Annotated in this window: 31 protein-coding genes, 1 tRNA gene and 1 pseudogene (1 of these 33 running past the window's edge); 23 read left to right on the forward strand and 10 right to left on the reverse strand. The window is 52.1% G+C overall.

Annotated elements, in window-relative coordinates:
• Positions 1–806, reverse strand: an 806-nt coding sequence (locus tag DACE_RS13195) for a hypothetical protein (protein WP_006002028.1), incomplete at its 3' end; no start/stop codon positions are given.
• Positions 807–1,044: 238 nt separating this feature from the next.
• Between DACE_RS13195 and ercA the strand changes: the two genes are divergently transcribed.
• The 7 genes from ercA (at position 1,045) to DACE_RS13235 (ending at position 7,826) form a co-directional block, all read left to right on the forward strand.
• Positions 1,045–2,214: an alcohol dehydrogenase-like regulatory protein ErcA gene (gene ercA / locus DACE_RS13200; protein WP_006002029.1), complete on the forward strand. Its 1,170-nt coding sequence runs from the start codon at positions 1,045–1,047 to the stop codon at positions 2,212–2,214.
• Positions 2,198–3,355: a sensor histidine kinase gene (locus DACE_RS17515; protein ID WP_006002030.1), complete on the forward strand. Its 1,158-nt coding sequence runs from the start codon at positions 2,198–2,200 to the stop codon at positions 3,353–3,355. The genes ercA and DACE_RS17515 overlap by 17 nt, the downstream gene beginning before the upstream one ends.
• A gap of 812 nt (positions 3,356–4,167) precedes the next feature.
• Positions 4,168–5,235 (forward strand): DUF4388 domain-containing protein, encoded by a 1,068-nt coding sequence (locus DACE_RS13215; RefSeq protein ID WP_006002031.1) that lies wholly within the window; start codon positions 4,168–4,170, stop codon positions 5,233–5,235.
• A 94-nt stretch (positions 5,236–5,329) separates the two neighbouring features.
• Positions 5,330–5,935, forward strand: coding sequence for a DUF8082 domain-containing protein (locus tag DACE_RS13220; RefSeq protein ID WP_006002033.1), 606 nt, complete (start codon positions 5,330–5,332; stop codon positions 5,933–5,935).
• Positions 5,928–6,278, forward strand: a complete 351-nt coding sequence (locus tag DACE_RS13225; RefSeq protein WP_006002035.1) for a hypothetical protein — start codon at positions 5,928–5,930, stop codon at positions 6,276–6,278. Before DACE_RS13220 ends, DACE_RS13225 begins: the two co-directional genes overlap by 8 nt.
• A 20-nt stretch (positions 6,279–6,298) precedes the next feature.
• Positions 6,299–6,898 carry a hypothetical protein gene (locus DACE_RS13230; RefSeq protein WP_006002036.1) on the forward strand — a complete coding sequence of 200 codons (600 nt, stop codon included), beginning with the start codon at positions 6,299–6,301 and terminating at the stop codon, positions 6,896–6,898.
• 28 nt (positions 6,899–6,926) lie between these two features.
• Positions 6,927–7,826 (forward strand): HAMP domain-containing protein, encoded by a 900-nt coding sequence (locus tag DACE_RS13235; protein WP_006002037.1) that lies wholly within the window; start codon positions 6,927–6,929, stop codon positions 7,824–7,826.
• 466 nt (positions 7,827–8,292) lie between these two features.
• Here DACE_RS13235 and ilvC read toward each other — a convergent pair whose 3' ends face one another.
• Complete coding sequence (gene ilvC, locus DACE_RS13240; RefSeq protein ID WP_006002038.1) at positions 8,293–9,765, reverse strand: ketol-acid reductoisomerase; 1,473 nt, start codon at positions 9,763–9,765, stop codon at positions 8,293–8,295.
• Positions 9,766–9,992: 227 nt separating this feature from the next.
• On the opposite strand from ilvC, the gene ilvY reads away from it, so the two are divergent.
• Positions 9,993–10,892, forward strand: coding sequence for an HTH-type transcriptional activator IlvY (ilvY, locus tag DACE_RS13245; protein WP_006002039.1), 900 nt, complete (start codon positions 9,993–9,995; stop codon positions 10,890–10,892).
• Positions 10,893–12,192: 1,300 nt separating this feature from the next.
• Here the strand turns inward: ilvY and DACE_RS13250 are convergent.
• Entirely contained in the window at positions 12,193–12,615 is a 423-nt protein-coding gene (locus DACE_RS13250; RefSeq protein ID WP_006002040.1) for a thioredoxin domain-containing protein, read from the reverse strand.
• Between the two features lie 103 nt (positions 12,616–12,718).
• Positions 12,719–14,569 (reverse strand): cation:proton antiporter, encoded by a 1,851-nt coding sequence (locus tag DACE_RS13255; RefSeq protein WP_006002041.1) that lies wholly within the window; start codon positions 14,567–14,569, stop codon positions 12,719–12,721.
• A 191-nt stretch (positions 14,570–14,760) separates the two neighbouring features.
• Here DACE_RS13255 and DACE_RS13260 point away from each other — a divergent pair, with 191 nt between their 5' ends.
• From DACE_RS13260 to DACE_RS13270, 3 genes are all read left to right on the forward strand, one after another.
• Positions 14,761–16,146 (forward strand): sodium:solute symporter family protein, encoded by a 1,386-nt coding sequence (locus tag DACE_RS13260; RefSeq protein ID WP_006002042.1) that lies wholly within the window; start codon positions 14,761–14,763, stop codon positions 16,144–16,146.
• A gap of 111 nt (positions 16,147–16,257) precedes the next feature.
• Positions 16,258–16,332, forward strand: a tRNA-Gly gene (locus tag DACE_RS13265).
• Positions 16,333–16,696: 364 nt separating this feature from the next.
• The gene (locus DACE_RS13270) at positions 16,697–17,824 is read left to right on the forward strand and encodes a sensor histidine kinase (protein ID WP_006002043.1); all 1,128 of its coding nucleotides are present in this window, start codon (positions 16,697–16,699) and stop codon (positions 17,822–17,824) included.
• A 40-nt stretch (positions 17,825–17,864) separates the two neighbouring features.
• On the opposite strand, the gene DACE_RS17520 is transcribed toward DACE_RS13270, so the two are convergent.
• The 6 genes from DACE_RS17520 to DACE_RS13300 all read right to left on the reverse strand — a co-directional run bounded on the left by DACE_RS17520 (position 17,865) and on the right by DACE_RS13300 (position 29,474).
• A complete protein-coding gene (locus DACE_RS17520; protein ID WP_006002045.1) occupies positions 17,865–23,774 on the reverse strand; it encodes a PAS domain S-box protein in 5,910 nt (1,969 codons plus the stop codon).
• Positions 23,713–24,015 carry a response regulator transcription factor gene (locus tag DACE_RS18200; RefSeq protein ID WP_155809134.1) on the reverse strand — a complete coding sequence of 101 codons (303 nt, stop codon included), beginning with the start codon at positions 24,013–24,015 and terminating at the stop codon, positions 23,713–23,715. Before DACE_RS18200 ends, DACE_RS17520 begins: the two co-directional genes overlap by 62 nt.
• 17 nt (positions 24,016–24,032) lie before the next feature.
• Complete coding sequence (locus tag DACE_RS13280; RefSeq protein WP_006002046.1) at positions 24,033–25,187, reverse strand: response regulator; 1,155 nt, start codon at positions 25,185–25,187, stop codon at positions 24,033–24,035.
• A 14-nt stretch (positions 25,188–25,201) separates the two neighbouring features.
• Positions 25,202–26,977: an ATP-binding protein gene (locus DACE_RS13285; RefSeq protein WP_006002047.1), complete on the reverse strand. Its 1,776-nt coding sequence runs from the start codon at positions 26,975–26,977 to the stop codon at positions 25,202–25,204.
• A gap of 473 nt (positions 26,978–27,450) precedes the next feature.
• Positions 27,451–28,329, reverse strand: a complete 879-nt coding sequence (locus tag DACE_RS17525; protein WP_006002048.1) for a hypothetical protein — start codon at positions 28,327–28,329, stop codon at positions 27,451–27,453.
• Between the two features lie 209 nt (positions 28,330–28,538).
• A complete protein-coding gene (locus tag DACE_RS13300) occupies positions 28,539–29,474 on the reverse strand; it encodes a peroxiredoxin family protein (RefSeq protein WP_006002049.1) in 936 nt (311 codons plus the stop codon).
• A 232-nt stretch (positions 29,475–29,706) separates the two neighbouring features.
• On the opposite strand from DACE_RS13300, the gene DACE_RS13305 reads away from it, so the two are divergent.
• The 12 genes and pseudogenes from DACE_RS13305 to DACE_RS13365 all read left to right on the forward strand — a co-directional run.
• Positions 29,707–30,333 carry an HD domain-containing protein gene (locus DACE_RS13305; RefSeq protein WP_006002050.1) on the forward strand — a complete coding sequence of 209 codons (627 nt, stop codon included), beginning with the start codon at positions 29,707–29,709 and terminating at the stop codon, positions 30,331–30,333.
• A 67-nt stretch (positions 30,334–30,400) separates the two neighbouring features.
• Positions 30,401–32,680, forward strand: coding sequence for a RyR domain-containing protein (locus DACE_RS18335; protein ID WP_006002051.1), 2,280 nt, complete (start codon positions 30,401–30,403; stop codon positions 32,678–32,680).
• Positions 32,681–32,713: 33 nt separating this feature from the next.
• Positions 32,714–33,469 carry a sigma-70 family RNA polymerase sigma factor gene (locus DACE_RS13315; RefSeq protein WP_006002052.1) on the forward strand — a complete coding sequence of 252 codons (756 nt, stop codon included), beginning with the start codon at positions 32,714–32,716 and terminating at the stop codon, positions 33,467–33,469.
• 73 nt (positions 33,470–33,542) lie between these two features.
• Complete coding sequence (locus tag DACE_RS13320; protein ID WP_006002054.1) at positions 33,543–34,061, forward strand: hypothetical protein; 519 nt, start codon at positions 33,543–33,545, stop codon at positions 34,059–34,061.
• A gap of 35 nt (positions 34,062–34,096) precedes the next feature.
• Complete coding sequence (locus DACE_RS13325; RefSeq protein WP_006002055.1) at positions 34,097–34,879, forward strand: GAF domain-containing protein; 783 nt, start codon at positions 34,097–34,099, stop codon at positions 34,877–34,879.
• Positions 34,879–35,655, forward strand: a pseudogene (locus tag DACE_RS13330) (S8 family serine peptidase). The gene DACE_RS13325 and the pseudogene DACE_RS13330 overlap by 1 nt, the downstream one beginning before the upstream one ends.
• Positions 35,656–35,747: 92 nt before the next feature.
• Entirely contained in the window at positions 35,748–37,475 is a 1,728-nt protein-coding gene (locus tag DACE_RS13335) for an NAD-binding protein (RefSeq protein WP_006002058.1), read from the forward strand.
• A gap of 25 nt (positions 37,476–37,500) precedes the next feature.
• Positions 37,501–40,602 carry a toll/interleukin-1 receptor domain-containing protein gene (locus DACE_RS13340; RefSeq protein WP_162013611.1) on the forward strand — a complete coding sequence of 1,034 codons (3,102 nt, stop codon included), beginning with the start codon at positions 37,501–37,503 and terminating at the stop codon, positions 40,600–40,602.
• A 188-nt stretch (positions 40,603–40,790) separates the two neighbouring features.
• Positions 40,791–42,725, forward strand: coding sequence for a 7TM diverse intracellular signaling domain-containing protein (locus DACE_RS13345; RefSeq protein WP_006002060.1), 1,935 nt, complete (start codon positions 40,791–40,793; stop codon positions 42,723–42,725).
• 3 nt (positions 42,726–42,728) lie between these two features.
• A complete protein-coding gene (locus DACE_RS17530; RefSeq protein ID WP_006002062.1) occupies positions 42,729–43,442 on the forward strand; it encodes a response regulator in 714 nt (237 codons plus the stop codon).
• A 312-nt stretch (positions 43,443–43,754) separates the two neighbouring features.
• On the forward strand, positions 43,755–45,119 hold the full coding sequence (locus tag DACE_RS13355) for a TolC family outer membrane protein (RefSeq protein ID WP_006002063.1): 1,365 nt from the start codon (positions 43,755–43,757) through the stop codon (positions 45,117–45,119).
• Between the two features lie 85 nt (positions 45,120–45,204).
• Positions 45,205–57,671, forward strand: the start of a protein-coding gene (locus DACE_RS13365; protein WP_006002064.1) for a DUF4347 domain-containing protein. It continues 24,700 nt past the right edge of the window; only the first 12,467 of its 37,167 coding nucleotides appear in the window; its start codon is at positions 45,205–45,207; its stop codon lies off the right edge, out of view.

Raw genomic sequence — 57,671 nt, forward strand, 5'->3', positions numbered from 1 at the left:
TCCTGACCTTTTCCCATCATCTCCTGAATCAAATCAGTAGCGGTCTGGTATTTTTTCAGGCTGACCAGAATCGAGACCATGCTTTCCGTGGCCAGCAACAGATTGGGATTCTGTTTTAACGCAGAGTACAGCGCATCACAGGCTTTACCGCGTTCACCCAAGCGTGCCATGATGCAACCCACTTCGAAATCAAACAGATCATCCTGCTCACTGGCCGGTAACTTACCGAATGCTTTCATTGCTTCGATCTCTTCTCCCTGATGACCGAGAACAAAGGCTTTTTGAAAGTCCGCGCATTTCTGCTGATAACGGCTGACCAGCTCTTCGGGATAACTGGTGAGAATCAATTCGAGCTGGGCGTCCATGTCCGGGTGATCCTCATCGGACAACGGCGCTGCTTGATCACTGTCGGTCGGACCACAACTGCTGCAACTGGAACAGGAACTGGCTGCTGCGGCAGCAACAGGAATCGGCTGTTGCTCATCCACTTGCTGCAGTGCCTGTTCGGCTTGGTGCTTCAGATCTTCAGAAAACGCCTGCTGCTGCGCCAGTTGCAGATGTTCCATCGCACGCTCGATCTGTTGATCTTTAAGCAGGTACAACCCCTCATCCAGATTAACTTTGGCCAGGCTGTCGCCAGCTTGAGCTTTCAGGGTCTTAACCTCAGAGCGTTCTTCAGCGCTCAATTCTGAATCCTGTAATTCCTCAACGATCAGCAGCGCATCAGCATAACGTTGTTGAGAAACCGCTTTGCGTAACGCGGGCAGATCACTTTTGCTGGAAAATAATCGACTGAACAGTCCCATTGCGTGTCCTTATTTCTGGTGAAAAGAAATGCCTACTTTAATGGCATTGGCGGCTGAGTGCAAGATGCAGATAGAGCTCTTTTTTGTCCGCCAAGAAACGCAGCGAGAATTCTTGCCCCGGATCAGGTGTTCATTTGACGCAGGGCAACAAATTCTGTCGCTTGTTTGACCGGTTATCTCTGCTATTCTTTTAAATAGACAGACAGAATTACGATCTATAAATCAATAGAGAGAGCGTATGGGAACAGGAATCGTTACAGAACTGCGCAAGTTTGTGGCTCCGGAATTCATCTTTGGGGTGGGCGCGCGTCTACAGGCCGGCCTTTACGCCAAAAATCTCGGTGCAACAAACGTCCTGGTTGTTTCTGATCCGGGAGTCATAGCCGCCGGATGGACGGCGGAAGTGATTCAATGCCTTCACGCTGAAGGTCTGCAGGCGGTTCTTTTTTCCGATGTGACACCAAATCCCAAAGACTTTGAGGTAATGCAGGGTGTTGAGCGTTACCTTGAGGCCGATTGTGACGCCATTATTGCTATCGGTGGAGGCAGCCCGATCGATTGTGCCAAAGGGATTGCCGTGGTGGTCGCCAATGGCGGCCATATCCTCGATTATGTCGGTGTCGATACCGTTGGTGAACCCGGCCCGCCATTGATCTGTATCCCCACGACGGCTGGCACTGCTGCCGATGTGTCGCAGTTTGCCATTATTGTCGATACCCAGAACCGCAATAAAATTGCCATTATCACCAAAGCCATCGTGCCGGATCTGTCTTTGATCGATCCAGCCACAACCACCACCATGGACCCGTTTCTCACCGCTTGCACCGGTGTTGATGCGCTCACTCATGCCATTGAGGCGGCAGTTTCCAACGCCCATTCACCCATCACTGATTTGCATGCGCTCAAAGCCATTGAGCTGATCAAAGAGAACCTGGAAAATGTGATCTTGCACCCTCAAGACATTCTGCCCCGCGAAGGCATGACCTTGGGCTGCCTTGAGGCCGGTCTGGCTTTTTCCAATGCCAGCTTGGGCGCGGTTCACGCCATGGCCCATAGCCTGGGTGGTTTTTTCGATCTTCCCCATGGCGAATGCAACGCCATCCTGCTGCCGCATGTGATGGAGTTTAACTTTCCCGCGTCAGACGATCAGTTTCGTAAAATTATGAAGGCGTTGTCCCTGGATGGCCCCAAACAGATGACCTCGCGAGAAGCCCAAAAGCTGATTTTGAATGAGGTTAATCGTTTGCGTCAGGCCATCGGTATTCAGGAAAAACTCTCGGATCGCGGTGTTCATCGTACTGATATCCAGGAATTGGTCGGCAAAGCCTTACGTGACCCCTGCCTGGTCACCAATCCTCGGTCTGCAAAAAAACGCGACCTCGAGGTGATCTATGAAGAAGCCCTCTGACTCAACCCGCCATGAGGAGGAGCTGCGCAAAAAGGTTCTCGGTATGGGAACCAAATCAGTGCGCAAATCCTACTATCCGACCCTGCGCAAAAAGATGTCGGAGCTTGAGCGCTACATGGCTTTGCTCGATCAGGCCAAAAACGCCATTTGTCTGCTCGAAGTGCCTTCCCTGAAAGTGGTCAACGCCAACAAAAGTGCTCGCAAATTGCTGGTTCTCGATCAATATCCCGACAGCTCTCTGCTCGATATGATCGAAGTGCCTGCGGCTACGGCCATTGTTGATTGGTTGGAGCTGGCTGGCGAGGGCAATCATTATTTTCAGCTTGAGAGCACGCTTTACTCCTATGCGCAGGAGAGCTATTCCTCTGCCATCTACGAACTTACCTTAACCACCGTTGAGTTCAAAAAAACTCGTTATCTGGTGTGTGTGGCACAGGATATCAGCGAACGCAAAAAACTCGACCAGATGAAAGATGAGATGATCTCCGCCGTCAGTCATGAGATGAGCACACCATTGACAGCCATGCTCGGCTTTTGTGAATTCATGCTGGAAAACGAGGTGCCAGCGGAGCAGCAGCAAGAGTTTTTGCAGATCATCTTCAAAGAGAGTCAACGCCTCAAAGGGCTGATTGATAATCTGCTCAGCCTGCAACGCATGCGCGCTGGAATGGGCTGTGTCAATTTCACCTGGCTCAACCTGTCCATGCTGTTTGCTGAACTCTGTCAGCTCTTCGGCAAATACTCAGCAACGCACACCATTAAAGTCGACTGTCCCACCGACTTTCCACTGGTGTCGGCTGATCAGCTTTGCCTACAGCAGGCGATGGAAAATCTCATCTCCAATGCCATTAAATATTCCCCCAACGGCGGCACCGTGACAGTGACGGCCCGACAAGATGATGGTCAGGTTATTGTCTCGGTTAAAGATGAAGGCATGGGCATTTCCCCTGTTGTCCAAGAGCAGATCTTTGATCGTTTCTTCCGTATCGACACCAAAAACGGCCAGAAAGTCGGTGGCACCGGCCTTGGTTTGCCGCTGGTTAAGGAAATTATTTCTCTGCATCATGGTGAGGTGTGGGTGGAAAGTGAGGAAGGGCAGGGAAGTACGTTTTGTTTCAGCTTGCCGCTTGAGCGGGAATGATGGCTTGACGTTGAAAGAGTCATATATTGGATAAACAAAGACCGCCTGCAATGATGTAGTCGGTCTTTGTTTTATTCGATGTTGCGCATTAGAAATGTGACAATTCAAGTTCAGCCCCTCAGTTTTATTCCTTTCTCTGTCTCTCACGTAGAATCTTAATTTGAGACGTTGCAATGCACCGAACAGGTCTGCAGTCCTCCCTGATTTTTCTTTATTTGAATAAATATCTAATATTTTCAAAAAGTTATAATTTTTTAAAAAAAATCCATTTGCACGGGTATATTTTTTGCTTTTACAGAGATGATCTGTTTCGCAATGACGCCGTAAATTGACTCCAGGTGCCAGCGAAGAGCAAATGGTTTGAGCCAAAATCAAACCGACAGGGCGCATTCGGTAGAGAAAAACGCACGGATAACTAAAGAGACCTGTGTGTCACCACAACGATGGGAAGGTCAGCAGAGCGTTTCCGAGAAAGAATGAGCTATCCCAAACTGAGAGCCATGGGGAAAGTATCTTCGTATGGCTCAGTCACTGTCTCGAATTTCAGGGAAACTACACCAGATTTATTTTCAAGGACTGTTTCATGCTTTAAAAATAGATAATATATTAAATTCTTAGTTATTGAAAATATCACAATAGAAGGTTTTTTATTATATAAATTATTTTTCTGTTTCGTTTTTCTGGTGCTGAAGTAGTTTAGTTCTTTCAGTAAGTAGACGGTATCCATCGGTTTATCTTAGAGGGAACGATAGTTCTTTTTATTGTTCTTGAATAATATCCCTCTTTTTAACTTTACATGCAGGAGTTACGGATTGTCATTTAATACCGTTAACAGAATTTTGCTTTCCAGCCAAAATAGCAAATTCAATAATGAGCTTCAGCATGCTTTTGATCGCCTGAGCGACATAGAAGTCACGCTATCTATATTTATGGACTCCATTTCAGCGGCTGAACTGCAAGAAGACTATAATGCCGCCCTTGTTGTTGCCGAAAGTGAAGAGGAGGTTGTTGACCGTATTCAGCTTCTCAACCAAAAGCAAGCCTCTTTGCCTGTTTATCTTGTCTGTGCTCCTCAATTGGAAACCGCGGTACTCAATGAGCTGAAAATTGCACAGATTATGTTTGATCCGCTACCGGCAACCGAAGTTGTTGAAACTATCAGTAAACAGTTACAGGACAGGACAAAAGGCCAACTTCGCGGACTGAATCTGACTTCCGTATTGCAGTTGATCAACATGGAGCAGAAAAGTTGCACCGTTGTTGTCAAAAAAACAACGGAACGCGGTGAACTACACATGTATGCTGGGGAGATTATTGCAGCAACGCTGGGTAGCATGGGGGGACTGGAGGCTGCCTACAGTATTTTAGGTTGGGATAATGTCGATATTGAGCTTCTGGACTGTCGGCATAGTGTTACGCACGAAATAGATCAGCCGTTTACGTCTCTGATGATGGAGGCGATGTGCCGGAAGGATGAAAATAGCGTTGCCGATGAATCGTTGCCGGTGGATTTTTCTTCGAAAAAAACTGTTGATCACAGAGAAGAACAGAGTGAAAAGCTTGCCGATATTCTGCGAAGTTTTCCAGAAGTTGTGGAGTTTAGTCTTTTCAATTCTGCCGGAAAAATGACATATGCGCATGGGCATCGAGTCCGTCCTCCTGTCGCCGGCTACCCAGAACAACTTGAACAGACGGCGGGACTGGTCAGTGAGGAGCTCCGTTTAGGGCAATTGACGCTCATGACAATAAATGAAGCAGACAGCCTTTCCTATTTATTTTTCTCTTACGAAAACAGCAGAATTGCGGTTGGGTTGCGAAAAAACCAGGCGGCGGGACACTTTCTGATGAAATTTACAGCCAAAGCAAAATCAATCAGCTAGGTGCGTCGTCCGATTCTTGTGGCAGGGGGATTGCCATCAGTTGAGCGGTAACCGCGCGCCCCTGACGAAAACCAATTCATACAGGAGGGCATGAATGGAACAGATGGTTGCAGCTTTAAAGGAAATTCCGGGTGTGCTCGGAATATGTCTCTATGATTCTGCGCAACAGATAACTCTCAACCGCATGCCGTCGTTTTTTTCCGCGAGCGCTTGGGAAGACCTCGGACCCGTTGTGGCCGAACTCTATTCTCAGGCCACAGATAAGCTGACAACAACAACCAGCCTGACCCTGCATTTTGATACAGTGTCCCTCGTTATTACAACTTGGCAAGATAACACTGCCGTCATTCTCGGCGAGTCACAGATGAATGAGCACATGATTGCTTATTCTCTCGGTATGTTACAGCAGTCGGCGTTATCATCCGAACCGGCGTCGCTGACTTCTTCGCAACCAGAGCTTTTCTTCAAGAAAAAAATTCCAGAGTTACGTCAAGGCCTTATCAAAATCGCTGGGCCCATGGCGGAGATTATTTTTGATGATGCCCTGGACCAGTGGGAAAATCAGGTGGATTTCTCTTTTGATGCGTTTCTTTGCTGCCTGCGCGATGAGCTGGAGGAACAGCAGCAGTTCGATGAATACCTCTCCATCTGCGCCGATACTGTTTCAGAAATAAAAAATATGGAGGGGAGCCGTGGCTAAGGTCTCAGATTTTACAAAAAAGCTGACAGCCCTTCCCGGTGTCGGTGGTTATCTCCTCAGTCAGCAAGGTGGCAATATTCTGGCGCACAATTTACAGGACCCATCCTATTACCGGCAATGGATGGAAGAACTTTTACAGCAGGGAGCTAAAGCCAACAGCACCCTTGGGCAACACCAGGAATTCAGGGGCGTTTCTTTGGCCGTAAACGACGAACGCATGCTGCTTCTTTTCCCTGTAAGACAGTATAGCTTGCTTGTTGTTCAGGAAGTGCAGGTCGGCAACGAACAGTTGTTTCAGGACATTTCGGCCCTTATCCAAGACACTGTAGACAACAACAATTGAGCAGGCAAAGGAGCCTTCCTATGGAACCTATTAAGAACACGGTCATTGCGCTTTGTTTTGTTCTTCTAACCGTGCTTCCCCAGAAGGGGGTGGCCTTGGAGCCTCAATCGGAATTCGACCACAACGTGCTGACGTGGGCACAACAGTGTCGAGAGGAGATCCTTGGTCAGATGGAACGACTTATCTCTTCAGGTCAGCTGCGGGAAGGGCAGCTTTTTGATACGTTCTATATCCCGATTCCCCAAACATCTCCTTTAAAATATCACACCCAGTACGACAAAATGGCCGATGAAACCATGCGGCTGATTTTGGATAAATACCTGGAGCAGGACTCCCGTCTGCTCTATGTCGTCATCGTTGATCGCAATGGCTATCTGCCAACTCACAACACCCGTTACTCACAACCGTTGACAGGGAACTCAGAAATCGACCAGTTGAACAACCGTGCAAAACGGATGGCCAATGGTCACTGCGGGTTGGCTGCAGCCCACAACACTGAAACTTATCTTTTGCAAAGCTGCAATATGGATACCGGCCGCGAACACATCATGGAGCTTTCCGTCCCCATCCATATCAATGGTCGGCACTGGGGTGCTGTACGTATGGGCTACAAAAAATAAATTGGGTTAGTTAGGAGGAAAGAGAGACATGTTTAAGAAGATCACATTTAAAGTAACCTTTGTCGTCAGCATCCTGCTTCTGGTTGTTGTTGGCGTTGGAGCATGGTTTATTAACGCTCAGGAGGGGCGTTCTCTTGAAAAACAGCTACGTGAAAGGGGGCGCATTGAATCCATCATCGGCGCAAAAATCGTTGGTCGCATCTTGGAGGAAGCCATCGATAATGGGGTGTTTACCCTTAATGAGGCATTTGACACCGAGTATGAGGAAATTCCCGGTTTTGATCCTCCGAAGTATCATACCAAGTACGATTTTTATCTCGATAAAGCCATTCTTGATTTGCAGGAAGAGTTTTTTAAGGATCCCAGTATCACCGCTGCCATAGCGGTTGACAGAAACGGATACCTGCCGACGCACAACATGCGTTACCAGCAACCGATCACCGGTGATGTGGAAAAAGACCGCCTCGGCAACCACACTAAGCAGGTTTTCAACGACCCCATAGGCATTAAAGCCGCACAGAACCGTCAGGAAGGGTTCCTGCAGTTCTATCAGCGTGGGGAAGGTGATGTTACCTGGGATATCGCCTCGCCCATTATGGTGAAAGGAAAGCATTGGGGGAACTTTCGCATTGGTTTCTCTTTGTTGAGAACCAACGAAGAGAAAGCCTCTTTGCGTAACACCCTGCTGTTGACGCTTGCCGCAATTCTGGTTGCGGCTATTATCGTCATTACTGCCGGTATCAAGTTCGCCCTTAGCCCGTTGGAAAAATTGACGCAACAGGTGCTGGATCTTGCCGATGGCCAAATCGAAGAACCCATTGTTGCTAAAACGGATGACGAAATAGGGCACATGGCCAAAGCTCTTGAACGCTTACGTATCAGCCTGAGAGCGGCAATGAATCGGTTGCGTAAAAAAACGGATCTTTAGCAGGATGTTGAAAAAGATCCATTCAGAAGAAAAATAGCGTTATTCAAGATGTTGTGAAACTTCTTGCCGATGATGGCTTCAATGCTCTCGGCGAAGCTCTGCATCGCATTATCAACAAAGCTATGCGACTGGAGCGGAAACACCACTTGTGGATAAAACGGAATCAAAGAGGTCTCGCGTCGGTAGCGACTGGTTGGACGCCCATGCCTCAATGGGCTGTTTTCTGGTATTTCAAATAAAGCACAGGATTAAGAAGGCCCATCTCGAATACGGCTATACACTTAAAGTGATTGCCGACCATATCGGATGTCGTTATTCGACGGTTAGCCGCGTGGTGTCCGGCTGAAAATATTGCAATTCAAGACCTGAGCCTAGATTTCAGTTAAATTCGAACTAAACAAAAAGGCCATCTGCATAACCTATGCAGATGGCCTTTCTCACGCAGCCTTATCTAAATCAAAGACGATTAAACAATCGCCTTCATGCCTTGCATCGCGTCACGCAGTTCCTCACCGATCTCTTCGATGTAGTGGCTGCGGATGTCAGCGTTGACACGCACCAGAGTGCTGTTGTCGACGCTGGTATCGACATTGTCCAGCCCTTTGCCGATCACTTCAGTCGTCACGCTGGCCATGAAGTCCTTGAGCAGGGGCACGCAGGCGTGGGCGAACAGGTAGCAACCGTACTCGGCGGTGTCGGAGATAACGCGGTTCATCTCGTAGAGCTTCTTGCGGGCGATGGTGTTGGCGATGAGCGGGGTCTCGTGGAGCGACTCGTAGTAAGCGGACTCGGGCTCAATGCCGACTTCGACCATGCTTTCGAAGGCCAGCTCAACACCGGCTTTAACCATGGCGACCATGAGGATAGCTTTGTCAAAGTATTCCTGCTCGGAGATTTCACCGGCTGCTTCGGTTTTTTCAAAAGCAGTCTGGCCGGTTTGCTCACGCCAGGTCAGCAGGTTGATGTCGTCGTTGGCCCAGTCTTCCATCATGGTGCTGGAGAACACGCCGGTAATAATGTCGTCCATGTGCTTGCGGAACAGCGGACGCATGATCTCTTTGAGTTCTTCAGCCAGCTCGTAGGCTTCCAGCTTGGCCGGGTTGGACAGGCGGTCCATCATGTTGGTGATACCACCGTGCTTGAGTGCTTCGGTGATGGTCTCCCAACCGTATTGGATCAGTTTGACGGCGTAAGGGGCTTCGATGCCGTTTTCGACCATCTTATCGAAGCACAGCAGGGCACCGGCTTGCAGCATGCCGCACAGGATGGTTTGCTCGCCCATCAGGTCGGATTTAACCTCGGCAACAAAGGAAGACTCAAGAACACCGGCACGATCACCACCTTGGGCGGAGCACAGGGCTTTGGCCAGTTCCAGGCCGTCGCCGTTGGGATCGTTTTCTTTGTGGACAGCGATCAGGGTCGGCACGCCGAAACCACGCTGATATTCGGCGCGAACTTCGGAACCGGGGCACTTGGGAGCAACCATGATAACGGTGAGGTCTTTACGGATGATGGTGCCTTCTTCAACAATGTTGAAGCCGTGCGCGTAGGAGAAGGTGGCGCCTTGTTTCATCAGCGGTACAACGGTGTTAACCACGTCGGTGTGCTGCTTGTCCGGAGCCAGGTTCATAACGATGTCAGCGGTGGGCAGCAGTTCTTCGTAGCTGCCGACGGTGAAGCCATTTTCCGTGGCGTTGATGTAGGACTGACGCTTTTCAGCGATGGCTTCTTTACGCAGGGTGTAGGACACGTCGAGACCGCTGTCACGCATGTTGAGACCCTGGTTAAGACCTTGAGCGCCGCAGCCGACGATGACGATCTTTTTGCCTTTGGCGTATTCGCAGCCGCCCGCAAATTCAGAAGCGTCCATAAAGCGGCAGGTGCCGAGTTCGTCGAGCTTTTCACGCATGCTCAGAGTGTTGAAGTAGTTTTGACCCATGATTGATTTCCCCCTTGAAATGTGTTGGATGATGGTTCTGTTATCGTGTCGTTGTGTGACATGAGCTTTTTGCAAAACCTCACAACGCACAACGGTTTATCCGAAAAAAGTGATCATAGCGCACTTTAACGGATCGCTTCTATTGCGTAAATTGATTTGTCGGGTATATTGTGTTGCATATCCTGCAATGATGGTTTGGAATCAATTGCTCAAGGGGAGGGAAGTTTTTGGATATTCAACACTTGGAAGTGTTTTTGACGGCTGCAGAGCAGTTACATTTCGGTCGCGCCAGTCAGTTATGTCATATGAGCCCATCGGCATTGACCCGCACTATCCAGCGTCTCGAAGAGCAGGTGGGCAAACCTCTGTTCATTCGTGATAACCGTCATGTCATGCTTTCCGAAGCCGGTGAACTATTTCGCTCCTATGCCCGCGAGTCGATTCAGCAGTGGCGCTCGTTTAAGCAGGAATTGCGTGACGATAATTACCTGTCGGGCAATCTGTCGATCTACGCGTCGATTACTGCGGTGTACAGTATTTTGCCGGGGGTGTTGGAACGCTATCGCCAGCGTTATCCCGATGTACAGATTCATCTTCATTCCGGGGCGGCTGAACAGGCCCTGGATCAGGTCAACAGTGGTGAGATCGACATTGCCGTGGCTGCGTTACCCGCCGGCAAGCGGTCACAGATGGAATTTTTGCCGTTAACAACGACACCGTTGGTGTTTATTGCTCCAGCCAATGTTGATCCTTTGGAAGATCCGCGCTGTAACGGCCTGCTCGATCTGTCGCGGGTGAATCTGGTGGTTCCGCAATATGGCCTGTCTCGTGATCGTCTCAACCAATGGCTGAAAACAGAGCGGGTGGCAGCCAACATCCGATCAGAAGTGTCGGGTAACGAAGCCCTGATTGCCCTGGTGCGCATTGGCGGTGGCATCGGCATCGTGCCTAAGCTGGTATTGCAGCGCAGCCCATTCAGTTCCGAAGTGCGAATTATCGAAAAAGCTCCGCAGCTTGATCCCTATGAGGTGGGGTTGTGCTGTAACCGTTCTGCTCTGCAGTTGCCGAGTGTGCGGGCGTTCTGGAAGATGGCGGTTGAGCAGGCGACGGGGAAACTTGCTGAGTGATGTTTTTACAGTGTGTTAGAAGCGTCCTTCTTTAGATTCAGCACCGCCGAACGCAGTGAACGTTGCCGCGATGATCGTCGGCAGCCTACGTCATATGGGCACCAGAATTGTGAACGGATGAAGTTTGCCAGAGCTATCAGTTTCGGATTACGAACCACGGAAGATCAAAGTCAAGATCAAGGTCGCCGGGTTTCGTCCCGGCAGCCGACATACTTTTGGCTGGCCGCCCAAAAGTATGCAAAAGCCAGCTTAAACACCTCCTGAACCTGGATCAACCTACACTGTGTCTGTTTCCGTTTTGCATCACAGATTCGGCTCGCCGCCCTTTAGGTCGGCGAATCGTGCAGCTCATCATTTTTGGCATAAAACGTTGATAACGGTTTAACGCCTTACTCTATTTTTTCCGTGGCACCGGTAAAACGGGTGGGCAGTGCCCACCCTTCTTAAGAGTGTTATTTAGCAGCCAAGCTCTCCCGTTCAGCAGCACCGAACGCAATGAACGTCAGCGCGATGGTTGTCGGCAACCTGTTTGAGCGGTAGCGAGTTTTGCCGACATCGCGGTGTAAGAGAATGGAGTGAGGGAACCCGAAGAGCGCAATAGGGTTGTTATTAATCAGATGAACGAGAGGTGTTGCGTGAGATTTTTTGCGTCAGCAAGGCAGAGGGAGGAGCGATAGTCGTTCTATGGCGACGACCGATAACGCCGCTGACGTGAAAAAGATCCGCAACAACTCCGTGAAGGCTGATTGATGACAACCCCTTGGGAGTCGATTTTGCCTCCTTTTTGTCGACGCAAAAGGGAGCCGACGTGCGGGCGCGGAAGCCCGCGTCACGTGGGGACTAGAATTGCGAACGGATGAAGTTTGACAGCGCAATTCGTTCCTAATGACGAACCACTGAAGATCAAGATCAAAGTCAAGGCCGCCGGGTTTCGTCCCGGCAGCCGACATGCTTTTGACTGGCCGCTCAAAAGTATGCAAAAGCCAGCTTGAACACCTCCTGAACCTGGACCCACCGACAATGGGGCTCTTTCCGTAATGCGTTACAGATTCGGCTCGTCGCCCTTTAAGTCGACGAATCGAGCAATTCATCAGCACTTATGTAAAACGTTGATAACTTTTTTACGACTCTCTCTATTTCTGGTGTGGCACCGATTAAACGGGTGGGACGGAGCCCACCCTTCGATCGTCTGTTATTCAGCAGCCCAGCCCTCCCGTTCAGCAGCGTGGAAGCCCATGTCATGTGTGCACAGAGTTGAGTTCCAGATGATCTTTGCGCACCACTCATTGGATAACTCAGATTACGCCGGAGGATCACACACCTGCGTCACACAAGGGCATTTTTTCGGGTCCTGCTCACCAATCAACTCTTTATTGATCGCAATACATTCTTCCACTCGCGCCACATCAAACCCGGCCATCTTGTAATTACCGATCTGCATCAACGGACGCACAATCAACAGCGGTTCGTGAACCATCAGCGCCAGGGCTTTTGTCTCGCTGATCTCAGAGGGCTTGATCTCGCCCGTTTTGACAAGTGGATTGGTCGGATTGAACCACTCGGCAACCGGCAGGTCGCCAAAGAACGGACGCAAGGTCTCTTCGGACCAGCCGGTGGTGAGCAGATCGCGCACATCGAGTTCATGCCCCGAAGCTTCAAGAATCTCTTTTTGCTTTGCATTGCCTTTGCAACCGGGCTTTTCCCAGAAAATGATCTTGGCCATTGCTGTTCTCCTCAATAAAAAAGGCTGGACGAATCATCGTCCAGCCTCGTTGCTGTGAGTGTTTCTTACGTCTTTGTAAGAATCGATAGGATTTAAGATTATGTCATACCGATTCGGTTGCGGTCAAACCTTCTCCATTGATCGGGCCGCTGGTCAGGCAGAATTCCGGTGGCATCATGCTGATAATCTTCCAGCCGGGTAACGGACTCAGGGCGGCATCGGTGGTAAAAATACGGATATTATCTTTACGATCAATGGCAAACAGCGGGATAGTGCCTTCAAATTGTTGATCGAGAAATTGCTTAAAGGTAAACGCCTCGGACAGCTTGGTGGTGTGCACTTCGCCCCCTTGTTCCAACATCTCGCGTAACCTGTGATACGTGACATCCCGTCCAAACAGGCGTTGGCCGCGGTGGCGCGCCGTCACCTGCATCTTTTCTGACTTTTGACTGTCAGCGCGCGTCTGCAGGGAGTAGATATTTTCCTGACCAAGGTCGATGCGGTAGTGCATGGCTGCATTGACATTGAGTGATTCACGGCTTGAGAGGGCCAGTAGCCGCCCGAGACCGACCATGTCAAGATGGCGGTCGGCATGTTCTGAGATTGGATTGCCGAAATAGGTGGGCAAACTATCCATACGTGCTTTGGAGATTTTTTCCCAGCTTGAGTCGGTCAGACGAACGCGAAAGCCGTTTTCCACCAGGGCCTTGCCAATGGCTCGGGCAACAGGGTTAGCGCCGATCATCAGGAAGCCGCGCGGTTCGGGTTCCGCTACCCCTAACCATAGGGCAATGGGGCGGGCTGTGGCGCTTTGTAGCAGCACGGTACCGATGATGACCAAAAAGGTCAGTGGCACCAGTAGCGCGGCGTCTTCAAAACCTGCCTGTTCCAGTTGCAGGGCAAACAGGGCTGAGACCGCAGCGGCAACAATGCCGCGCGGGGCGATCCAGGCGAGTAGATGGCGTTCTGGCCAGCGCAGGGTCGAGCCAAAAGATGAGAACATGATATTGAGTGGCCGGGCTAAAAACTGTATGGCCAGGAAGATATACACAGCCGACCATCCCAGCTTTTCAAACGAGTTGAAATCGAGGCGGGCGGCAAGAATGATAAACAGTAGGGAGATGAGCAGGATACTGAGACTCTCTTTGAAATCGAGAATTTCCTCCATATCAACGTCAGGCATATTGGCCAACCACATGCCGAGCACGGTGACGGTGACCAGGCCGGATTCAGGCTGCAACAGGTTGGACAGGGCAAAGGTGCCGAATACCAGGGCCAGTGCTGAAACGTTGTGGAGAAATTCCGGCAGCCAGTGATTGCGGATCAGCATGCCGAATCCATAGCCTCCGGCCGCACCGATGGCAAAACCAACCAGAACGATATTGCCGAAGCTCATCAACGTATGCCCCAAGGCTTCCTGGCCGCCGCCACTGATGACAAATTCGTACACCAGAACCGCCAGAGACGCACCGATCGGATCAATCACAATTCCTTCCCAGCGCAGGATACTGGAAACTGCGGCTGTTGGTCGTACGGTGCGTAACATCGGGGCGATCACCGTCGGCCCGGTGACTACGGAGATGGCGCCAAACAGAAAACACAGCTCCCAACTGATGCCGGTGGCTAATCGCGTGGCGACGGTGGTGATGACCCAGGTGATGAGCATGCCGAACGAGCACATGTTGCGCACCACCAAGTGCATTCCCTTGATCTCACGGAATTTAAGGGTCAGGCTGCCTTCAAACAGAATGACGGCAACACTGAGTGAGACAATGGGAAACAACAGATCTCCGAGAAACTGATCCGGATCGAAAATCTTAAAGGTTGGCCCGGCAAGCAGACCGGTCAACAGAAGAAAAATGATGGCTGGAAGTTTGACGCGCCATGCCAGCCACTGACACAGGCTGCTGACAACAAAAATAGAGGCAAACAGGGCGACGGTGGTATCAATCATATCAAGATCCGTAATGGGTCATTGCAGAGGTGAAATAGAAAGAACCAATTTATCTTGAAGTGTTGGCAACGGCAACGAAAATAACAGCGCACAGCAGGGCTGGCCAATAAGAAAGTCATCACCACAGTGTGGAAATATGCTATGAATCAGACTTTGCCATGTTGTTATGTTATTGCCAAGGATTTCATCCCGTGTCTCATCAGCCGACATTTCTGCTCGCATTCAGCCTGACTTTGGTGGTCATGGTGGTCCTTGCCTTCAGCGGACAAAAAAAGATCCGCGATGGCGTGCAATTTTCTCTTGGTGGCCGCCAGTTCGGGGCCTGGCACGTCTCCGGTGCCATTACCGGCACTTTGGTTGGCGGAGCTTCGACCATCGGCACCGCACAACTGGCGTTTCTCTACGGTCTCTCCGCCTGGTGGTTCACCCTCGGTGCCGGATTAGCCTGCCTGTTTCTCGGTCTGTTTCTCGCCGTGCCCCTGCGCCGCGCTCAGCTTGAAACCATCCCGCAACTGATCGAACGCCATTACGGGCCCCAAGCGCGGGTTGCTGCCAGCCTGTTTTCCGCCACCGGCATGTTCATTCAGATTGTCGCTCAATTGTTGGCGTGTGGCGCAATTCTCGCCGCGCTGTTCGGTCTGTCGCTTGAAGTGAGTGCATTGCTGGCGTCGCTTCTGGTGGTGACTTTTGCCTATGGCGGCATGAAAGGGGCAGGGCGGCTTGGTCTGGTTAAGCTGTTTTTGATCTACCTGACCATGGTGGTTGCCGGGATCATGGCCTATCATCATGGTGGCGGTTGGAGTGGCTACCGTCAGTTTTTTGCAAACGATCCCTGGTTTAATCTGTTGGGCTACGGGGTGCAGGCAGGTACTTCGGATCTGGTGTCGATGCTGGTTGGAGTGATCTCCACCCAGACCTATTTACAGGCGGTGTTTTCCGCCCGCAACGAGATCACGGCACGTTCCGGTGCGTTGCTCAGTGCGGTACTGATTCCCCCCTTGGGGTTGCTGGGCATTACGGTGGGCCTGTTTATGCGGCGTCAGTTTCCAGAGATGGAAAGTGCTCTGGCGTTGCCGCAATTTATTCTTCAACATTTCCCGGCCTGGTTTGCCGGTTTATCTTTCGCCACATTGCTGATCGCTGCCGTGGCTACGTCGGCCGGACTGGCGTTGGGGGCTGCAACCACGTTGCGGGTTGATGTGATTCGTGGCCGCCTGTGGCCGGGACTTCCTGATGTCGCCCAACGACGGCTGGTGATTCTTGCGCTGGTTTGCGGAGCGTTTGGTTTATTGATGGCCAATATGGGCTCTGCCATCATGCAGTGGAGCTTTTTGTCCATGGGCTTGCGCGGTGCCACGTTGTTTTTCCCGGTCCTGCTGGCCATTATTTTGCCACAGCGGGATCTGCATGGTGCCGGTAAGTGGTCGATCTATCTGGCCCCCAGTTGTGTGGTGGCGATGGGCGGGGTTGGAGGATGGCTTTCACCGTTGTATGCCGGATTGAGTTGTTCCATTGCCATCTTTGTTGTCGGTCTCCTGATGAAGCAGGGACGTTCGTCATCCGGTCCTTCTCAATAACGGACAGGGAAATTTTTATTGAAGGATTTTATGCGAAAAAAAGTTTGACTTCGTCTCAGGGTTTTGTTAGAACTAACCCCGCTCTGACAGAGCACAGCACAAACATAATGTGCGGGAATAACTCAGTGGTAGAGTGCAACCTTGCCAAGGTTGACGTCGCGAGTTCGAATCTCGTTTCCCGCTCCATTTTATAAAGGCCTGATCCTCGGATCAGGCCTTTTTTGTTTTTGCAGACTCTTGCAGTCTGATGACAAGGGGGCTCGCGAATAACGCGCTTAATTTTTAAGTTATGGTACAATACTAGAGCTAGTGTTCCGTTCAAATAAAATCGTTGGGTCTGGCTTTATTTTGTACTATTCTCACGGTGTTGCATCATTTTAGAATGGCCTCTTTGGTAATTTCGCGCCTTGTGTGAAAGATACGATGCTGTGCCATACTCCTGAATGTTCAGCATTGACTTGGCATTGATAAAGCAAAAGTTGAGGGTTTTAAAACCACTGTGTTTTTGGATGGAACGGGCAGATGTAGAGAGTTAATGAGGGGTTTTTTAATGATTGAAACGAACTTTGCTCCGGCTCGGCGTTTGACTCAGGAAGAGCTTGCCAGCCAATTGAAGGTTATCAGTGATAGTGAGGTTGTGTCGGTTTTGCTGAACTCGGTGGGGGGGTTGTTCGCAATTGTGAATGAGCAACGCCAGGTTTTGTCTTTGAACGACAAGTTCATAAAAATGCTCGGTATCACTGATCCTTACGAATTCTTTGGCTTACGTCCCGGTGAGGTGTTGCATTGTATCCACTCTGACGAAATGCCCGGCGGTTGCGGAACGTCAAAATCCTGTTCCACCTGTGGTGCGGTGTTGGCCATGCTTTCAAGTCTGAAAACAGACCAGGCTGCTGAGGAAACCTGTGCCCTGACCATGAAGGCTGAGCAAGGATGTAACGAATTGTATCTGCGCATCAGATCTCAACCGATTCGGATCGAAGGCTATCGACTGCTGTTTCTTTTTATTCAAGATATTACCGTTGATCAGCAACGCGCCGTTTTGGAGAAAACGTTTTATCACGATATCAACAATTTACTCAATGGACTGTATGGTGCCAGCAATCTTCTTTTACGCGGTAAAAGTATTGAGAAGTACAGTCAGGTGATTCATAACTTGAGTGAACGACTCATCAAAGAGGTTGAAGTGCAGAAAATGCTTTCAAAGCATACTGCCGAGGCCTCATTGCAAAAGACAGACGTTGCAACGGATAATCTTCTAGCTGAAATTCGTTCTTTTTACAGTCATCACCCCGCCGCTGAAAAAACACATCTTGAGATTGTTACGAGTGAGCAGAATGTGCATGTGTACAGTGATGTTTCTCTTGTGATGCGCGTACTTTGTAACATGATCACCAATGCACTCGAAGCGAGCACTGATAATGAAGTGGTGAAGGTATGGATGTCGAAGGTGGCAGACCGGGTCATCTTTCATGTGCACAATAATCAGGTTATTCCGAAAAATGTTCAGTTACGTCTTTTTGAAAAGAATTTCAGCACGAAAACTGATGAAGGACGCGGTCTGGGAACCTATTCAATGAAGTTGATCGGCGAGAAGTTATTGGGTGGAAAGGTCAGATTTATTTCTGCGGATCCCGAGGGAACCACCTTTACCTTTTCCTTGCCGGTGATGGACTGAGATCTCAGGTTCCTTCGCTATTTAATACCGTATCATCAATTTACGAGTCGTTGTTTTCAGTGCCGCGGTGATGTTTTTGCAATGACTTGATGTGTGGAGCACTGCTCGTCATCAGCACATTCAACAACTCTGCGGCTTCTTGAAACGCAAAAGAATCGATCATTCTTCCCAGGTGAATGGCTTCTTTACCAAAAGTGTTATTGATCTGGTTACGCAGTTCCGCAAACAGGCTGGCTGCTTCCAGGTCATCGGTTAGGAGAAATCTCTCCAGGGCTTCGAGTTGTGGTTTCAGGTTGGCCCATTCTTCTGGCGCCGGTGATGAGTTGATCGGAAGGTTGTTTAACGTTTGTTCTAGCGGGACAAGTTGCTGCTCTAACGAGTCAATATGGGAGATAACCGACTTTTCAGGTTCATTCTCTTTGAGACTCATCTCGACCTTTTGAGCCAGTTTTTGAATCTGGATGAGACCAACAGTACCGGCAACACCTTTTAACGTGTGGGCCATGCGTTGCGCGTCATCAACGTCACCCGATTTGAGAAGGGTGCGAATCTTGTGTGCATCATCGGTATGTTCCTGGCCGAAGCGTTGCAGGAAATCGATCAGACGTTGCGGTTTTCCCAAGACACTGCGCAAGCCGGCTGAATAATCAAAACCCGGAATGGATTCGGGGGTAAAGGATGCTGGTTCCGGTAAAAGATTTGCCTCAGTTGACTTGCTGGAAATTTTGAGGCCAGCCTCTGGTTCCGGCAACCATTCAAGCAACATTTTATAGAGCAACTCCGGGTCAACCGGCTTGGCAATATGGGCATTCATCCCGGCTTCCGAGCAGTTTTTCTGGTCCTCTTCAAAAGCGTTGGCAGTCATGGCAAGAATTGGCGTGTTTTTACAGCCTGGGAGTGTTCTGATTCGGCGGGTTGCCTCAAGACCGTCCATGACAGGCATCTGAATATCCATCAAGATAAGATCAAAGTCGTGCTGACGGGCTAGCTCGACGGCCTCAAGGCCGTCCTCTACAACCTCGACATTTAGCCCTAGACTTTCCAACATTTCCAGAGCGACCTCTTGATTTAGCGGATTGTCCTCTGCCAGCAGCAGATGTTGTCCGGCGTGGTTGTTCAGCTTCCTTTCCAGATGACGCAGGTTCCCGTTTGTTTCGCCTGGGTGTTGATTGAGGATCTCTTCTAATGAGGTTTTGAGTGACACAGGGGTAATCGGTTTGGCAATGAAACCGATAAAGCCATACTTTTTCAGAATCTCAGAATTTTTGAGATGGGTGCCACTGATTAGGATCAGTTTGGGAGGAGCTGTCAATTTTTCACTGAGGATCAGCTGAGCCGCATCAAGCCCATTTGTTTTAGGCATTTCCCAATCCATCAGAACCAGTTCAAAAGGGGTGTGTGTATGGTCCGCCATACTGACGGCCCCAACAGCTTCCAGGCCTCCAGAGACGGCTGTTACACTGCACTGTAACTGGGTCAGCATGTAAACCAGTATCTCCAGTGCTTCGGGGTGATCGTCGGCAACGAGGACTCTGGTTCCTGGTGGTATCGGTTGATAATTGTGCTGGTCTTTGCGGTTAACGACTCTGCCAAAGGGCAGATCCACCCAGAATTTACTTCCGCTGCCGGGCTCGCTTTTCACGCCGATCTCTCCGCCCATCAGGTCCGTTAGTTTTCTTGAGATGGCCAGTCCCAGACCTGTTCCGCCAAACTGGCGCGTTGTTGATCTGTCTCCTTGTTCAAAGGCTTCAAACAGATGGCGTTGTTGCGCCTCTGTCATACCGACTCCTGTATCACTGACCGTGAAGCGAATCCAAATGGTGTCGCTCTCTTCGCCGAGCTGTTCGGCATGAAGAGAGATGCTGCCGTTGGTGGTAAATTTGACTGCATTTGCAGCAAAGTTGAGCAGAATCTGTCCCAGACGGAGTCCATCACCGTGAAGATACTGGGGAAGGTCAGCGATGTTGGTGATAAATTCAAGCCCCTTGTCCACAGCTTTTTCCGACAAAAGGGAACGGACCGTGTCGATGACATTCTCCAGCTCAAAATCCATGGGCTCGAGGATCATTTTGCCCGCTTCTATTTTTGAGAAATCGAGAATGTCGTTGATGATTCTCAGAAGATGTTGAGCGGCGTCAGAGACTTTTTCCAGTTGTCCTACCTGTTGTGGGGTCGCATCGCGTTTAAGCAGATGGGCCAGGCCGATAATTGCGTTCATGGGTGTGCGGATTTCATGGCTCATATTGGCCAGAAAAGAGCTTTTTGCTTGGTTGGCTTCTTCGGCACTTTCTTTAGCGAGACGCAGAGCTTCTGCGGCTTCTCGTTCTGCGGTGACATCGTCAAACATGGATACAAATGTGTTTTCCGCTCCTTCAAGCTGGAGCTTTTTAGCTTTGGAGCGGGCCCAAAAACGGCTGCCGTCTTTGCGACGCAACAGGATATCCCCTGAACTGTATTCTCCCAGTCTGGCCATAGCTTCTTTGACCTGTTCCCCTACCTTAAGGTATTGGGAATCGCTGGCATACCAGACACGCGTTGACAGGTTGAGCATTTCACCGGGGCCATACCCGAAGATCTCTTCCATGCGTCGATTACAGCGAATGATGGTTCGATCTTTGATCTGAGCGATGCCGCTGCTAGCCGCATCAAAAATAGCCTGCAATTTCAAGTTACTCTGTTTGAGCTCTCGTGTGCGGTTTGCGACCATATCCTCAAGTTGCTCAAGGACTTGTGTCTTTGCCTGTTCGCTTTGCTCGGCCCGTTGTTTTGCCTCAAGAAGCTCTGCTTCATGTTGCTTGGCCTCTGAAATATCTCTGACGATGGCAACAGCATGCCAAGATGCATTTAACTGCACCGCTGAGAGGGACAGGGCAATGGGGATTTCTCGTCCATCTTTACAAATTGCGCTTAACTCAACGGTTTTGTTCACAGCGGCTCCGGTGCCGCTGCGCAAAAATTCAGGGAAGGCGCTGAGGTGTGATTTAATATGTTTTGGGGGGGCTAATAGTTCGTGTAAGTTCCGGCCGAGCGCTTCTTCTGCCGCGTAACCGAAAATCTGCGTTGCCGCCGGATTCCAGTAACTGATGGCGCCCTGTGGGTCCATCATCAAAATGGCGTCGCTGGCGGAATCGGTAATACAGCGCAGGCGTTCTTCACTCTGCAACAGTTCCTGGCGACTGGCTTCGGCTTCACGATTCGCCTGCAGCCGTTCCTGGGTCAGCAGTACCATGCCTAATTGATCGGCGACCTGACAACCGAAGATAATCTCATCATGTTCCCAGTGGTGTTCGCGGTTGACGTGTTCAAAGCAGATCACGCCGCGGTGACGTCCCGCCGAGATGATGCTGCAGTCGAGCATTGCCGTGATATTCAGTGGTTGGAGATAACTTTCGCAATAACCTTTGGTGCGTGGGTCGGCACATGGGGTATCGGCATTGACGTAGCGGGCCTGCTTGAGCGCCTGCAATTCGTCTTTGAATTTCTCTTCAGACAGGACCATGCCCCGACTATGTTGTTGTGGGCTGAGCTCGTAGAGTGAGATACAGTGCAGTTCGGTTTGATCTGTATTGTAGAGCCAGACAGAAAGCCGTTCAATACCAAGCTCCGTGGCCAGCATCTCTGTTGTTTTGTAAGAGAACTGGTCGAGATCGCCCTCGATGGCAGCAGGCAACAAGGTGATTCCGCCCAGCAGCTGACTCTGCATGCGTAGACGTTCCACTGTCTTTTTCTGATCGCGTAAGCGTTTTTTCTGTTCGGTAATGTCATGCCAGGAGGCGGCAAGCATCTGCCGACCGCGGAATGTAATACGCCGCAATGTCATGAAGACATCACGCACTGAGCCGTCTTTGCAGCGATGTTGGGTTTCAAAGTTAATTTTTTCACCCGCCGCGACTCGTTGGCTTTTCTCTTCAAATTCTGCTGTTTTTTGCTCTGCTTGAATATCGATAACGCTGAGCAGGGAAAACTCTTCTCGGGTGTAGCCGAGGGCTGTGGCTGCGGCATCGTTGAACTCTATAAATTCCCCGGTTTCAATATCGGTAAACAGAACGCCATTGGTCGTTTGCGAGAACATGGTGGCAAGCAGTTGATGCTGTTCCTCAAACGAAGCGATGGTGGAGTGGCGATTGGCAACATCGCAGATTCGTTTGAGGATGGCATCAAGCAGTGACCGCTCTTCCGCAAGAAAGACTCCCTCCTGTTCCTGGGGCTGTTCTTCCCGGTAGACAATGGTGATCACCACCGGAACATCCGTCAATGTTACTGCGTTGGCACTTTGTTGCCACGGGGTTTCCTCAAACGCCGCTGTTGTAAAGATCTGGTCAGCAAACTTAATACGCGCTTCGGTTATTTGCGGGTATTGCCAACCGGCTGGCAGACGTTCGACAACGTTCTGTAAGACGTTCTCAAGCGGTTGGGTGTTATCTTCTGTTAACGCAAAAATATCATAGAGGCAGGCTTGTTCCTTGATGCGCTCTTTTAATTGGTGATGTTCAGCAGCCAGTTTCATCTTTGCTTCGGTCAATTCCGAGAGGTCTATCCAGATGCCACTGATGCACGTTTTACCGTCAATTTTAAGGATTCTGACTGAAATCCTCAGATGACACAGAGAACCATCTTTACGGCGGTGATCGGTTTCAAATTCGCCGCCATTCGTAGCGATCAGCTCGGCAATATGTTGCTCAAGCTCACTTGCAGAACGGTTGGCTATGATATCGTAAAGTGTCATGTTGCTGAACTCTTCACGACTGTATCCGAGCATGCGACAAGCCGAATCATTGAACGTTATAAATTCCAGGGTACTGCAGTCTGCGAGCAGAATCCCGTTGGGAGACTGCTCAGCGATTGTGGCAAGAAACTCTTTTTGGGAGTGTTGCCGAAACTGTTCTTTCTGGAGGCGCTGTTCCGCATTGATTCTGGCAATAAGGTTGCGGTGAAAAGAGAGCACTGCGCCTGCCAAAGGTTTGAGCAGGTTTTTGTCATTTGAGTTGAGTGTTTCAATTTGCGGCAGGTTATCAGGGATGTTGTCAACGGTAAACTCTCCCAGAGCTGTGGCAATCTGGCCGAGTTGATTGGATAACCGGCGCGTCAACAGTTGCCAGATCGGCCACAGAAAAAAAAGACTGACAATGATGGCAACGGTCACTTTTTTCAAAAAACGTTGAAAGTCTTGTTTTAGTTCCAGATCGTGAATGTTGATGTGTTCATCAACACGTGCAACCAGTGTGAGAACTGATGCGTGAAGGTCAAAATAGTGCGTGTTGGCAAGCTCAATATTTCGTATTGAAGAGGCGGGCGTGTCTGTTTCGATAACCGCGGCAATAGATTGTTTATACGCCAGATAATTGCTCTGTACATTCTGAAGTAAGGTGTTGATCTGTTCATCATGAATCGCCAGATCGCGAAGCGCTATAAGTTGCGCGTCCAAATTGTGTAATGCTCTCTGCTGGACTTTTTTCGGCAATTGAGGGGCCTTGGCGGACATCTGCTGCAGTACGATAAGGTCGTTCTGGAAAAGAATGAGATGCTGTCCTATTTGCGAATGAATGGATTGTTCTTCAGAAAGCTGTTTCAGGTCGGTTCTCAGCGTATAGTAAAACGTTCCGGTCAAGATCAGGGAGATCGTGGCGGTAAAGAGAACCGGGAAAAAAAATAAGTGCTGAAGCTTGTTTGTCATCTGTTTCATGGCAATACCGAACGTTTTATAGAAAAGGTTATCCCCGTCACCAATGACGCTGTTTACGGCAATGGTTCCACTGTGGCGGCGCATGTTGTCGGCATAAATGGAAAGGCCCAGGCCTGTGCCGAGACCAACGGGATTGGTGGTGAATAACGGATCAAATATTTTATCGATGACACTTTGCGGCATGCCGCAGCCGGTGTCACTGATCTCAACACAAATAGTGTGGGCATCCGACCCGGTGCAGATGGTGATCCGCCCCTGAGCCTCCATGGCTTGTACCGCATTGACCAGCAGATTGAGAAATACTTGTCCCAGTTGTAGGGGAAAGCACTGGCATGAGGGGATCTCCTGAAGGTCCAGTTGAACCGTGACAGTATATTTCTGTCTGCAGTTTTTTCAGCGCTTTTTCACCGTTGGAGACACCCGTAACTTGATGTTCTTTGTCCTGCCGATTCAGTTCCAGCAGGTTGCGGGTCATGTTGTCATCATCGGCAATCAAGATGGTTGCCATAAACCTCTCCCTGCGGGTTATTCCTCTGTATTGGCAAACTCGTTGGCAATCGCAACAAATTGATCTTGTAAAACAACGAACGCGTCAACAACATCCGGGTCGAATTGTTTTCCACGCTCTTCGCGGATGATGGCGATGGTCTCTTCCATGGGAAAAGGCTCTTTGTAGGGGCGTTTGCAACTCAGGGCATCAAAAACATCCACCAGGGTCATCAGTCGTGCCGGAATCGGAATGTCTTCACCAGCCAGATTGTCCGGATAGCCGGTACCGTCCCAACGCTCATGGTGGTGCATGGCGATTTTGCATGCGATGTCGAGAAAAATCAGAGACCCTTGGCTTTCCGCATCTTTTTTATCGTCGGGATGGGCATCCAAAACACGTTGTGCTGCTTTGGCCAGAGCGTCACCGCCAATTTTGCTGTGAGTTTTCATGATCTCAAATTCGTCAGGAGTCAGGCGTGCGGGTTTCAGCAGTATTTCATCGGGAATGCCGACTTTTCCGATGTCGTGCAATGGTGCGGCTTTGGCGATCAGTTGCCGATCCGATTCACTTAGCTCCGCTTGGAAGCGTGGATGATCTTTGAGCTGCTCCATTATCAGCACCAGGTAGGTTTGGGTGCGCTGAAGGTGATAGCCCGTTTCCTGATCACGTACTTCCGCCAGAGAGGCCAGGGCATACAAGGTGACGTCCTTGATCAGTTCGTTTTCCGCCATGCGTCGCCTGACCTCTTCTTCAAGCCAGGTATTTTGATTCTGTAGTCGATCACGTGATTCCTTTAATTCCAACTGGGTTTGGGCCCGCGCCAACAGAATCGCCGGTCGGATCGGTTTGGTCACATAATCCACCGCCCCCAGAGCCAGACCGAATTCCTCGTCTTGATCGGAATCCATGGCCGTGACAAAAATAACCGGGATTTCTTTGGTTGCCGGGTTCGCTTTGAGTTCACGCAGAACGGCGTAGCCATCCATTTCAGGCATCATGACATCGAGAAGAATCAGGTCGGGACGTGGCTCACTTGCTGCGGCTTTGATCGCACGTTGCCCTGAGTTGGCCACCCTGACACGGTAGTCACTCTGCAAAACTCCGCCAATAACCTCTAAATTTTCGCGGATATCATCCACCACCAGAATGGTTTTGAGCATTTGGTCGATTTTTTTTTGACCTGTTTGCACGTCATTGTTCTCCTCTATTTAGGCAATGGTGCCAGCCATCGGACCAGTGTTTTAAACAGTTGCTCCGGATCAACGGGTTTGCTGATTACATCCTGCATCCCTGCTGCCAGACAATCTTTTTTGTCTTCGACGCTGGCGTTGGCTGTCATGGCCAGAATCGGTAGTGAACTGTATTGAGGCAGCTTTCTGATCTGTTTTGTCGCTTCAAGCCCATCCATTACCGGCATCTGGATATCCATAAGGACCAGAGCAAATTCACTTTTACCGATATCCGTGACGGCTTGGGCACCATTGTCGGCAATTGTGATGGAAAGACCGACATCTTCCAGTATATCCAAGGCAATTTCCTGATTAATTTTGTTGTCTTCTACCAGCAGTATTTGTTTGCCGCGATAGAACTTCTTCAGCACTGCTTCTGCCGTTTCCGCTGGTTCCTGAGTGTTTTTGGACGTGCCGTTTTCATTTTTCAGCCGGGCGGTAAACCAGAACGTGCTTCCCAGTCCCACAGTGCTTTGGACTCCTGCTTCTCCCTCCATCAATTCAGCGAGGCGACGGGTCAGAGCCAGACCAAGTCCAGTACCGCCATATTTACGGGTTGTGGATGTCTCAGCCTGGGCAAAGTTTGAAAATAACAGAGGCAATTGTTCTGTTGCTATGCCGATTCCGGTATCCGTTACTTCAATACGCAACAGGGAGACCGAGGGACTTTCTTCAGTCACGCTGGCGCGAAAGGTGATGGCACCTTGCTCTGTGAATTTGATGGCATTGGTCAAGTAGTTGAGCAGCATTTGCTTGAGCCGAGTCGGATCGCCATGCAGGCGGCCTCTGAGATTCTCGCATTCAACTTTCAGGTCGAGACCTTTTGCCTCGATCTGGCCGTCAAGCATGCTGATGGTTTCTTGAACCAGACTGGGAAGATTGAGTGGGACCGATTCGAGAACAAGTTTTCCCGCTTCGACTTTTGATAGATCCAATGTGTCATTGATGACCGACAACAGGTGCTGAGAGGCATCCTCAATTTTGTCGACCCGGAAGGCCTGCTTCTCTGTCAGGCCGTCTCGCTTGAGAAGGTGGACCATCCCAATTACTGCATTTAACGGTGTGCGTATTTCATGGCTGATATTGGCGATAAAAACACTCTTAGTCTGATTTGCCACTTCGGCCCCTTCTTTGGCAAGGCATAATGCCTGATGGGTGTCCAGGAGCTTTTTTTCAGCCTGTTTGCGTCGACTGATCTCTTTAATCAGTTGTACGGTGTGGCTGGCCAGACGTTCATACATCGACAGCACTGTTTCAATGACGATCTTTGTTGTACCGGTCATCTGTTCATCGGCAATGCGCTTGGCCTCTTGTCGGGAGCGACCGGCGCGCATCTCTAAAACGGCCTTGGCCAATCGTTTGTCTGTATCGATAATGTGCAGTGCCAGCCAGTTGGTCAGAAAAGCGACAATATCGGCGACGACATCATCAAAGCACCTGTCACTTTTCTCCCCTTTCAGGCGCTTCACTTCAACAACAAACTGGGCATGAGTTTCCTGATGGTCTATTACCCAGGGATCGTCATCAAGCGCCTTATGCCAGATCTCCTCTTCGGTTTTGAAATGGATGAGCGCGTACGATTTCAATTCATCAAAAATCGTATTCAACGTCGGAGCTTGCGATTGAAACGCCAGATGACTTACCAGCAGATTGAGGAGTTCAACAAGGCGTTGGTGTTGCCGATCAATTTCGAGAATTCCGGTGTCAAAATTTTTGTCCCAAGGGAAAATTTCGATTTTATCTAAATGCATTCGGCCTCTCTGGAATTCGCACCGGAGTCTGTTCTATAAATTATAGCTCTGATCAAGTGCTTTTCCATATCTGTTCTCTATTTTGTTAGGAAAATTGTTTTGCCAATCAGTTAGTTTTGCATAATTAGCTTTGCGGGTGTATTGGTTATTAATTACGTGCATTACTTATTAAAGCAATGCACGTGCCATGAAAAGTGATGGCCGGGAACTGATTGTTTTATCGAAAAAAATAATGGTGCAGGTCTCAGGGGTGGCCAGAAAAGGCTATGCAAGAACGAATAGAAAATGCGTTGTTTTTTTGAATTAAGTTTGTGTTTTAAGCAGGTTGTGGCTGATTTGTCCAAAGGCATACTATAACAAATGTTATACCCCCCTTTAGCTGTAGGCCGGTGTGTTTTAACGGTGGAGAGTACAGATGGGGGGCAGGCCGGTTGTGGTGGCGCGCCATGCCCCCCTCATCTCGTCGCATGATGTTATTTTATAGATCTCGTCTTACCGGCACTGTCGTAACCACGTCGGTCATAGCCATCGCGATCATAGCCGTTGCGGTCGTAGCCTTCATCGTCGTAACCATCTCTGCTGTAGCCTTCTTCATCATAGCAAAATTGGTCGTATCCTTCGCTGTCGTAGCCCTTTATTTCCTCGCCATAACGGCTGTACCCGCGATTATTGTAAACGTCTTTGGTGGAATCGCTTTCATCGTAGCCATTTCGATCATATCCCCAGTGGTCATAGCCGTATTGGTCGTAACCGTCCTGATCGTAGCCATTCTTATCGTATTGTTGGTCATTGGCATTGATTCGGTTGAGTTGGGTCGCAAGCGGATTCGTGTACGCGTCTGATGGCGATTGGATCTCGGGGTTGTCGCCGCGCTTATTATAGCCCCGCCTGTTGTAACCACAGCGGTCATAGCCATGGATATCGTACCCCTGACGGTCAAAGCCGAAGATGTCGTAACCGTAAGTGTTAAAGTGAGTCCCGGTGTCGCGGCTGTTCTTATGACGGTCCCAGCCTTGTTTGTTCCAACCCGTCTTGTCGAATCCCAATCGGTCATAGCCGTCGCGGTTGTATCCCGTCTGATCAAAACCTGCATGGTCGTAGCCTGCAGAATCAAAATAAGTACCAGTCATGCGGTGGAGATGGTCCCGGTTCCAGCCGGATTGATTCCAGCCCAGGTTGTCAAAACCCTCTTGGTCATATCCGGCGGAGTCATAGGGTGTTTTGGTGTGTGAATGGATGCCATTGTCGAGATAAAATCCTCTGTCGTCAACCGGGTGGATCAGCGTGCAACTGGTCACAAGGAGCGTGGCCAAAACGATAATCAGGGGATTGAATGAGGGGAGCGTGAGCATGATATATCCCTTTCAGCACAGCCTCTGCATTGTCAAGGAACGAGAGGTCTCGCTGATTTTTCTAAAGGTCTGTTTGAACCGAGGCGATGATCTGTTGGCCATGTCTTTGGTGATGCGCATTCCGTATCAGAGTCACTGTGCTGCGCTGTTTTTCTATATCATGTTCATTTATTTTAATAAAGCTTTCATCCGTCGTCTTTTTTAACGGGTTACAGATGTTGCGCAAATGTTTTCAAGGCATTAGTCAGCAACCTTTGATCTCCTTGCTTGCGATATTCAGCCAAAATCGTGAGAAACTGTTTGTTCGTAGCGGAAGGGATTTCCAACTCCTCCATCAGATTGATGTAAATGGCTTCGAGTGTTTCGTTCTCGGTCAGGGGCCGGGATACGGCTGTTTCCATTGCCAGAGCCGCCATGGGATAATCGTTAAAATCATGGAGAAAAATCATGGTTAACAGAGCCAGGCTTTCCGGCTTGCTTTTGGAGCAGTCAATGACTTTGACAGCTAACTGTCGGGCCAATTCCTGTTCATCGGCAAATTTAGCGACAGCGGCATAGGCTTCAAACAGACCGGCACTTTTCTTGAGATCCTGCTCGTTGCTCATCTCCTGTTGAAAAGCCTTGGCATCATAATTGTTGTCTATCACCGCCTGTAAGGTCACTTCAAGACCATCGGCCGGGTGGCCGTGCCAGATGATCTCCCCCTGATTGTTGAGGATAAAACTGTAGGGAATGGTGTTCTCGCCTAATGGCTCCATGAATGTTTTGTAGAGCGTGTTGTTTTGATCAATCCCGATGGCGTAGCTGAGGCCACCTTCAAACTGGGAGGTGAACGCAGTCAATGTGTCCTTGTCCTCATCAGATAGAGCGATAACTGTGACTCCTTGATCGCTGAACTGGTTGTTGATACGACTTAGATGGGGGGCAAACGCTGTGCAACCTGAGCACCAGGTGGAGAAAAATTCCACAACCGTTAATTGCGGGTTGTTGAGTGCTTTAGTTGCCGCCTCTTTCCCCTGCACCCATTCGCTAACAGTGGTTTGCACTGCCTGGGCAGGAGCTTGGGCATAAACTGAGCTGATCATGCCGAGGCCGAGCAGGAAACATAACGCGATCGATGACACTCCGGTTTGAATTTTTTGCATGGTGTTCTCCTTTGTAGGATAGATTTCGATACGTTGGAAATCGTGTTATTTGATTTGTCGTTGTTGTCGAATTGCCTTGTCGTTTTTCAAAAAAAATGTGCTTTTTCCTGTGAAAAAATCCTGACCGAAAAAATTCTTGAAAAAATGATCTTCCCTTCGACCTGTGCGGTGAAAGAGAACTTTTCAACGGATCACCGACTTGAACCAATGGTTCTGGAGTCGCGGAGGGAATATGAAATATGCTTGTTTTGAGCTTCTTTACCAACATGTTGAGCATCGTTTGACCCATGAATTGCCGACAACACTGTGTCATCACAGTGCTCATCACAGTCTGGTGGATGTGCTGAGTGCCGTGCGCCGATTGGGCCGCGCATCACAACTGAGCGGTGAAGAACAACTGTTGTTGGATACGGCCGCCGTGTTGCATGATCTCGGCTACCTCTGTCGCTATGAACACAATGAAGAATTTGCTGCCCGCTATGCTGTGCGCTGGCTGCCATATTTTGGTTTTAACGTGAAACAGGCTGATCAGGTCAGTCGTTTAATCCGTGCGACCTCTCTAGGCTGTCAACCGCAAAGCCTGTTGGAAAAATTATTGTGCGATGCAGATCTTGATGTGCTCGGGCGTCCGGATTATTGGTCCCAGACCATTTTGCTCCGTCAGGAGTTGGAGGCTCATGGCTATGTTTATAGCTGGCAGCAATGGTTGAACCATCAATACCAATTTTTGACGACGCATCATTATTATTCTTCGGCAGCACAACTGTTTCGTGAGGTGGGAAAACGGGAAAATATTCATTTTATTGAAGAAAAAATCAATCAGCTCATGAGTAGAGGTTTGTCTTTCGAGGGCGATTAATGGTAAACAATAATGTATTCGAATGTTGAAATAGTTCCCTTTTTTAAAGGCCTTTGATCGCAACCTTATGACGTATTGTCCTGTTCCTATCGATACGACGGCTGTTGCTCTGGATGACATGGAGCAGCGCCTGGTTGAAAAACTGGCGCGTAATACCCATGACGTCTGGGCGCAACAGCGCTTGAACGATGGCTGGCGCTATGGCGTCGAACGGGATGATCTCGCCAAAACCCACCCCTGCCTGGTGGCGTATGATCAGCTTCCGGAACAGGAAAAGGAGTATGACCGACGTGTCAGTGGCGAGGTGGTCAAAACCCTGTTGAAGATGGGCTACAGCCTGCAACCACCCGTGGCCGATGAGGGGGATAGCGAGGTCGCTGAGCTGCTTCTCAGTCAAATGGATCGTCCCGATGCCGGTTCACTGACCTTACTGCGCTTATGGCAACATCACGATGAACAGACGTGGCGTTGTCGTCCGCAGCTTTACCTCACCTTGGGAAGCCAGTTCCTCAAATTGGGCGAAGCGTTGAGTGCCTGTGATGTGTTTTCAACCGGCCTGGAGGTTGTCAATGATCTGGCCTCGTTGAGTGATGATCCTTCGCAGCGTCAGCTGCATATCCGCTTACGCCAGCAACGCGCTCTGGCCCTGATTCAGAGCGGAGCCTATCCCCAGGCACGGCGCGAATTGCAGGCTCTCGCTTCACAGGTGGGAGAAGATGGTGAAATCTGTGGTCTGCTCGGCAGGACGTGGAAGGATGCCGCTGCTCTTCAATCCACGCCTGAGGTGCGGAACCGACACTGGACGCAGGCTTTTGACTGTTATGCGCACGGCTTTGAGCTGGCCCTGAAGAGGGGGGCGGTTGCTCAAGCCTATTACACCGGGATAAACGCGGCAACGCTGGCGCTGTGGTGTGGTGATCAATCCGCTTCGCACAGGTTGGCTGAGCAGGTTCGAACCCTGTGCCTGCAGCATCTGCACATCGCTGACTCTTCGCAACGTGTTTCGTTCTGGTTGTTGTCGACTCTGGGCGAAGCGGAGCTATTGCTGGGGGATGGAGACGCGGCGCAGCAGTGGTATCAACAGGCCGTTGATTGCATGGGGGCAGATCTGCGCAGTCAGGCTTCCATGTATGATCAGGCCCGGCAGATTGTCCGTCATTCCACGTTGGACGTGCCTTGGCTTGAGGAGTTGCTGGCTCCGTCATCAGTTGCTGTTTTCTGCGGTCACCGTCTGGATCTTCCCCAACAGCGCAAGGCGAGATTTCCGCTTGAGTCGGAACTGGTAGTGCGCCAGCGGATTGCTGATTTGCTCGACGAACTCCAGGTTGGGATCGGCTATGCTTCTGCGGCCAGTGGCGCCGACCTCCTGTTTCTTGAAGAGATGCTGCGTCGTGGCGGCAATGTGATTGTTGTTTTACCCTTTGAAGTAGAGCACTTTATCCGCACCAGTGTCGAAGAGGCTGGCGCAGACTGGTGTCGCCGTTTCGAAGCGGTGCTTGCCCGTGCTGACGAAGTACGGATTCTTGGACGTTATGATGTCCATGCGGCCAATGGCTTGTATGATTTTACCAACCACTATCTGCTCGGAGCAGCCCAGGTTCACAGTTGCACCATCAGGACGGAGTTGCATGCGCTGACGGTCTGGAACGGCGATGAGTCCGGTGATCTTGGTGGTACGGCCAGTGCCGTCGCCTTGTGGAGACAAACCCAGCCTCTGTGGCAGATTGATCCTGTCACTGCAGATTGCCGTCGCCTTGATCAATGCCGTGTATCGGTGGACAGGCCGTTACCATCACCCGGACCTGAAGAGACCATCCAGCATCACAGTCATCTCTACATGTTGTTTGCCGATGTCAAGGGATACAGTCGTTTAAGTGAAGCTCAGACGGCACTGTTTTCCCAGTATTTTCTGGCGCATATCAGCCGAATACTGGCTCGTTTTGACGATGGAATTCTTACCCGCAGAACCCAGGGTGACAGTTTGTTTCTCATGTTTGACCGTCTCGAAACCGCCTTGGAACTGGCACGTACCCTGCGGGATGAAACCGCTGATGTTGACTGGACGTGCTATCAGTTGCCAGCGGATTTGTCCTATCGAATTGCCCTGGATGCCGGGCCGTGTTTTTCGTATCAGGATCCGATCTCACATCACAAGGACTATTGCGGGCACTATGTGGTGCGTGCTGCACGCCTGGAGCCGGTGACTCCAGCGGGACATGTTTTTGCCAGTGAAACATTTGTCGCTCTGGCACGCATGAAGGGGATTGCTGCGACGGTGTTCCAGTACGCCGGTCAGATTACGCTGCCCAAAGATTACGGATTTGTTCAGGCGTTTCATGTTGAATAGCCTGGTTGTGGAACTTCAGCGAAGGATTGTGTCGTGTCATTTGAGGCCATGAGCGGATTTTCTCCCCAGGAATCGTCACTGATTCAGAGAATTGCCCAGGAAGTGTTTTTCAAATACAACCTTCAGGGCTTTGAGCACAGCATCAGTCGTGAGGATTTGTGTCATTACGGTGTTGTCGGATTGCTGGAAGCACGCGTCAGTTACGATGAACGCAGTGGTACGCCATGGCTGGCATTTGCTGCTTTGCGGGTGCGTGGCGAAATGATCGACCATCTGCGGAAATTGCCCATGGTGCGCTTGCCGCAGGCCGTGCAGTCGCGAGTCAAGCAACTCAAGGAGGCGCGCCGTGCCTTGCAGACTCAACAGATTGAGGTTGATCATCAGCATTTGTCCACAGCTCTGGACTGGACTCTTGACGAGGTGCGTGAAGTTGAAGCCCTGCTGCCGAGGCGGGTAGCGGTGGATGACGGCGTGGATCAGGGGGGCGATGAGCTGCCAAGCGCGGTGACGGTGACCAGTGACGGCCCCAGTCCCGAAACCCAGGCCTTGCAGTTTGAGCTGGCGATGCTCATCAATCGTTGTCTGCAGCGGCTTTCGGCGCAGAACCGGCTGATTGTCGTCGGTCGGTTGCTTGAGGGGCTTAAATTGAAGGAGCTTGCGGCCACGCTTGGCTACACCGCAGAAAATATTCGCGTGCGGCAGAAAAAATCACAGGAACAGCTCAAGTCCTGCATTGAGAAGCACGGCTGGCCGGTGGATGCGCTGGATGAAATCATCGGTGAACATTGATTTTCAGCGGCAATCTTCGATAAAACCGAATAGAAGAACGGGGATTTCCCCCCGAGACCCATAGAGGTGCCTGATGAAAAAATCCCATGATCTTGCAACCTATCTTCAGCACTGGAAAGACCACTTTGTCCCTGATGTGGAGGGACAGCAGCTGGATACCCACTTGAGTGACATGGCGCTGGAAAGCCTGGCGAACGGTGCCGCCGACGAAGAGCAACTGCAGCATCTTTCGTCCTGTCCTCAGTGTCTTGAGCGCTGGGCCGATATAGTCGGCGAACGGCAATCGTCGCCTGTATTCGCTCTGCCGCTTGCTTACGGGGGGGAAGAGGACGAGGATGTTGTCGGCCAGTGTCTGACCCGTACGCTGACCAGTCAGTGCGGACGTTTTACCCTTACTTTGCAAGGGCAGGACGCAAGGCTTCAGGTTCATGAACCGTCGCTGGAGGGGCATCATCTTCAGGTGCGTTCGAAGGACGGACTCTGTTTTATGGATGATGTGGTTGACGGCGGCGTGCTTAAAAGCCGTGTCGAAGATGTGACTTTGCTTGACCTGACGCTTTGGACCGTACTCGGCGTTGACGATGCGTCCTGATTTCAGGGCGACCGAACCTGTAGGAGCGTTCTAACATGAAAACCCTTCTCGATCAGATTTCCTCCCAGTTGACGGCACTGTCAAATTCTTTTGAACAACTGCGGCAGAATCTGCCTGACGATAGTGATAACGCGCCTGGTTCCACAGTGGATTCCACCTCGGATAACGTTGTTCAGGCGTTGATCCACTACTTGAGCGTGACCCCGGACCATAACCGCACGTTACTGACAACGGCGCTGCAATGCGCCATGGCGGTGGTTGATGGCGGTGGTGCCGGATTGACACTGTATGACCCGGATAAACAGAAACTGGTGTTTCAGGCGGCCTTGGGTGATGGTGCCCAGGGGCTGGTCGGTTATGAAGTGCCGTTGCAGGATTCACGACATGGCCTGGCTTTTGCCACCGGCGAAGTGCAGTCGGCCACGCCGCTGCATGACACGGTTGAGCAGGCAGCCCAGGCTACGTTTAAAAATGTGTTGGTGGCACCGCTGCTGGTTGATGACGAGGCGATTGGCACCATCAGTGCCGTTAACAAACAGAGCGGCGATCACTTCACCCCCGAAGATATGAGCCATTACCAGGTGTTCGCCGAACTGATTGCCACGATTGTCCGTCAGGAGCAGCGGCGGCAGGTGGTGGAACGGTTCGTTGCCCGAGGGGAAACCGGGAAGTCGCCACTGACCAAAGTGACCTTGCGCGATCAAGATCGCCAGCTGCTGCGCTGTCTGCAGCAGGTGCAGCAACTTTCCAGTCAACGTCCGACTCTGGTGCCGGTGGTCGAACAACTGGTGGCACAATTGCTGGATGAGTCTGCCTGATGGAACGCATCCCTTTGATTTCTCCGCACCTGACACTGGACGCATTGCGGCAGCAGGCCACGGGGCAGGGCGTGCAGGTTGCCGTGATCGACAGCGGCATTGATCCTCACCATCCCGATCTGCAGGGGCGGGTGGTGCGTGCCTGTGTGGTCGATAAAGGCTCAGATCGAACCATTGCCTGCCGTGACATTGATCCGCTGGAATCCCGTGATGATTTTGGCCATGGCACAGCCGTGGCCGGCATTATTGCAGCCGTGGCACCACAGGTGGAGCTGATCAATGTGCGCGTACTCAATGAATATAACGCCTGTAGTGGCGATATTTTGATCGCCGGATTACGCTGGGCGCTGGCGCAGAACATCAAGGTGATCAACCTGAGTCTCGCCACCATGAAGGAGAGGTTTTTCCCCGAGCTGTTCCAGCTTTGCGAACAGGCCTATGAACAGGATGCCATCCTGATCGTGTCGCGACGTAATCTGGGGGGAATGGGCTGCCCGGCGATGTTTTCCTCGGTGATCAGTGTGGAGCGCGGCGAGATTGCCGAACCGTATGGGCTGCGCTAAAAGACCGGCAACCTGATCGAGTGTGATGCTTTTGGCACTCGGGTCCGCACCCTGGCTTCCGGTGGCGGCTATGTGGAACAGACCGGTACCAGTTTTGCGGCTCCGCATGTCACTGGCTTTATCGCCCTGATGGTCGAACAGTGGCCGGATCTGGTGGCTGTGGAAGCCAAAGCCCTTCTGAAATCCTTTTCCCGGCAAGCCACCGGACGATGATGATAATGCCGGGGAGCGGTTTCATTCTTCTGATTGAGGACGTACCTTAACCTTGCGGGATTGCCCGCTGATTTTGACCACAGGGACTTGATATGTCTGGTAAAAAAGTTTCCATGCCGCTGCCCGTACGCATTGCCCGCTGGTCGCGACGTTTGTCGTGGCCGATTGTCAAGGGGTTGTTCATCCTTTCCGTGGTGCTGTTTGTCGGCGCTGCCCTGAGCTATCTGTTCAACCGATCAGACAGTGACCCACTGCAGATGCTGCGTTGGGCGAAGAGCCTTGCGTATGCGGCATTTCTGTTGGGGATCATCCGGGCCTATTGGGAAAAGATCCGTCAACGTTACCAGACCATCAACCTGCAACATTCCGAAGGGCATGTGGTGGTGTGCGGCATTGGTGATTTCGGTCAGAGTCTGGTCGATGCTTTTCTGGATAAGGGCTATAAGGTTGCGGTCATCGAACTCAATGCCGCGCATACGGAGGTGGTCAGCCTCAAATCGCGTGGGGTGGTCGTCATTCACACCGATGCCAGTGACCCGGCGGCGCTGTATGAAGTCAACGCCAGTAAGGCACGTTATCTGTTTGCCGTGACCGGCAATGACCGGCGCAATGTCAAGATCATCCGCGCCGCCCGGCAGACGGTGCTTGATGAACAGAATTCCGGTGGTGACAGCGATTTGCGCTGCTATTGTCACGTCAACGATGCAACATTATTCGAGGTATTTTCCCAGCACGAGGTGTTTGAGGCGGTTCATGACGGCTTTTACGCCTCGCTGTTCAATGTTCATGATGCGGCCAGCCGTTTCCTGTTGGAAAAATATCCACCGGACGCGTTTGCCGCGCTTCCGGCTGCTGGGAGCGAGCCGCTCGAGGTGGTGATTGTTGGCCAGACGCGGATGGGTGAGGCCCTTATTCGTCAGTTAGCCCGCATCGGTCATTATCTGCGTTGGCCTTCTGTTCAAATCACTGTGATTGATAAAGAGGCGGATGCGTTCGAGCACTTTTTCAGCTCCTACAGGGATATCTCTCCATTGGATGATACGCTGGTGCCCGGTGTGACCGTGCGGCTGGTGAGAAAAGATCCCGAGAAGATAAAATTTGTCGGTGATCTGGACGCCGGTGATCTGGGTAATCCGGCCCTGATGTGTTGTTGTCTGGATGACGAAACGTTGAATATTGCCTTAGCTCTCAACCTGCGGCGTATGCTCGATCAGGTTGACGCGCCGATTGTTGCCTGCCTGTCGTCGGGATTGTCCGATCTGCTTCAGGAAAAGCAATGCCGTTACCTCAGTCAGCGCAATATTCATAGTTTTAATCCCTACCGATTTGCCAGCGATTTTCAGGTGTTGCTGGATGATGCTGCCGACAAAATTGCCCGCGCCATTCATCAGGCCTATCTTGACTCTTTATTCTCCGAGGATGCTGCGGACAACCCGTCGTTGGTTCCATGGCAGCAGCTGTCGGAAGAAAAGAAGAACGCCAATCGCTGGCAGGCGGATCATCTCTCCGTCAAATTGCGGGAAATGGGCTATGACCAGCGGGGAGTCGCTGCGATCGACGCGGTTGTCGACGATCCCGGCTGGCTGGGAAAGCTGTCGGAGCTGGAGCATCGGCGGTGGATGGCTGCGTTGTACCTGGATGGGTGGCGTTATGCCGAAACGGGTAAGGATGCGGTGCGCAAGACCCACGCGTGTCTTGTGCCGTATGACCGGCTGTCACAAGCGGAAAAGGGCAAAGATGACACCATGATCCGCAATATCAAGCAATTGGTGGAAAGCCCGGAGTGGCAGACCTACACCGCTTTTGTCGACAAACGCTGAGATGATTGAAGGAGAACTGCTTCCGGTGTCGAAATCCGCTGAAAATCGTTATCTGGCGTTTATTTCCTATCGTCATGCTGACAATGCACAACAGGGCCGTCAATGGGCCACCTGGTTGCATCAAGCCATTGAGACCTATGAAGTGCCTGAAGATCTGGTCGGCACCCTGAATCAACGTGGCGAGGAGATTCCGGCACGTATTTATCCGGTGTTTCGCGATGAACAGGAGTTGCCGGCCTACGCCGACCTGGGTAGTGCCATCGTCAATGCTCTTGATGTATCGCAGATGCTGGTGGTGTTGTGTTCACCGCGAGCCGCCCAATCCACCTATGTGGCTGATGAAATTGATTACTTCAAACGGCTGGGACGCTCCGATGCCATTATGGCGGCCATCATTGATGGTGAGCCCAATGTCAGCTGGGATCAGGGAAAACACCAGGCGGGCTGGACGGAGCAGGATGAGTGCTTTCCTGAACCGCTGCTTTACGAATATGACGAGGAAGGACAGCGCACCCAACGGCATGCCGAGCCCATTGCCGCGGATTTCCGGGTACTGGAAGAGGGGCGGTTAGTCCAAGGCTGGACCTCGCCTCAGGCGTACCGGATGCATTTGCAGCACGCCACATCCTTGAACAAATCGACCATCACCGAGCGTGTGGCGGCATACAGTGAACAGCTCGATCTGATGGTGCTGAAAATCGTTGCCGGGATTCTGGCCATCCCTCTGCGGGTTCTCACTCAGCGCGATAAGGAATATCAGTTGGCTCTTGAACGCAGGCGTTCACGGCGTTTGCGCCAATGGTTGGCCGGTGTCGCTCTGTTGGCACTTATCGCCGTGATTGCCGGTGTCGCCGCTTTTCAGCAGCGTCGCGAGGCACGTCAACAGCGTGACCAGGTGTTGGTCAGCCAGAGCCGTTTTCTGATGGATCAGGCGCGTCAGGCCAACGATCAAGGCCTGTTTGATACCGCGCTGCTGCTCGGCCTGTATGCCTTGCCCGGCCAATACGGTGGTCAGCGTCCTCCGGTCACAGATCAGCATGAATTACGGCGCGCTGTGGCCAGAAACCAGAAACTGATGCAGTTTCCGCATGATGGTGTGGTCAATTGCGTCGCCTACAGCCCCGATGGCACGTTGGCCGTCAGCGGTGGCGAAGACGGTCAGGCCAAGGTGTGGTCGACGCAGACCGGTGAACAACGTGACTGTTTCAGCCATGACAAAGGGGTGGTGGATGTAGCGTTCAGTCCAGATGGTCAGACACTGGCGACCGTTGCCGGGGGCGCAATTCGTTTGTGGTCCATCACGGATGGTACGCCTGTGCCGTTTGACTCGGCAGGCTATTTCACCACGGTGAATTTCAGTCCCGATGGTCACCTGTTGTTGTCGCGTTCCCTCGATGAAGCGGTGGTCTGGTCGCTGGACAGTGGCGAAGTGCTCTACCATCTTGCGCACGATAATTTTGTCCAGCAATGCCGCTTCAGCCCGGACAGCCGCTGGGTGGTCACCGCTTCCTTTGATCAGACCGCAGCCTTGTGGTCGATGGAGGATGGATCGCGTCGTCAAGTCTTCCACCATCAGGCCCCCGTTAACTGTGCCGATTTCAGCCCCGATTCAACGCGGGTGGTAACGGGGGCTCATGATCTGACTGCCGTGATCTGGTCGGTGGACAGTGGAGAGGCTCTGCATGTGCTGCGCCACGACAATGCGGTCATGGCTGCGCAATTTTATCCGGACAACCAGACCGTGGTGACCACCGGCAACGAGGAAGGTCTGTTTTTCTGGTCGTCTCAAACCGGTCAGGAGATGTTTCACACCGGTATCGACATGGGCTTTGCCCGTCAGGTGGCCCTTGGGCGGCAAGGGCGTTATGTTGCCATTCGCGCCGCCGGCAGTGAGGTGAAATTATTGTCCATGGCTCAGGCCCTGACCATGACTCTCACACATGGTGGTGACATTCGTGATCTGGCGTTTGCGCCGGATGAGACTTCACTATTGACCGCTTCTGAAGATGGTACTGCGGCGTTATGGTCGCTCAAAAGCCGTGAACATCAGTTTTTCTGGCGCCATCAGGCCCCGGTTAATCAAGTTGTGGTCAGTGATGATGGCCGCTGGCTGGCCAGCGCTTCGGACGATAATACGGTGCGATTATCCTCGCTGGTTACACAGGGGAAACAGCAGGTTCTCCCCTTGTCTGACCGTGGTGAGCTGATTGTGTTCAGTCCTGATTCGAGCCGGTTATTGACCGTTGCCAACGATGGCTCCGTGTGTTTGTGGTCTGTGGAATCGTCAGAAATAGAGCACTGCTTTGACAACGAATTGATGGTCAAATCAGCGACATTCAGCTCTGATGGCCGCATGGTTGCTTTCGTGACTAATGAGCCTTCAGTGGAAATTTTTGCGACAGATTCCGGTGAGCGACGGCAGACCATCTCCTATGAGTGTCGAATCAACAGTGCCCGTTTTTCTCAGGATTCCAACAGGTTGTTTGTCGCGTGCTCTGACGGCTCTCTGGTGTGCTGCAATGTTGAGACCGGGCAGCCGTTCTGGCGCTGGCAAGGTCCTTCATCTGTTGTCAATGCTGTGGTTGTTGATTCCGGTCAGCAGATCGTTGCAGCCTGTGAACAAGGTCAGTTGGCGATGATCGCGCTGCAGGATGGGCATGAACAGAGTGTTTGGCAACAGGGGCATGCAATTCGTCAGATGGTTGTCTGTGACAATGAGAAACTCATGGCAACCGTTGACGATGAGGACGATATTGTCGTTTGGTCTTTGGACCAACACAGGGCCATGCAAACCTTCGCAGGGCAGAACTCTGTTGATGCGTTGAGTTTCAGTCCCGATGGGAGCTTGCTGGCCGTATCAACGGGATGGCAGTCCTTGACCGTCTATCAGCTGTTGGACGGAGGGCTGTTTTATGTGCCTGCAGTCCACGCGACGGTCAGCAGCCTGTGCTTTACACCGGACAGTCAATGGCTGGTCACCGGGGCTCGTGACAATTCCGTTGCCGTGTGGGGGTTGTTTCGTGATGATCTTCCAAGTGTCGCGCAACAGGCTTTGCCGCTTTATCGCCAACAGCTGACCGACTCGGAACGGCAGCACTATTATCTTCCGCAACAACCTGCAGACTAATCGGGAAGAGGCGACAGCGGCCCTTTTTTGTCATTCTGGCGGGATTTTCACATAAATTTACCCTCCGGCCTTTAATCACTTTTGTTACAATACGCCACTGAATTTTAATGATCGAATGATTACAAAGTGAATTGTTCACTGAGTCGATCTCTGTGATTGAGGTGAATTGTTTGCAGAATTAGGAAGTTATGGTCGGGGTTGGGCACAAAGAATCGCGTTTTGTAATCGTCAACCTGTTGTGGTTGGTGGTTGCGGTGCTGTTTTTTGTCGGCTTGTGCACTGACGAAAGTCGCGCCGATCACAGCGCCAATTCTTCCGATGCTCCCAGCTATCAGCGTATCAATTCCTACGTGGAATTGTTTCGTGATCCTACGGCAAAGATTCCCTTTTCAGAGATCGCTCACCAGCAGTTCAAGCCTGCCAGACAATTCCTCAATTTCGGCTATACCGATGATGTCATCTGGCTCAAAGTCTCTTTGGATGAAAAAGACTTTTCACAGCAGAGCTGGCTGATTCAGTTCGGCATCCCTTATCTCGATCAGATTGACAGTTATCAGTGGGTCGCTGGTGAACTGGTGCACTATCATAAAGGGCGTGGCGCTTCGTTGAGGACCAAGCCTTTTCCCCATCGCGATTCGCTGATCCCGGTTCATTTTGATGAGGGGCGGGCAACCATCTATTTACGCATCTTTTCCCGGGATGGCACGACCATCAATGCGGCACTGATGACACTGAAGGAGTTTGAACGGCGTGATCAGGTGTTGCTTTTCTTCCTCGGTGGCTATGTCGGTATCATGCTGGCCATGGCGCTCTATAACTTTTTTATTTTTCTGTCGCTGCGTGACCGCCGTTATGGTTACTACGTGTTCTTTACTCTGGCTGTTCTGCTCAATGTTGCTGCCTATTATGAGCTGTTACATGAATACCTGTTTCAGGGCAGTGACTGGCTGAATCTGAGGCTGAATCTTTATACCTTCTTTATCGCTATCGCCGCGTCGATTGAGTTTGTTCGCCATTTTCTGCGCACGCAAAACAAAATGCCCCGTCTGGACAGGGGACTGGCCTGTTTTCATCTTCCAAACTTTGCCATCCTGGCGTATGCCACGTTTTCACCCCATCCGACCTCATTGTGGTTGTTTTCGATGCTGCTGCCATTGCTCCTGGTCATTGCTATCTGTGGCATTCGTTCTGTTTATCTTGGTTCCGATGCGTTATCGCGCTATTTTCTTATCGCATTTGCATTGTTTATTACCGGGGTCGGCATGTTTTCCATCCGCCGTTTTGGTGTGCTGGCACCGAATCCATTTGTCAATTACACCTTTATGGCCGGCTCCGTGCTGGAAACAATGATTCTTTCCTTTGCCCTGGCACACCAGATTAACTGGCTGCGTGAGCAGAAGCAGTTGGCTCAGGATCAGCTCATTCGACAGATTCGTGAGAACAACTTCAGTTTGGAGCAGATGAAGGGAAAGCTTGAAGAGACGGTCAAAATCCGCACGGCCAAACTCCTGACCTCTTTGCATGAAAAAGAGATGTTGCTGAACGAAGTGCACCATCGGGTAAAAAACAATCTGGCGGTCATTGCCAGTCTGCTTGGCTTCCAGATTTTACGGGAGGAGAACGATTCTCCCGTTTGCCATGCCCTCCGTGCCGGCCAAAGCCGTATTCAGTCCATGTCTCTGGTCCATGAGCTGTTGTGCTCGAATGACAACCTGATGGGCATTGATGTCAGGGACTATTTTCAGCAATTATCTCATCACCTGTTGACGACGTTTACCGGTGCGGAGCAACAGATTGAGATTGATTGCCAGGTTGATGAACTGGTCTTGCCGATGGATGTTCTGGTTCCTTGTGGTTTGATTGCGACGGAGTTGATTACCAATTCGTTAAAGCATGCGTTTCAAGATCACTCCTGCGGCAGAGTGTGTATCAGCCTGAAAAAAAAGAATGAGCAGGTTGAGTTGATGGTTTCTGATGATGGTTGCGGTTTTGTCGAAGACTATCAAGAAAATCTCGGCATGCGCTTTGTAAAAATGATGACACAGCAACTCAATGGCTCGCTGGATCTCTGTTGTCAGCGGGGGAGCTGCTGGAAGGTCAGTTTTTCCATGCAAAGGAGTTAACCCGTGAATAAGATTCTGATTGTTGAAGATGAATTACTGATCGCCAATTATATCTGCGATGTCCTCAGCTCTGAAGGGTATAAGGTCGTTGGCATTGCCCGTGATCATAACGAAGCATTGACTTTGTTCAAGAAAAAGACACCGACTCTGGTCTGTATGGATATCAGTTTGAAAGATGAGAGGGATGGGATTGCCCTGGCGGCTCAGATGCGTGAGATTGGCCCGTTTGCCCTGATTTACCTGACCGCTTATGGTGATCGCGACAATGTGCGGCGGGCGCAACAGACAGAGCCGTTTGGTTTTCTGGTCAAGCCGGTCACGGATCAGACCATTCTGGCGACTGTGGCAACGGCAATGGGTAATGATCCACATATCAATGTTTATGAAGCGGAGCAGATTTTTCGCATTTGTTGTAGCGACTGTGAGCCTTTTGTGGTGGATTGCGCCAGCGGTAAGCTGGTCGTGGAATCGGAGGAGATTCGGTTGACGCCCAAGGAGAGCCAGATGCTTGGTTTTCTGCTCAGCCATCAGGGGGAAATTATCCCCTTCAGTAAGGTCAAAACGAAGGTTTGGCGTGATTACAGTGTCAGTGAAACGTCACTGAAGACCCTGTTGTGGCGATTGCGTAGTAAGTTGCCGGATCGCAACCTGATTAAAACCATTCCCGGCTTTGGCTATTGCATTGATGCACCCATTGAGAAAGTCACCAAAGTCTGAGTCTTCGTTTGATATGACGGGAAATGTCACTGGTTTGTGAACAGGAGATTCTTTTGTTATCACGACGTATATCTGTGAAATTTCTTGCCAAATCCCTGCTTTTTAGCCTTTTCTCACGTTTTCTTTCCCCTTGTTGACCTTTTTTAGGTAGCGTATATACATGTATCTCTATTAATCATTGTAACCACAATGTGACGATAGACATGTTACACTTTGTTCGTTTATTGACAGCAGTAGTGCGCCCAGTTGTCGCTGAATGCATAGCCTCTGTCTATAACTGTGATTAACTTCCTGCTTTTTAAAGGTGATGTGATGGAATTTTGTGTCTTTGGCAAAGTGCGTCTTTCTTTGGTCGCTTCTGTCTGTGCGGTTTTTCTTTTCGGGGGTGGCTTTCCTGAGGCGAGCCGGGCCGAAAGTCTGATGGATGTTTATCTCCAGGCCCAACAAAACGATCCGCTTCTCAAAGGCGCTTACTATCAGCAGCTTTCCGTCAAAGAGGGGCAAAGACAGGCTCTGGCTCAATTGTTGCCGACCCTGACCGCATTCGGCGAGTACACGGACACCTCACAGGATATCAAAAGCAGTGATAATACCGTTTATGGGTCTGGATCCAGTGATTACGATACCACCACCTATGGCTTGACTCTGACTCAGCCGCTGTTTCGTTGGGACAGCATTGCCGGCTATCAAAAATCCAAAGTGGAATCTCTTCAGGCTGAGGCGGAGTATCTTGTCGCTCAGCAGGAGTTGATCACCCGGGTTGCCGGTTTGTATCTCGATGCGTTGTCGGCACGAGATCAACTCCATTATGTAGAAACCGAAATGGCCGCCGTAGAAAAACATTACGAACTGGCCAGCGGCCGTCACCAGATGGGCTTGATTCCCGTCACCGATTTGCATGATGCTAAAGCGCGTCTGGCTACCATTCGGGCCAAGGCCATTGAGGCGCAAAACCAGCTTGACGATGCCTTGCAGGCTCTGAGCGAAGTGACCGGCACCACCATCACCGATCTCAACGATTTACAAGCCTCTATTCCTCTTGTCAGCCCGGAACCTGCCGATGTTGCCACCTGGACCGAATCCGGTTTGGAGCAGAATCCCACTATTGTTCTTCATCAACATGCCGTTGAAGCCGCTCGTCGAGAAGTCAGCCGCCAACGCGGTGGTCATTATCCGACGCTTGATCTAATCGGGAGTTACAGTGATGAAGATACGGATGATTCTCTGTTTGGTGGTGGTAGCGAAGTGGAAAATCTCGATATCACATTGGAACTGAATGTTCCGCTTTATCAGGGTGGTGAGATCAGCTCCAGAGTACGCCAATCCCAGCACGAGCTCAGTTACGCTGAGCAGGAATTGACCCGTCAGCAACGTACCGTCACCCGTCAGGTTCGCGCCGCATATCTCGGGGTGCAGACGTCATTGAGCCGGGTCGAGGCGTTGCAGCAATCCATTGTCTCCAACCAGTTGGCCCTTGAAGCGAAACAGGAAGGGTTCATGTCCGGTCTGTACACCAGCCTGAATGTGCTTGATGCTGAGCGTGACCTGTCTTTGGTCAGCATCGATTACGCACGGGCGCGCTACGATTATATTCTTAACAGCCTCAAGTTGCGTCAGGCCGTGGGGACACTGGCCGACAGTGATCTGGCTGAAATTGATCTGTGGTTTATTCAATGATGGTTTTTTAAAAAAATCGTCTGTGTTTTTTCAATAGGCCCATAACGAAGTACACGATGCACGACAGTAAGTCGAGGAGGGCATCATGTTAAAAAGACTGCGCAATAAACTTGGCAAAAAAGGGACGGTGCAAAGCCGTCGTAAAATGCAGTTCGAGGCTCTAGAGCCGCGAATTTTGCTGTCTGCGGATCTAGGTATTGACCAGACCGACGGCCTCGAAGACATGGTTCCTGCCGCCATTGAGCAACCGCTCGAGCAGACGGTGACCAGCCCGGATGAGGTTCAGGCCGCAGATGATGCGGCAACGGTGGCGCAGCAGCAGAAACAGCAGCGTCTTGAACTGATCGTGGTTGATTCGACACTGACCGATTACCAGCAGCTGGTTGATGACCTGATGGCCGATACCGACAGCGCAGACGGTACCCGCTATGAACTTCATCTGATCGACGGCAGTACTGATGGCTTTGCCCAGGTGTCACAGCTGCTCAGTAATTATCAAAATGTCGATGCGGTTCACCTTTTTACTCACGGTAGTGAAGGACAACTGGCTCTGGGGCAATCCTCCCTGGCCGCAGATCAGTTGGACAACTCCGCCGATCAATTCACCTCCTGGTCTGCCAGCCTGACTGATAATGCCGATATCCTGCTCTATGGCTGCAATGTTGCTGACGGCGATCTCGGCATTGATTTTATGACGACCTTGTCTGAGTTGACCGGGGCGGATGTCGCGGCTTCCGATGATGCCACCGGTGCCGGAGGTGACTGGGATCTGGAGCAGAAGACCGGTGTTATTGAGACCCGTTCTCTGTCCGCCGAGGACTATCAGTCTCGGCTTGGTGATGTGATCAGCACGGCAGATGATGATACGCTGATCGCGACCCCTGATTCCGACACGTTTATTTTTCAACAGACCACTGATAGTGAGGGCCAACTGGTTGGCTGGGGCTCTGATGTTATCAATCAAGACCAATCGGGCGGTACGGATGCGGTGGATTTCTCCGGGGTGCCGTCTGACCTGACCTTTACATTTACTTCCTCGGATCATTTCACCGCCAGCGACGATCACGGCAACAGCCTGGATGCTTCGGGCATCGTCACCCTTGTCGGTGGCAGCGGTGAGGATACCCTCGATTTTTCGCAGATTAAAGACGGCAGTAACTCGGTGGATCTGGTATTCGTCATCCGTGCCGACGGCAGTATCACCATTACCGACGGTAACTATCAGGTGGAAGCCGACGGCAGTGTTACCATTGCCGACAGCACCTTTGAACTCAATGCCACTGGTATCGAAAATCTGATCGGCGGTACCGGCAGCGACTGCTTTGTTTTTGAAGCGGGCGCCGTGTTGCCTGGTACCATTGACGGCACGAGCGGCGAAACCGACAACCTGCTCGACTATTCGGCCTATACCACGTCGGTTGCCGTTGATCTCGAATCCGGTACCTTGACCGGCGCTTCGGGGGTCAGCCGTATCCAGCATGTGATCGGCGGTTCGGCGAATGACGTGCTCATTGGTGATGATTCCGCCAATGAATTGACCGGCGGCGCAGGGAATGACGTGCTGCTTGGTGGCAGCGGCGATGACACCCTCAGTGGCGGCGCAGGTGACGACCAACTGAGCGGCGGTGACGGGGTGGATGCGCTTGACGGCGGTGATGGTGTGGACACCCTTACCGAACAGCAGGATAGCGACATCAGCCTCTACGATTACGCCGACAGCACCGATGTAGCCGATGATGCAGTGTTGGTCCTCGGCGAAGACTCGGAGCTGCTTGAACATATCGAACAGGTCGATTTGACGACCGGCAGCAGCGATAACCTCGTTGATATCGCATCGTTCACCTTAGGGGCGGTCACGGTTTCCACCGGCGACGGTGACGACACCTTGGATGCGTCGACCTCCGCTGACGACTTGACTTACACCTTTTCTTCGCTGACTGATCTCGTTCTCTCCAGCACCACCAACAACATGACGGTCAATGATGTGACCACCATTGTCGGCGGCAGCGGCTACGACACCCTCGATTTTTCCAGCCTGTCCGACGACCTGGCGATGGTCATTCGTGCCGACGGCAGTGTGTCGATCTCTGACGGCAGCTATACCATTGAAGAAGACGGCACCGTCACCCTCAGTGGTGGCAGTGTGGTAATCACTGCCAGCGAGGTTAACAACCTGATCGGCAGCAACGGTAATACCACCTTTGTCTTTGAAGACGGTGGTGCTATTGACGGCGTTCTCGATGGCGGTCCCGGCGGCACCAATCTGCTCGATTACTCTGGCTGCACCGATCTCAATGTCTATGTCAACATGATCTCTCCGGATGGTGACGGCAGCACCGGCTCTGCATCCAATACCGATGGCATCAGCCGTATTCACAATGTTCTCGCTGGCGACGGTGATGATGAGATCACCGGCAGCGACGAAGCCAATATCATTATCACCGGGGCGGGCGACGACACCATTTATGGTGGCGGCGGCGCTGACACCATTGATGCCGGGGCCGGAGACGACATCCTAGGCGGCGGCGACGGTGTCGATATCTTGATCGGCGGCGAAGGAACCGACTTGCTCGACGAACAACTCGATGCCACCTCCATGGTGCTCACCGATACCAGCCTGACCACTGTGGTCGGCGGTGTCACCACCACGGACACTCTGACCGATATCGAACAGGCCATGCTCACCGGCGGCGACAGTGTCAACACCTTGGATGCCTCGGCATTTACGTTGGGTTCCGTGGCACTGTACGGCGAGGGCGGGGATGACACCCTGATCGGCAGCGTCAGTGACGATTATCTCAGTGGCGGCGAAGGCAGTGATGCGATTAGTGGCAATGGCGGTATCGACACCCTCATCGAAGCGCGCGACGCCGACATGGTTCTGACCGATAGCGCGCTGACCATCGGTGCTGAAGTGGATAGCCTCAGCGGTATTACCCATGCCGAACTCACCGGCGGCGACAGTGCCAATGTGATCGACGCCTCGACCTTTACTGCCGGTAATGTCACCCTTGATGGCGGTGCTGGTGACGATATCCTTTACGGTGGCTCCGGCGATGACCTGCTTACCGGTGGTGCCGGTATTGATGAACTGTACGGTAATGCCGGAACCGATACCGTGGCGGAAAGTGACGATGTCCGCTTTATCCTGAGCGACACCGAGCTGGATATGGCCGAAGGCGCCAGCGAAGAGGTCACCCTGACCCTCGATGACTCAGTGACCGGTGGCACCTTTACCCTGACGTATGACGGTGAGACCACGGCTGCAATTGACTATGATGCCGATGCCGCCACCTTGGAGCAGGCCCTGTCTCAGCTGGATGCACTCGACAGCCAGGATATCTCTGTCAGTCGTGACCGGATTTCCGTCGCGCTGGATACGCTGCTGACTGATCTCAATGACGGCGCTGGTGTTGCCGTGGCCGCAGCCGGAACTCTTGATCTGAGTATCACTCTGAGCGATGGTGAAACCGTCGTTGACATTGATCTCGGCACTGCCACGACGTTACAGGATATTCTTGACCTGATCACTGCCAGTAATGCCCACCTGACGGCGGAACTGGGTGACGATGGCGTGGGGATCGATCTCAGCGATGACCTCGACGGCGATAGTGATCTGATCGTCGCTGCTCTCAATGATTCCTCGGCAGCGGAAGATCTCGGTATTCTCGGCACCGGTTACGGTGCAAGTCTGCAAGGCAGCGCGCTGACTGATCTCTTCGGCCCCTGGATTATCACCTTTACCGTCAATATGGCGGGGATGAATGTCGATGATATCACCTGTGATGCGGCAGACCTTGATGGCGGCACGTTAACCGTAGCGATCAGTCAGGGTGGCCAAGCTGCCAATCTGTTGGACAGCATCGAACAAGCGGAACTTGTCGGCGGTATCAGCGACAACATCATGGATGCCAGCGCCTTCAGCGGCTCGGTGGTTCTCTATGGTGCCGATGGTGACGATACCCTGATCGGTGCAGCTGGTGATGATGAGTTGTACGGCAATGCCGGGTTCGATACCCTGACCGGCGGTTTGGGAGATGACCTGATCGATGGTGGTGAAGATGAGGACCTGCTGATGGAACAGCGTGATGCCTCGACCATCACCCTGACCAACACCAGCCTGACCATGGACAGTGAGTCCGACACTCTTACCGGCATTGAAGTCGCTCAACTCACAGGTGGTGCGAGTAGTAACGCCATTGATGCCTCCGCCTTTACCGGCCTGTCTTCCGACACCTCGCGCATTTATCTGAACAATGGCGAGGGCGTCGATACCAGCAGCGTCACTTCGTCGTCTCTCACCGGTCTCGAAGACAGCATTGAACTGATCTACCTCAATGATGGTGCAGGCGTCTCCACCGTGGCCGGGGCTGCGGATATTCAGATCACCCTCACGGATGGCAGTACGGTCAGTATTGATCTGAGCAATGCCGAGACCCTTCAGGACGTGCTGGATTTGATCGAAGAAGCCAGCAGCCTGCTGACGGTGGTTCTCAATGATGACGGTAATGGCCTGACTCTGAGTGATTCCGCTGCGGGTAGTGGAGACCTGACCGTTACCGCTCTCAACGGTTCGCAAGCGGCGAACGATCTCGGTATTCTCGGTAGCGGCAACGGTGCAACCCTTGATGGTGTTCCCTTTGTCGCGGTCGCGGGCGATGTGCGCGTGATTCTTTCCGATGGCACTGTGGTTGACGTGGTGCTGTCCGATGCCGATACCGTTGAGGATTTTCTCAATGCTTTCAGCGATGCCCATGACAATCTGACGGCTAAACTGAACAGTGACGGCACCGGGATCAATCTGATCGACAGTTCCGGTGGCAGCCAGGTTGTCAGTGTCGTGGCATTGAATGGTGCCGGGGCGGTGGATGACCTGGGGCTGAGCACAGGCACCGCTTCAACCACTGGCATCGAAGGCACCGCTTTGGTCACCGGTTATGTCATCCTCGACGGTGGCGCAGGTGATGATACCCTGACCGGCACCATTGGCGACGATATTATCACCGGTGGTCTCGGCAGTGACACCATCGATGGCGGGCTCGGCAGCGATACGCTGGAAGAGAGCAGCACCGGTGATTTTGATCTCGGTGATACCTCGTTGGTTATGGACGGGGGAACCGACACTCTGAGCAGCATCGAATTGGCCACACTGACCGGTGGTGAAGCTGGCCAAACCATCGATGCCGCAGATTTCAGTGGTGATACCACGCTGATCAGTGGCGGTGGGGCGGACACCCTGCTCGGTGGCAGCGGTAATGATCAATTCCGCGTCGATATCTCCAATCTTGATGCCAACGACGATGGGGTTAAAGACGAAGACGAAAAAGTCTATGTGGATGTTGGCGGCGGCAGTGACAATGAACTGGTCATCCTCGGTGCCGGTGGCAATGCGCTGCTGTCTAATATTGATTGGATCGATTTTGCCGACACCGACGGCCTGTCGCTGACCTTCAGTGAAGAGGACAGTGACACCTTGACCGTGACCGGCACCTTTGATTTTGAGGCCGCCAGTCTGAGTGGGGTGGATATCACCTTCCGTGCTGAAAATGTAAACATTCTCGGCGCCACTATTATCACCGATACCGCCAGTGACGCTGGTGATATCACCATTGAAGGCAAGGCGATCACCATTGATGATACAACGGTGATCTCGGCGCTTTCCACCGGTCTCGGGGAAGAGTTTGACGGCACCATCAATATCATTGCCGCCGATCTGTTCAAAGATTTCACCGCCATCGGCTTTGCCAATGTGGATTACAACGAAGCGACCATTGACATTGACAATGCCACCATTACTGGCGGGGATATCAATATTATCGCGACGGCAGAAGCACAGAAGTACGACATTGATTTCGGTGAAAGCTGGATTGGCGAGAAACTGGAAAGTGTGGCCGGAAGTATCATTCAGGGCGTTGAACGCTTTTCCCTGATTGCCGGTGTCGCTGTGGCGACTTCCAAAGCGACAATTAACATTGGTGAAAATGCTGTGATCACCGGCCGCGATATCGTGGTGCACAGTGACGCGACAACTCTGGCCAAGGCGTCGCCCACCAGCTTGTTCCTCGGTGTTGCCGTGGGTGTGGTCAACACGGTTTCCGATGTGACAGTGGCTGGCAGTCTGACCGCAACCGGTGATATGACGATCCGGGCGACCGGCGACAACACCAGCAATGTGTCCGCATCAGCGGATAAATCGTTCTCCTTTACCGTCGCGGTTTCCGTGATTGATTCCGATGTCATGGCTCAGGTGGCCGATACCGCCTCGTTGGTGGTTGGCGGCAATTTGTATGTGATGGCTGACACCATTGACCACAACAGCACCAGCGCCGAGTCGTCCACCGGAACCGGCGGTAAGGTTGGTTTCAGTGTAGCCGTCAGTGTTGAAGACGGCAACACCCTGGCCTACCTGGACGGCGATGCTGATGTCGCCGGTAACATCTCCGTGGTAGCCGATCAGAAGAAAGAAGCGGTGGCCGGGACCAAGTTCCTGTTTGTTCCTGCCGATCAGAATGGCGTCTCCGCCATATCCAGTGTGGCCGAAGACGGTTTTCTCGACAAGCTCAAGGACAAGGTCAAAACCAAAGCACTGGATGCTACCGGGGTGTCGAAGATTACCGACAAAGTGAAAACCAGTGTCACGGATTTTCTCAAGAAAAACCAGACCCTGAAGGCACTTCTCGAATCACCGACCACCAATACCTACGATGTCGGCGCGGCATTTGCCGTGTCCGTGGATACCAATGACGCTGTGGCGCGCATCGGTGACGGCGTGCACGCTGTGGATATCGAAGCCGACGGCGACATCACAGTTTCGGCAACAACCTCCAACCGCCCGGCCATTACCGCTCAGTCGTCAACGGAGAATGATGCGACTGGTGTTTTGCCGACACAGAATCAGGCGAACGCAAAGTTTGGTGGCTCTGTGGCGATTTCCGTCGGTGTGTATGACGATAATGCCGATGCCTATATCTCCGATCTGACTGAAATTGACACCGCCGGAACCCTGACCGTTGAGGCGCAGACGCTCAATCAGATTGATCCCATGGGATTGTGGGGGGTCAACCTGATCACGCCGTTCTTCAACTCAAATACCCATGCCACCTATTCGACGGATGAAACCGAGCCGGTGACGGTGGCCAACGGCGATACCGTTTCGATCACCGACAATCACCTCGGCGAAGGGGAAACCGGTAACTGGTACCAATACATTGGTAGCCAGCCGGAAAAAGAGTTCGACCTGGCGACTACCGACTTTACCGATGAAACGCAATGGGAAGATCTTGGCAATCCCATTGTCAGCCAGGGGCTTGACTACGTCGGCAATCTGATGACCTATCTCAACGGCAATTTCGGTCTGGTGGACAACCTCATCGACAGCTACACCAATGCCCGTTCCAAAGGCCAGGAGCTGGCGCTTGCCGGAGCCCTGACCGTTCTGGTCAGCAACCACGATGCAACGGCGACGATTAAGTCGGGTGCTCAGATCAATCAGAACAATACCGGCAGCGACGGCACCGATTACCAGAGCGGCGACCGGGATGTTGTGGTCGAAGCGGCCAGTGTCAATCACACGGCGACCATGGTCGGCAACTACGACTTCAATATCACCAGTTTCGGCGATGGCGTGAAAAGTGCCGATGGCGGCAGCGGCGTTGGTGCCAGTATCGGCGTGTTCTGGTATGAAAATAATGTTGCTGCGACCATTGAGGAAGGTGTCACCCTGTATGCCGACAGCTTGGAAGTGGATGCCGACAACGAAACGTTGGCCGTGTTGTTGCTCACCTCTGGCGGCAAGGCCGGAAATGTCGCATTTAACGGCGCGTTTGGTGGCAATATCGTCAACAATACCACCACGGCCCAGATTGATAACGGTTCAACCATCGTTGTTGGCAGCGGCGAAGTTGCAGATGAGGATGCCAATGGTGCATCGTTGTTTGTCGATGCCAGCGATGACAGCTATGTGATCACTGTGGCCGGTGCCGTGGCCCGCTCTGAAAGTGTTGGCATCGGTGCCTCGTTGGGTGTCAGTGTCACCCTGCGCGACACTCAGGCGATTATCGGTGATGAAACCGGCGAGGAAGCCGCGTCCGGTATCATCATTGTCGAAGGTGATGCGATGGTGACGGCGGATAATGGAGGCTTCATCGGCACTTTTGCCGTTGCCGGAGCCAGTGCCTCACCTAAGACGACGACCGCTGAAGCGCCGACCGACGATAATCCTTCCGTCACGCCGTTTAACGGTACCGGTGGTACTCAGGGTTCGGACGGCAGCAGCAAGTCCGACAAGGACTTGCTGAACTGGCAAACGCGTATGGCCAGTATGCTGACGGAGATGAAGGAATCGGGCAAGGTCACGGATAATGTCACTGGTGCTGTCGATGCCATTGAGAAGGCGACCGAAACAACCAACCAGTCTAAATCAGGCTATGGTATTTCCGGGGCATTTACCGTCAATGTGGTGCATGAAGATGCCTTGGCTTACATGCAGAATATCGACAGCTTTACAGCAGGCACTCTGACTCTGCAATCGGTAGACAGCACGTTGCTGTGTACCCTGGCCGGGTCGGTGGCGCTGTCGAGCTCCACCGGTCAGGGGAAATCGGTCGGTATTGCCGGAGCTGCTGCGATCAATATCCTCACCGGGGACACAGCCGCCTATGTGAATGGCACGACACTGCATCTGGATGAATTGATTGAGAATGCCGTACGCAGCGGGCTGGTTGTTTCCGTGACTGCCGGAGCCGGTGGTGCCAAGGGGCGCAGCGGCTACGCTCTGGGCGGATCGCTGTCCTTCTGCTACAGCGGTGCAACCACAGAAGCCTACCTGGAAAATGCCTCGGGAGAGATCGCTGGCGACCTGATACTTTCCGCGACCGACAGTACCCACATTATCCAGGTGGCTGGTGCCGGTGGTTTCGGCGGTAAAGCCGGTGTCGGTGCGGCGATTGCCTTTAGCGATATTCACAATACCGTCTCAACCCGTATTGAAGATGTCTCTTCAATCACCTACAGCGGTGATGTGATTCTAGGCAGCCTGTCCGACAGTTTGATCATCACGGCGGTGGCTGGCGTCGGTGTTGCCACCGGTGGCGGTGGCGAAAAAGGCTATGGCGTTGGCGGCACGGTGGCCGTCAACCTGATTCAGAATACGGTCGAAGCTGAAATTATCGACAGTCAACTGACGGCAGCTCTGTCAACCAGCGGTGATGTGACGTTGACCGCCGAGGACAGCTCGTCGATCTACAGTTTCTCCGGCGCGTTCGGCTATGGCAAAACCGCCGGTATCGGCTTCGCCTTTGCCCTCAACTATGTGGAAAACGATGTTGCCGCGGTCGTTGAAGGGTCGACCCTTTCGATTGGCGGCAATCTGACCGTCGAGGCGGTGGAAAACAGCACACTGATTACGGCCGCTGTCGGCGGTGCCGGGGCGAACAAGGTTGCCGTGGGCGGTGCCATCGCCTTGAATATTGTTGCCAACAGTATTTCGTCACGCATTGGTGCCACAGTGGATACCGATGATGAAGGTACGGTTCTTTCCGTCACTCCGAGCAGCATTCAAGTTGCGGGTACAGCGACGGTTTCCACTGACGACACGACCACCAGTGTCTCAACGGCAGGGGGCCTGTCCGCTTCCAGCAAGGGCGCTGTTGGTGCCGGGATCGCCATCAACCTGATGTGGAATGACAGCGAAGCCGTGATCGACAGCTCTACGGTTGAGGCGGGTTCGGATGTGGTTGTTGATGCGACGGCCAATGAAACACTGGTGACTGTGGCCATTGGTGGCAGTGGTGCCGATAAGTTTGCTTTGGGCGGCGCTGTTGCCGTTACTGTGGTCAATAACAGTGTCCGCGCCGGTATCACCAACGACGAAGAACAGGAAAGCAACGCGACCACCGGTGTGCATGTTGCTTCGGGCGGTACGCTTGGAGTCAATGCCAGCGACAGTTCGACGATTGTCAGCATCGGCGGCGGCTTTGCCGGTGCCGGGACGACGGCCGTCGGCGCCTCGGTCAGCACCGTGTATTTGGGCAAAGAGATTGAGGCCACCATCGATGGGATGACCGTGGATGCGGACGGCAATGTGACCGTTCAGGCGGGCTTTAGTTCTCCGTTGACGGATGACGGTCTCAACCAAATCAATGATAATCTGCTTGGTGTCAGTCTTGACGGTGTTAGCGGTGGGCAGATTGTCAACCTGGCCATTGGTGGTGCTGCATCGGGTAAAAATGCCGCAGGAGCTGGTATTGCCGTCAATGTCATCGATAACGATATCACCGCCGCTATTGCTGACGGTGCCGATGTCGACAGCCAAGGGCAGGTGACGGTCGCGGCTGCGGATCGCTCGGTGATTGATGCCCTGGCTTTCGGTGGCGCCGGATCGGGAACGACGGCGGGCGGAGTTGCCATCGGAGCCAACGTGATCACCAATCATGTCGACGCAGAAGTGAGCGCTTCGACGGTGACGGCGGCCTCCAATGTTTCGGTTGCGGCGTCTTCATCGTCAATTATTCGTACTCTTGGTCTGGGAGTCAGCGGCTCCGGTACCAATGCGGTATCGGTCTCGGCATTGGGGAACGATGTGACCAATGTCACCACGGCCCAAATTAGCGGTTCTACGGTAACGGCCGGTGATGATGTGCTGGTTGCGGCCAGTGACGAAGCACCGCTGATCACACCGTCGTGGATGCTGACGGCCGAGCAGCAGACGGCTGTCGATGAAGCACTGGATGGTTCCCCGATTGAACTCGACGGCAATATTCTGGCGTTGAATATCAGCATTGCCGGTTCCGGTACAAGAGCAATCAGCGGCGCCGTGATGGGTAACGTCATCACCAATACCGTGACCAGTACCATCAGCAATTCAACGGTTCGCGCCGGTGTCGAGGACGATGGCACTGTGACCAACAGCGAGGCCGATATCGTGATCGACAGTGTTTCCGATTCGGGCATCATCGCCCTGAGTGTCGGTGTCGCTGGTTCCGGGACCACGGCGGTGCAGGCCAGCGGGTTCGGTAATGTGATTACCAACAATACCTCTGCGGTGATCAATGGAGGTTCGACCCTGATCAGTGCCGATGCCGTTGATGTGGGGGCTCAGGACCAATCGCAAATTCGTGCTCTGGCCTTGAGTGTTGCCGCATCCGGAAGTACCGCAGTCTCGGTGTTGATCGGTGCCAACGTTATTGTCAATCATGTCGAGGCGCTGATCACGGGCAGTACCGTCACCAGTGGTGGGGATCTGAGCCTCACGGCCTTGAATGACGCGGACATTCTCAGTTTCAGCGGCGGTGTGGCCGCTACGGGAACCACGTCAGTTATGACGTCGCTGTCCGCCAATATTATTGCCAATACTACCCGCGCCATGATTGAGGATGATGACGATGACACGCAAAGTGTCGTCAACGCCGGTGGCAGCATCGCCATCAGCGCAGAGGATACCTCAACGATCGATGCTCTGGCCTTTGGTGTTTCCGGCTCCGGCACGACCGCGGTCGGTGTCGGCCTGACCAACAACGATATTATCAATACCATTGAAGCGCGAATCGAAGGCTCCCAAGTCGATGGCGGTGCCGCTCTTGATCTCACCGCTAATTCATCCGCTGGGGTCCATGCGTTGTCCCTTGGTGTGGCCGGTTCCGGTACCACGGCGGTGCAGGTCAGCGCCATGGGCAATATCATGGCCAATACCACCCGCGCTATCATCAGCGATTCCGTGGTCAACACCGTCGGCGCCATCAGCCTGGTGGCCAAGGATGATGATCCGAGTCTGGTTCCCGATTGGTTGCTTCCGGCAGAATACACGGCGGCATTCGACGCCGCCCTTGAAGGCAGTCCTATTGAACTCGACGCCAATATTCTCGCCCTGAACATCAGTGTCGCCGCTTCCGGTACTGTGGCCGTGAATACCGTGGTTACCGGTAATGTGATCAGCAACAGTGTCAGCAGTGCGATTGTCGGTTCCGATGTCACTTCGGACACAGGAAATATTGTCCTCGACAGTGATACCAACGCCGGCATTATTTTCCTCAGCGTCGGTGTGGCTGCTTCCGGTGAAGTGTCCGTCGATGCCAGTGGTTTCGGTAACGTGATTGCCAACAGTACCAAAGCTCTGATCTCCGATCAGTCGGATGTCGAAGCAACCGCCGGTGCCGTGGCCATGAGTGCTGACGATACGTCGGTGATTCGCTCAGCCGGCATCAGCGTCTCCGGTTCCGGTGCCGTAGCCGTCGGGGCGTTGGTTGGTGTCAACGTCATCGGTAACAGCGTGATCAGTGAGATCTCCGGTTCCGAAGTGACCAGTGGTTCCACCCTTGATGTTACCGCATCCAACGCCTCGAATATCCTCGGTCTGACCACCGGTGTCGCCGGTTCCGGCACCGTGTCGGTCATGGTATCGCTGTCGGGTAACGTGGTGAGCAACACCACTTTTGCTGGAATCAGCGATAGCGGCGGGCTGCAACAAACCCTGAGCTCCATGGGCGGGGTTCAAGGTAGTTTTGCTCTGGATCGCATTGATCTGGACGCCGATACCATCACGCTGGGCAGCGATGC

Origin of the sequence: Desulfuromonas acetoxidans DSM 684, assembly GCF_000167355.1 — a bacterium.
GTDB classification, from domain to species: domain Bacteria; phylum Desulfobacterota; class Desulfuromonadia; order Desulfuromonadales; family Desulfuromonadaceae; genus Desulfuromonas; species Desulfuromonas acetoxidans.

Excerpts from the sequence above, each read along its gene's own strand:
- DACE_RS13230 (WP_006002036.1), top strand. The coding sequence starts at position 6,299 with ATGGAACCTATTAAGAACACGGTCATTGCGCTTTGTTTTGTTCTTCTA.
- ilvC (WP_006002038.1), bottom strand. The coding sequence starts at position 9,765 with ATGGGTCAAAACTACTTCAACACTCTGAGCATGCGTGAAAAGCTCGAC.
- DACE_RS17520 (WP_006002045.1), bottom strand. The coding sequence starts at position 23,774 with ATGGAGGCTCAGGGGCGGATCACCATCTGCACCGGGTCGGATGCCCAC.
- DACE_RS13325 (WP_006002055.1), top strand. The coding sequence starts at position 34,097 with ATGAAAACCCTTCTCGATCAGATTTCCTCCCAGTTGACGGCACTGTCA.
- DACE_RS18335 (WP_006002051.1), top strand. The coding sequence starts at position 30,401 with ATGACGTATTGTCCTGTTCCTATCGATACGACGGCTGTTGCTCTGGAT.
- DACE_RS18200 (WP_155809134.1), bottom strand. The coding sequence starts at position 24,015 with ATGGCAACCATCTTGATTGCCGATGATGACAACATGACCCGCAACCTG.
- DACE_RS13320 (WP_006002054.1), top strand. The coding sequence starts at position 33,543 with ATGAAAAAATCCCATGATCTTGCAACCTATCTTCAGCACTGGAAAGAC.
- DACE_RS13305 (WP_006002050.1), top strand. The coding sequence starts at position 29,707 with ATGAAATATGCTTGTTTTGAGCTTCTTTACCAACATGTTGAGCATCGT.
- DACE_RS17515 (WP_006002030.1), top strand. The coding sequence starts at position 2,198 with ATGAAGAAGCCCTCTGACTCAACCCGCCATGAGGAGGAGCTGCGCAAA.
- DACE_RS13345 (WP_006002060.1), top strand. The coding sequence starts at position 40,791 with ATGGTCGGGGTTGGGCACAAAGAATCGCGTTTTGTAATCGTCAACCTG.
- DACE_RS13220 (WP_006002033.1), top strand. The coding sequence starts at position 5,330 with ATGGAACAGATGGTTGCAGCTTTAAAGGAAATTCCGGGTGTGCTCGGA.
- DACE_RS13255 (WP_006002041.1), bottom strand. The coding sequence starts at position 14,569 with ATGATTGATACCACCGTCGCCCTGTTTGCCTCTATTTTTGTTGTCAGC.
- DACE_RS13355 (WP_006002063.1), top strand. The coding sequence starts at position 43,755 with ATGGAATTTTGTGTCTTTGGCAAAGTGCGTCTTTCTTTGGTCGCTTCT.
- DACE_RS13270 (WP_006002043.1), top strand. The coding sequence starts at position 16,697 with ATGATTGAAACGAACTTTGCTCCGGCTCGGCGTTTGACTCAGGAAGAG.
- DACE_RS13250 (WP_006002040.1), bottom strand. The coding sequence starts at position 12,615 with ATGGCCAAGATCATTTTCTGGGAAAAGCCCGGTTGCAAAGGCAATGCA.
- ercA (WP_006002029.1), top strand. The coding sequence starts at position 1,045 with ATGGGAACAGGAATCGTTACAGAACTGCGCAAGTTTGTGGCTCCGGAA.
- DACE_RS13300 (WP_006002049.1), bottom strand. The coding sequence starts at position 29,474 with ATGCAAAAAATTCAAACCGGAGTGTCATCGATCGCGTTATGTTTCCTG.
- DACE_RS13335 (WP_006002058.1), top strand. The coding sequence starts at position 35,748 with ATGTCTGGTAAAAAAGTTTCCATGCCGCTGCCCGTACGCATTGCCCGC.
- DACE_RS13285 (WP_006002047.1), bottom strand. The coding sequence starts at position 26,977 with ATGCATTTAGATAAAATCGAAATTTTCCCTTGGGACAAAAATTTTGAC.
- DACE_RS17525 (WP_006002048.1), bottom strand. The coding sequence starts at position 28,329 with ATGCTCACGCTCCCCTCATTCAATCCCCTGATTATCGTTTTGGCCACG.
- DACE_RS13235 (WP_006002037.1), top strand. The coding sequence starts at position 6,927 with ATGTTTAAGAAGATCACATTTAAAGTAACCTTTGTCGTCAGCATCCTG.